Source organism: Sphingobacterium sp. UBA1897, from assembly GCF_002337775.1.
In the GTDB taxonomy this organism is placed as follows: Bacteria; Bacteroidota; Bacteroidia; order Sphingobacteriales; family Sphingobacteriaceae; genus Sphingobacterium; species Sphingobacterium siyangense.
Window position 1 is genome coordinate 69547 of the sequence record NZ_DDGR01000025.1, and the last position, 57671, is coordinate 127217.

The window sequence follows — 57671 nt, forward strand, 5'->3', positions numbered from 1 at the left end:
AACAGCTGCTCGTGTTGCCCTTCAAAGGGGATCAGAAGTCTTCATCGGAAGTGTCTGTTCGCTTTCGTATTAATGCCGGTAAAGCTGAACAGGTAGATCTAACGCATTACAAGGTAAAAGTGAATGCCGTGGTGACCTATCAAAATGGCGAGAAGAAAGCCTTTAGTACAACACTGCCTATGATGGGGGTGTATACGATCAGTCCTTCGGCGAGCTACAACGAATTTAAAAGTTAATTTTACGTGTTTTTATTCCATATTACATACCTATTTAACCCGAAGGGACCCTGCTTGCCGGGGTTTCTTCATTTTTGGTCATGTTCCACGTGGAGTTTATGCGGTTATTGTTAAGTTATCAAGTAGTTAATACTAATTTAATTTGGAGCGATAAATCGAAATGAGTACTTTTGTTACTCAACTTAAATGCTATTCCAATGTTGGATACCTTAATTACATCCAAGACACGTTTAAAGTTATTAATCAAATTTTTTGTTTCGGCAGGCAACCGTGGTTACCTACGGGGTTTGGCGGACGAATTCAAAGAATCGACCAATTCAATTCGCAAGGAATTGAATCAACTGACCGAAGCCGGCTATTTGATCCGGGAGGATAAGGAGCATAAGGTTTATTACCGGGCCAACAGCAAACACTCACTTTTTTTTCCCCTTCAAGGATTGATTCATAATTTTCTGGGCATCGATTCATTTGTGGATAAAGTATTGGAGCGAGCTGGTGATGTTGATGAAGTTGCCCTTTTGGGCGATTATGCGCAGGGTATTGACTCAGGCCACATTGAGGTGATGGTAAAAGGAAATGGTTTAAATTTCGAGTATTTAAACCAATCCGCTATAAAAGCTGGCACAATACTTGGTAAGAAGGTCTCCGTATATACAGAAGTTGTTGAAAATGTCCAAGGAATGATTATTCTTTACAAAAAAATGGACACTCTGCCTCAAAATGAAGAAAAATATAATAAGAAATAATAAAAAAACTAACTGGAATTGAATAAAATGAAAGAAATTAAAAAAATAACCTGTATTGGTGCAGGTTATGTAGGTGGTCCTACCATGTCGGTCATTGCACAGAAAAATCCAAATGTTACTGTTACTGTAGTTGATTTAAATCAGGCACGGATTGATGCTTGGAACGATACTGATTTAGAAAAGCTACCAGTTTACGAGCCAGGTCTTGATGCAGTGGTAGCGGATGCGCGTGGTCGTAACCTATTCTTTTCTACTGATGTAGAGAAAGCAATCGATGAGGCCGATATGATTTTTATTTCAGTCAATACACCTACGAAAACGTATGGTAAAGGTAAGGGACAGGCCGCTGATTTAAAGTATATTGAACTTTGTGCGCGTCAGATTGCTTCTGTAGCCAAATCAGATAAGATTGTTGTTGAAAAGTCGACATTGCCGGTGCGTACCGCTGCGGCATTGAAAAGTATTTTGGACAATACCGGTAACGGAGTTAATTTTCATATCTTATCTAACCCAGAGTTTTTGGCCGAAGGTACTGCGGTGTCTGATTTGCACAATCCAGATCGTGTGTTGATCGGTGGAGAAGATGCAGAAGCAATAGAGGCTTTGGTCAAAGTCTATGAAGCTTGGGTACCTCGCGAACGTATTTTGACAACCAATTTATGGTCTTCGGAACTAGCAAAATTAGTTGCCAATGCGTTCTTAGCGCAACGTGTTTCTTCTATCAATGCCATTTCAGAACTGTGTGAGGTAACTGGGGCTAATGTGGATGAAGTATCCCGTGCTATTGGCCATGATAGCCGTATTGGACCTAAATTTTTAAAAGCTTCCGTTGGTTTTGGTGGTTCTTGTTTCCAAAAAGATATTTTGAACTTGGTATATATTGCACGCTCTTACAATCTTACTGCTGTAGCAGATTACTGGGAGCAGGTGATTATTTTAAATGATCATCAGAAAGCGCGTTTTGCCCAGAATATTATCCAAACCATGTATAATACGGTAAATGGTAAAAAGATAGCATTTCTAGGTTGGGCTTTTAAGAAAGATACAAATGATACCCGTGAATCTGCTGCGATTTATGTAGCCGATCATCTTTTGGAAGAAGAGGCACATGTAGTGGTTTATGATCCCAAAGTGCCTGCAGAACAAATTTACAAAGATTTGGATTATTTAGGTACACGTTCAGCAGAAGAAAACCGACGCTTAGTAACGGTTGTTAATGATCCTTATGAAGCGTTACAGGGAGCTCATGCTGTTGCGGTATTGACCGAATGGGATGAATTTAAAAATTACGAATGGGCTAAGATCAAAGAAGAAATGAAAAAGCCAGCCTTTATTTTTGATGGACGCAAAATATTGGATCGTGCACAGTTAAATGAGCTAGGATTTGATTACTATGCTATTGGTGAATAATCAACGAAAAGGATAATTAACGTCATAAATCATGCACAAAGAAGGACATTCATCGTTCCCAGAAACTAAGATTGCTTGTATTCGTTATGTATATAGCCCTATCGGTTATGTCCTATTGCTGCACATATAGACCATCATTAGTAAAAACACGTCATGAACTATAAGAAAATATTGGTAACCGGAGCTGCGGGCTTTATCGGTTTTCATCTATGTAAACTCTTAACGGAGCAGGGAAACACTGTCGTAGGTTTGGATAACATCAACGATTATTATGATGTGAATTTAAAGTATGCGCGTCTCCATGAATTGGGGATAGATCGTTCTGAAGCTGAACAGTTTAATCATAAAGTGACTTCAAGTATTTATAGTAAACTGACATTTCTGCGGATGAATTTAGAGGACAGAGAGCAATTACCAGCACTTTTTCAAGAAGAATCTTTTGATTCTGTTGTCAATTTGGCTGCACAAGCAGGCGTCCGCTATAGTTTAGAAAATCCAATGGCTTACGTCGATAGCAATATTGTTGGCTTTGTTAATATTCTAGAATGTTGCCGTCATCACAAGATTGGACATTTAGTTTATGCTTCAAGTTCATCTGTTTATGGCGAAAATGGTAAAGTACCTTTTTCGGAGGAAGACCGTGTTGATTATCCAGTAAGTCTATATGCTGCCACAAAAAAAGCCAACGAGTTAATGGCACACACCTATAGCCATCTCTATCAAATCCCAACATCAGGACTTCGTTTTTTTACAGTATATGGACCATGGGGTAGACCAGATATGGCACCTATATTATTTGCTTCAGCCATTACTGAAAATCGACCAATCAAAGTGTTTAATAACGGTCAAATGAGCCGTGATTTTACTTATATTGATGACATTGTACAAGGAATTATTATTACCCTAAATAATCCCCCAACTGTGGATCAAGAACAAGCATATTATCAAGTTTTCAATATCGGAAATGGCTCGCCAGTATCTTTAATGGAATTTATAGAAACGTTGGAGATTAATTTAGGTAAAGTTGCAGATAAAAATATGCTACCAATGCAGCCCGGTGATGTGTCAAGAACTTGGGCTGACACTGAACGCTTGAATGCACTAGGATATCACAGTACTACACCGATGAAATCCGGAGTAGCTGAATTTGTAAAATGGTATAACAATTACGTGAAATAGATATATGTTCAAAACGATCTTAATTACTGGGGGGGCTGGATTTATTGGTTCTCATGTTGTGAGAGAATTTGTTAATAAATATTCAGATTTTCAAATTATTAATCTTGATGCATTGACTTATGCTGGTAATTTGGAAAATCTGAAAGATATTGAAAGTAAATCTAACTATACTTTCGTTAAAGCTGATATTACAAATGCAGTTGAAATGATAAAGATTTTTGAACAATATCAGCCTGATGGCGTTATTCATTTAGCTGCGGAGTCACATGTTGACAGGTCTATTACAGATCCCACTGCTTTTGTAATGACCAATGTTATTGGAACGGTAAATTTATTAAATGCTGCCCGTCATATTTGGAAAGAAAATTTTGAAGGAAAGCGTTTTCATCATGTATCTACTGACGAAGTTTATGGTACATTAGGTGAATCAGGACTATTTACAGAATCCACTTCGTACGATCCACATTCGCCATATTCTGCTTCGAAGGCTTCATCAGATCATTTTGTCCGTGCTTATCACGATACCTATGGATTGCCTGTAGTTTTGACCAATTGTTCTAATAATTATGGACCAAACCACTTTCCTGAAAAATTAATTCCACTTTGCATTCATAATATTTTAAATCATAAGCCGCTTCCGATTTATGGAGACGGTAAGTACACACGTGACTGGTTATTTGTTATTGATCATGCGAAAGCAATAGATCTTGTCTTTCATAACGGAAGGAACGGTGATTCTTATAATGTTGGCGGATTTAATGAGTGGCAAAATATTGATTTGGTAAAAGAGCTTTGTAAACAAATGGATCAAAAATTAGGCCATGAGCAAGGTACTTCTGAAAAATTGATTACCTATGTTAAAGATCGCCCTGGTCACGATCTACGCTATGCTATTGATGCAACCAAAATAAACCAAGAGTTGGGATATAGGCCATCTGTGACATTTGAAGAAGGGTTGTCTTTAACGATTGATTGGTTTTTAAATAACCAGTCTTGGTTGGAGAATGTTACTTCCGGAGATTACCAGAATTATTATAATAAACAATATAGTAAATAGTACAGCATGAAAGCTACAGAAACAAAGTTAAAAGGCTGTTTTATTTTAGAGCCTACGAAATACGGTGATAGTAGAGGGTATTTTTTTGAAAGCTTTAACGAAAGAACGTTTAATTCGCTTACAGGTGCTGAAACGCATTTTGTGCAGGACAATCAATCTTTTTCCACTAAAGGAGTATTGCGCGGTTTACATGCACAGGCTGGTGAACATGCACAGGCTAAATTAGTTCGCGTGCTCGAGGGCGAGGTATTGGATGTTGCTGTAGATGTGAGAGCTGGCTCACCAACTTTTGGCGAGCACATTAGTGTAGTTTTATCAAAAGAAAACAATTTGCAGCTTTTTGTCCCTAGAGGTTTCCTGCATGGTTTCGTAGTATTGAGCGAAACAGCTACTTTCTTCTATAAGTGTGACAATTTTTACAATAAGGAGTCTGAATGTGGCATCCATCCACTTGACCAAGATCTTGCTGTTGATTGGCAGCTTCCTGTAGCGGAATTGTTGCTTTCAGATAAAGATAGGGAGGCATTAAGTTTTAAAGAAGTTTTTATAGCAAAAGGCTAAAAAAGATGAAGATACTAGTTACAGGAGCCTACGGGCAATTGGGGTCAGAAATCAAAGACCTTAGTGTACAATATCCTGATGACGCATTTGCTTTCGTTGATCGGGAAGAAATGCCATTGGATGATCTGGAGAAAGTCTTGGAAGTTTTAGAAACTATAAATCCAGATCTTATTGTGAGTGGTGGGGCATATACGGCTGTTGACAAAGCGGAGTCTGAAGCTGAATTGGTTGATATTATAAACCATCAAGCTGTTGCGAGAATGGCTAGGTGGGCAAAGCAGCATAATAAAAAATTGATTCATATTTCTACAGACTATGTATTTCACGGAAACAGTAGTGCACCTTTAAAAGAGGACGAACCTACTGATCCGATTAATGTCTACGGATTGAGTAAACAAAGAGGCGAAGAAGCTATTATTGATTCAGAAGCTGATGCGATTATTATTCGCACGGCTTGGGTCTATTCAAGCTACGGCGCAAACTTTGTTAAAACCATGATTCGTTTGATGACTGAGCGTGACGAAATTTCCGTTATTGCAGATCAAATAGGGTCACCTACATACGCTAGGGATTTAGCACGGGCGATCATGGTAATAGCTCATAGTGACAAATGGGCGAAAGGTATTTTTCACTTTTCAAATGAAGGCGAAATATCCTGGTTTGACTTTGCTGTTGCGATCCGTGAGATTAAGCACTTAGATTGTAAAATTCATCCAATTGCGACCGAACAGTATCCAACACCGGCCAAACGGCCAAAATATTCCCTGTTGGATAAAGCGAAAATCAAGAATATATTTGATGTGAATATCCCCGCATGGAAATCTAGCTTAGTGGAGATGTTGGAAAAACTTGAAGATAAATAATAGCAGACAAATCAAGAACGAAAGAACATGAAAGGAATAATTCTAGCCGGTGGGTCCGGAACACGTCTGCATCCACTGACTTTAGCTGTTTCAAAGCAATTGATGCCAGTGTATGATAAACCGATGATATATTACCCATTATCAACTTTGATGCTTGCTGGTATAAACGAAATATTGATTATTTCAACACCTCAAGATCTTCCCAATTTTCAAAAGCTTTTGGGAGATGGCTCTCATATTGGATGCAAATTTTCTTATAAGGAGCAACCTTCGCCAGATGGACTTGCGCAAGCTTTCATTTTGGGGGAAGAATTTATTGGTGATGACAAAGTAGCGTTGATCTTAGGCGATAATATCTTTTATGGATCAGGTATGTCGCAGCTTTTGCAATCATGTGCTAACCCAGAAGGCGGTGTTGTTTTCGCATATCAAGTCCATGATCCAGAACGTTACGGTGTGGTAGAGTTTGATAAAGATAACAAGGTTGTATCAATTGAAGAAAAACCCAAGGAGCCAAAGTCAAATTATGCTGTCCCCGGACTTTATTTTTATGATAATGATGTGGTCAGAATAGCAAAAAGTATTAAACCTTCCGACCGTGGGGAATTGGAGATTACAGACGTTAATAGGGTATATTTGCAACAAAGTAAGTTAAAAGTTGGGGTGTTTGATCGCGGTACAGCATGGTTAGATACAGGTACAATTCAATCGTTGATGCAAGCTGGTCAGTTTGTACAGGTTATTGAGGAGCGGCAAGGAACTAAAATTGGCGCAATTGAAGAGGTTGCTTATAGAATGGGGTATATTGACAAACAACAGCTGATTAAAATTGCAGAGCCTTTAAGAAAAAGTGGATATGGTGATTATTTATTAAAAGTCGTTTTGAATGGATAAGCAGTCTTCCATTTTAAAAAACTCAATATTTCTATTTATCAGAATGATAGTTACTCTAGTGGTTTCTTTGTATACCGTCAGAGTATTATTGGAAGTTTTAGGTATAGTAGATTACGGTATATATAATCTAGTTTACGGAGTTATTACAGGAATTAGTTTCGTGAGTATATCTTTAGCTACAGCGGCGCAAAGATTCATGTCACACGATTTGGGTTTAAAGAAATTTAGAAAACTTAGTTATACTTTTTCCACAATTTTTAATCTTTTTTTTATTTTTGGTTTAATTGTTGGGCTTGTTATGTTTGCATTTGGTTCCCAAATTGTGAAAGAAATAAACATTCCAATAAATAGAATAGATGCGGCGTTGCGACTGTTGCAGATAACCTGTATAACGTTCTTTTTCACTCTTATCATCATTCCACTAAATGCTTTAATAATATCATATGAAAAAATGAAATTTTTTTCATATTTAACAATATTTGACGTAACCGCTAAATTGCTTGTTATTTACTTGTTGCAAATTATATCTTACGATCCATTAATACTATATGGGTTATTCTTACTTTTAATATCGGTACTCAATTTCTTAATTTATGCTTTATTTGTTCGACATTCATTAAAAGATGTCAAATATTATAGAACCATTGTTAGGTCTAGATTCGCAGAAATATTTAATTTTTTTAAATGGAGCTTATTTGGCTCTTTAACTACAGTAGCCAATGATCAAGGTGTAAATATCGTATTGAACTTATTCTTTGGCCCAGCTATAACTGGTAGTAGAGCGATAGCAAACAGAGTTGTGAATGTCTTAAGTCAACTGAGTAATACAGTTTTTATAGCGGTATCTCCGCAAATTGTTAAATCTTTTGCAGCGAAAGATTTTGACTACACACGTAAGTTAATATTAGGAAGTTCTAAACTTACATTATACCTTATTCTCTTAGTGGTAATTCCTCTTTACATTAATATGGAGTTTATTCTGAATTTGTGGCTCAAAACAATATCATCAGATATTATCATATTTACTCAGGCATCGATGTTTTTTGTGCTTCTATCTTGTTTAGAAAACCCCCTTACCCAGCTAGTGAGAGCATATGGAGAAATAAAAAAATATCAAATAACAGTCGGAGGGGTCACCTTATTGATTGTTCCCATTGGTTGTTTATTTTTTTATTATGGTGCTAAACCAATTGCGATAATTTGGATTATGAATATAATTTATTTTATTGCACTGTTCATTCGTATTTATATAGTTAACTTATATTTGAAGATAAATGTACGTTCTTATATTTGGGAAATAATAATCAAAACCATTATTATCTCTTCCATTCCAGTAATTATTCATCATTTAATATTAAATCAATTGGATTCAATTGTATCTTGGAAATTTCGTTTATTCGAAGTGGGAGCTTTCTATATTTTATATATTATTTTGATCTTTTTAGTTGGATTGAGTTCTTTTGAAAAGGGAAATATAGTACGATTTTTTAGAAACAAACTAAGATGAAGAAAAGTAAACTAACTTCAATTTATTTCTTTTTGTTACTAGTAGCAGCATTAGGATCTATGTATTTTAGATATTTTTGGGATGTAAGACCATATCTAAGTATTTTAGCGGCGCTAATGTCTGTTACATATTGCAATATTCTTCCAAATAGTTTTAATAGAATAAACAATAAAAATGCTTTTCCAATACTGCTATTTTTTGTGCTACGATGTTATCTTTCCATTGATGAAAATATCAATGGGATAATATTTTGCTTTTCCGAGATTATTATAGTTACATTCTTTATTTTATTAAGAGATGATATAAAATCACAGTTTTTAGATTACTTCACGAAGAAATTTGCCATTATACTTGGTTTATCTCTTTTTGGATGGCTTTTGTTTCTATTGCGTGTAAGTATTCCTCATGATATTCTTATTTATGGTGATAAGGGGGCTTATCAATATGAGAACTATTATATCTTCTTGAAAATATTCAATCAATATTCGTTGGAAGTTTTCCCTCGCTTTCAAGGGCTTTTTTTAGAGCCTGGACATTTAGGGTTATGTTTACCTTTCTTCCTCTATATATATAAGTTTGACTTCAAAAACCACAAATTTTTATATGTTTTCCTTATTGCTACTATATTATCCTTTTCTCTTGCAGCTTATGTTTTGGTTTTTTTAGCTTTCTTTTTTATCAAAATATCAAACGTTAAAAGTTTTGTTAATTTGTTATTATTAGGTTCTTTGGGACTAATATTTATTTTATCGATTTCTTCAGGGGATGATAATGTCTTTAATAGATTAATCTTATCTAGATTAGAGGTTCAAGACGGTACTGTTGCTGGAGATAATAGAACAAATCAAATATTTGATCGAAATTTTGATGAATTTTCAAAATCATCAAAATTGTTTGCAGGTGTAGGAAGTGTTGAATATACTTCATATGAGTGGAAAAAGGGAGCTGCTGGATACAAAGTTTTTATATTTAAATATGGATTGATTGGTCTAGTATTACTAGCAGGTTTTTATGTTTCTGTTTGGCGGAAAAGTCGTGTTAATTACTACTCTTCAATTCTATTTGTATTATTTGTATTAAATTTTTATCAACGTGAGTATGCATATTGGTTAGTTTCTATTTTGATTTTTGTATCCGCTATTTCTAATTTTAAAAATTATGTCGAACAAAATAAAAATAAATAATATTTTATTTATTTTGAACTCTTCCTCAAAGCATGCAGGGTCAAATAAATCATTTTTAAATATTATTTTAAATTTAGATAAATCTAAATTCAGACCTATTGTATTAATTCCTAATAGAGGGGAAATATGTATGATATTTGATGAATATAGTATAGATTACTTTGTAGTGTCGTATTTTCAAGATATTTATCCTTATCGTAAAGGTATAATTCGGAATTTATTATTTCCATTGAACATTATTAGATATAGATATACTAACTATATTGCACAGAAGAGAATAGAACTTATATCTAATAAGTTTAATATTGATATCATCCATACAAATGTGGGAACTATTCATTTTGGCTACTACGTAAGTTTAAAATGTGGTATTCCCCATATATGGCATCTTAGAGAGTATCAAGATTTAGATTTTAATTTTTCCCCTTTTCCATCTAAATCATCTTTTAAAAATCTTCTTAAGCGAAATACCTTTAACATAACAATTTCTAAAGATATTTTTAATCATTTTTCATTAAGTAAATCAAATAGTGTCTTGATTTATAACGGTATTAAAAGTCTTGAAGATAAGGTGTTTAATCGTTGTAAAGACAATTATTTTCTTTACGCAGGAAGATTAGAAATAAATAAGGGAATTTTTGATCTATTGAAAGTGTATAGAGAGTTTAAAAAAGATAATGAAAGTAAAATCCGGTTATTAATAGCAGGCGATACAAAAAATATAGCTTTTAAAGAAAAGTTAGAAAATTTTGTTGTCGAAAACCATTTGGATGATAGTGTAGATTTTTTAGGTATGAGGGATGATATTGATCTTCTTATGCAGAATGCTAAAGCACTGATTGTTCCTTCACTGAGTGAAGGTTTTGGAAGAATTACTGTTGAAGCACTGTTTAACGGATGTTTAGTAATTGGATATGATAATGCTGGAACATCTGAAATTTTGGGAGGTAAGAATTATGGTTTTCTATATAAAACTCCTAGAGAATTGATTCAATATTTAAAAATGTTTGATAATGACGAAATCGATTATCAAACACTTATTTACGAAGCTCATAAAGATATAGTTCAATATTCAAATGAACAATATATAGAAAAGATACAAAATACTTATATTAATATTTTGAAGCTAAAATCTTGATAGAATGAATAAAAAGAAAGCTAGAATTATCGCCTTATATCTACCACAGTTTCATCCAATAGAAGAAAATAATAGATGGTGGGGTAAAGGGTTTACAGAATGGACGAATGTTGGAAAGGCAAGGCCATTATTTAAAGGCCACTATCAGCCGAAAGTTCCTGCGGATTTAGGGTATTATGATCTTAGATATCCAGAAATAAGACAACAGCAAGTTGATTTAGCAAAAGATGCGGGAATAGAAGGATTTTGTTATTGGCAATATTACTTTGGTGGCGGTAAGATGCTTTTGGAGAAACCTTTTGAAGATGTATTAAATTTGGGGAAACCTGATTTTCCATTTTGCTTAGCTTGGGCGAACCATTCTTGGTCAAATAAAACTTGGCAAAAAAGTCAATCCTTGCTTCAATCGGATGGTTTACTGATGGAGCAACTATATGCTGGTAAAAAGCAGTATGAAGAACATTTTTATTATAATTTAAAAGCGTTTAAAGACAAAAGGTATATTAAAGTTGATGGAAAGCCAGTGTTTCTCGTTTTCGATCCACATGCAATTCCTGATCCTAAAGTATTTATTACTACCTGGAATGAGCTTGCCTTGGAGAATGGCTTACCAGGTATACACTTTGTAGGTATACAAAGTAGTCTATCTGGCTTCTATTATGATAGTCAGCATAAAAGAGTAAACTACATTCCGAAGAAGAATGAACCTGCAGCATCTCGCTACAAAAGCGTCTTAGAACTCGGTTTTGATGCTGTTAATTCTAGGGGACTGTTCAGAGCCGAATTGAACGTTAAAGGTATAAAAGCAAAGATTTTAAAATATTGTTCTAGAAAATTGAATCTCAATTACATTGATGTTTACAAATACAAGGATATTATAAAACATTTATATGTTGAAGAGGATAAGTGGAACAATGTCTATCCGACTTTATTGCCAAATTGGGATAGAACTCCCCGGAGTGGAAAAGCAGCTATTATTTATCATGATAGCACTCCCGATTTATTCGAGCAACATTTAAAAAAAGCATTAGAGTTGGTGGAAAATAAAGAAGAAGATAGAAAGTTGTTGTTTCTCATGTCCTGGAATGAATGGGCTGAAGGAAATTACGTAGAACCAGATTTGAGATATGGTACAGGATATCTCGATGTTATAAAAAGAAATATATTTTAAGTGATGAAAATAAAAATTGCTTTCTTGTCTTCTTATTTACCCAAAAAGGGCCCAGTTAAGGTATTGCTAGAGAAGATCAAACACATAGATTATAGTAAGTTCGAGGTTTATATTTATACTTTTAAGAATGAGGTTGATCACTCATATTTAGGAGAATTTGTAAAATATCCAGTCCACATAACGCAAATCAAGCAAGGAGGAAAATTTAATATCTTAAAAAAAGCTAAGGTGCTTCAAAAGGAATTAGACGAAAAAGGGATTGAAATAGTTCATTCACATTGTTTGCCAACGCTTTTTATTAGTGTTTTATTAAGAGGAAAAATTAGGTTTAACACAATTCACATTTATCCCGGAATTCAACTCAAAAAGAAAAAAGGGGGGGTTATTGGTAGTGTTGTTAATACGCTAAATAAAATGGCATTGCGTAAAATTGAATATCCAATTTGTTGTTCGCGAAGTATAAGTGAAGAGTTTAAAGAGAATGATAATCTAGATTTCCCTTATATCCAAAACGGTGTTAGTAGGATTAATTATCCACATACAGATAGAAATGTTATTTGCAAACAGCTCGGATTAGATCCTTCTTACAGGTACTTTATCTCCTTTGGAAGGTTTTCGAAGGAAAAGAATTTCCAATTTTTGATTGAGGCATTTAATAATATTTCTGATAAAAATCTCAGATTGATAATACTTGGAGAGGGACCATTATATCCTACGTTAAAATTACAGGAAACAGATTCTATAATAATTCCTGGATTTAAGGAAAATATTTATGATTATTTGTTTATTTCAGACTATTATACTTCCTCGTCAATAACCGAGGGACTTCCCATGTCTGTTTTAGAAGCAATGTCAATGAAAAAGCCAGTACTGCTATCCGATATTGCTCCTCATAAAGAGATTTTAATAGAAGATGGTGCAGGTTTATTGTATTCATTAAATGATTCTGACGATTTTAAAAGGAAAATAGAAGCGTTTAGAGATCTTAGCTATAACGATATGTCGGATGCGTCTTATAGTTTATTCAAATCAAAGTTTTCTTCTCAAATTATGTCTAACAGGTATCAGGCACTATATTTAGCTGAGTATACTAATAAATTCTAATATATGAGTAATTATAGTTTAAAAGAGCGCCTAATAGCGAAGTCGCTATCCAAATTACCCGGAATTAAAGCCGTGTTAAAAGATATTTATGTTAGATTTAATGCTATAACACATAAGGCACCATATAAGTCGTGGATTAATCTTGAACTTGTGAGTGAGCTTTCTCCCGTAGTTGATCCTAAGGACGGTCAAGAATCATTTTTTGGATACTACGATAAATATCCGATGAATAATTCAGGCTGGGTATTAAGTCATCTAAGTAAGGGAGACACAAAGAGTGATACCGTAAGTGGTGAGCGATTGGAAATTATATTGGTTAATATATTTAGTAAAGAAGTGATTAATATTGGCAGCTCTTTAGCTTACACTTGGCAACAAGGGACGAGGGCTCAATGGATAGATGACGATTGGGTAATATATAATGACTATCATGTTGAAAGTGATCGCTTTATAGCAAATATATATTCCTTGTCCAAAAGAAGTATCGTAAAGACTATTTTCTGTCCTGTTCAGGATTCTTCGAGCAAAGGTTTTTATCTTTCTCTTAATTATAAAAGATTGATGGCCACTACAAAAGATTATGGCTATAAGGTGGGGAAAGATCTTGATAAAGAAGAACTATTGAATATTGAAAATGACGGTATCATTTTAATCAATTATAATAATGAAGAACAAAAGATCTTACATTCTTTAAAAGATATAGCAGATTTGCAAAATCTTAAGTATTCTGATTCAACTGTACATACAGTAAATCACATTATGCTTAATGATTCTGGAAGTAGTTTTATTTTTATTCACCGTTATTATGATAAAGGTATTAGATATGATAGGTTGATTTATTCTGATTTTGATAAACTAAGCGTTTTAGTTGATGAGAATATGGTTAGCCATTGTGCATGGTTAGACGATAGCAATATTGTTGGATATTTAAGATACAATAATATTGATGCTTATTATCAAATCAATACTAGTACCTTTGAAATTAAAGCTATTGACGGTATGAACGATAACAAAGTTGGCGATGGGCATCCTTCAGCGAATAAAAATTTTATAGTCTTTGATTCCTATCCTGATAAGTCTCGACTTCAATCGATTTTCTTGTTTAATAAATCAAAAAATACATGCGATAAATTGGCCAGTTTTTATCAGAGTATAGAATTTAAAGGCCCATCACGGTGTGATTTACATCCCAGATTCAGTTCAAAAGACAAAATCATTTTTTTTGATTCTGTTTTTAATGGAGCGCGTAATCAATATTATATTAAAATTAAATAATATGAGTTTTTCCGTCCTAATTTCCTGTTTTGTTAAGGATAATCCTAATCAATTAGATAAATGTTTGAAGAGTATTTCTGAACAAAGTCTAAGAGCTGATGAAATCGTTTTTGTAAAAGATGGTCCACTAACTGATTCGTTAGAAAGTGTTTTGAATTCTTACAAAGATAGTTTGCCTTTTAAATTTATCTCTTTTGATGTAAATCATGGCTTGGGCTATTCATTAAATAAAGGTTTACTAGAATGTTCATTTGATATTGTTATTAGAATGGACACTGATGATATTTGCCTTGTCGATAGGTTTAAGCGACAATTCGAATACATGAGTCATAATCCACATGTCGATATTTTAGGAGGCTGGGCTTATGACATTGATCAAAATGACAATATTATAGCTGAACGAAAATATCCATCCTGTTGCGATGATATCTACAAATTAATGTGGACTAATCCACTTATTCACCCAACTATTTGTTTTAGAAGATCAAGAATAATAGAGATAGGATCATACAATCCTAAAATTATACGTAGACAGGATTATGATTTATGGATTCGCGCGGCTTATGCTGGTTTTAAAATAGAAAATATGCCAGAATTTTTGATAAAATATAGATTTACAGATAATTATTATAGTAAAAATGGATGGAAAGTAACACTTAATCAGGCGATGATGGGGTATAGGGGAGCAAAATTATTGGGGCTTCCTTTTTACACAAGAATTGCTGTATTTGCGCCTGTTATTCGCACGTTATTACCCAAGAAATTTGTAGGAAAGGTTCATAAATTAATGGGCAGGTATGATCCACGGAAGAATATAAGGTTAACTAAATAGAGATATGAAAAAACTAACAATAACTTTGGCACTGATAGTTCTTTGTTTAAGTGTAAGATCTCAGCATTTATTCATGCGACAAGATTTAAGCAATCAAGCTATTGAATCTTTGATCAAAGATAATCGTATTTCGGAATTTCGAATATTTACCGAATCTAAATTTCTTACTAATGATAACCTTGATTTGACGAAGTTAGAAAAAACTATCCTACAGGATATTCCCAATCCTAATGATAGTGGTTTTCTAGTTTTAAACTGGGAGGGAGAAGGTTTAAAAGAATTATTCGCTCAAAAAAATAATGTGAGGTTTTCTAATTATATTCAACAATACGTAGATGCACTGAGGTTTGTTAAAAAACTTCGACCTCAGATTAAATGTGCTTATTATAATATACCATTTCCAAGGTATGAATCCACAGATAGGACTCATCTCCAAAGAATTGATAAGTTAAATAAAATTATTAGAGAACAGGACTTTCTTGCTCCATCTATGTATATTAGATATCCGAATTCTAATACTAAAAATAGAGATTATATAGAGGCCAATATAGGATTTGCATTGAGAACGGCCAAAAAATATAATAAACCTATATATCCGTTTGTGTGGCATAGAGTAAATCCAATCGATAAGAGAAATGCTTGGCAACTTGTCTCTCTAAATATATTTAGAGAGACAATAAAAGAAATTTTGAATGCAAATTACGATAATAAAAAAGTAGACGGTATTTTTTGGTGGCATTCAGAAAATAATATTTATTCAAAAAGAGCTACGACCGGCGAATTCGAAACAGTTATTAACCGCGATCAATATTTAAAGCGCCTTTTTATGGGTTATTACCAAGTTATTAAATCTTATACGAAGTAATAGATATGAAAATAGATGTTAAAGTCTTAGGGGGAACTGGGATGATAGGCCGAAACCTACTCGACTCGCTAAAATCTGAACCCAATTTAAATCTAAGCACACTTTCATTGAGAGATGAAAAATGGAAATCAGATTTTGACAAAAATAATGATGTGATAATTAATTTAATAGGTAAAGCGCACGATCATAATGGATTATCTAATCAGAGTGATTATTATCAAATTAATGTAGATCTTATAAAAGAAATATTCACCACTTTTTTAGCTTCTGATAGTTCTCTTATGATTCATATCAGTTCAATCGCCGCTGTAGAAGAATTTGAATCCTATATTCCGCTAACGGAAACAGACAAATGTAATCCGGTATCTTGGTATGGAAAATCTAAACTTGATGCGGAAAATTGGCTCTTAGAACAAACGATGCCAGCTAATAAGAAGTTAATAATTCTTCGCCCTCCGATGGTTCATGGTCCAGGAGATAAAGGGAATTTGGGCTTACTTTATAAAATTATCTCTAAAGGAGTACCTTATCCATTATCTTGTTTTGAAAATAGGAGGTCACTTATATCATCTATAAATTTTGCTTTCTTTATAAAGAAAATAATAGAGAATGTTGATAAATTGAGTACTGGAATTTATCATATCGCTGACGACGAATCTATTTCTACATCTGAAATTGTAAAGATCATGAAAGAGGTAACAGGTAAAAGTGTATTAAACTTGTATATACCAAAATTTATAATTAAAAGCATTGCAAAAATTGGAGATGTGATTCCAATGCCTTTAAACAGTACAAGATTAAAGAAAATGACTAGCAGTTTACTTATATCTAATACTAAAATAAAAAAAATTTTGGATATTGATACATTACCTTTATCAGCGAAGGAGGGACTCTTACTAACAATAAAGTCTTTTGCAACAGAATAAGTTAATATTGAATTTATTTCATCTTATTTGAATATCTAATGTTAGAAATTTATGGAACGATCTGAAAAAAAAGCTTTTTTTAGATTTTTAAGAAAAGATGGTCCTCGTTGGCTAGTGCTATTCATCGATTTATTTTCGGTTTGGATATCATTCATTCTTAGCTATATCTCGGTGCTAAAACACCGTGGAGCAATTTCAACTTCGCTGATGTTATTTGAATCGCTTGGGGTTACCTGTATATATTTAATCGTATTTTTATGGTTTAAACCGTATCAAAGTATTGTTAGGCGTACAGGTTTACGTGATTTAAAATTGATTGGAAATTGTGTTGCGGTAGCTTTTACGTTAACTATAATTTTATCTTATATATGGGAATTTATTGCTGCGTATGATTTAGAGCAAAGATACTATTTTTCGCAATCGCAATTGCTGTTTCATGGGCTAATGACTGGAATGGCGATGGCATCTACCCGTCTTTTTTATAAAACAGCGTACCATTCGTTTTATTGGAACAATCGTCAAAATGCCATTCCCGTTATTCTATTTGGCGCAGGAAATATGGGCCATAATACCTATAATCTTTTACAGCTGGGCACCCGTAATCGATACAGAGTGGTTGCTATTTTAGATGATAACCCAACCCGTATTGGTCGATATATACAAGGAGTGCGTATTCGCTCGCTAGAAGAATTAAATATGAATTTGTTAGAAAGGGTTGGTGGTGCACAAGAGCTCGTGATTGCCATCGACAACTCTTCACCAGAACGATTAAAGAATATTACTGCGAAAGCGGAATTATTGCCCATTAAAATTAAGATTATTCCTAACTCCGCGGCGCTATTGGAAGGACGTGTAGCCGCGCAGCAGATTCGTACCTTAAAGGTTTCTGATTTATTGGGGCGCAAAGCGATTGAATTGAATAACCCTAGTATTAACGCAGCATTGAGAGATAAAGTGGTGCTCGTAACAGGTGGTGCAGGTTCTATTGGTTCTGAGCTAGTTCGACAAATAGGTTTGGTTGCATGTAAGTTAGTTGTGCTTGATCAGGCGGAGTCGGCATTATATGATATTCAGCAGGAACTGCAGGATTCTCCCTTTTTTCAAGACTTTACTTTCATTGTAGGAGACGTTCGGGATAAAGATTTTATGGAGGTAGTCTTTGAGCAATATCGTCCCCAGCTTATTTTTCATGCCGCTGCATACAAACATGTTCCCCTGATGGAAGCAAATCCCTATGAAGCCGTATGGACCAATGTATTTGGTTCGTATAATCTGGCTTTACTAGCTGATAAATATCAGGTAGAAAAGTTTGTGATGGTGTCCACCGATAAAGCAGTCAATCCAACAAATGTAATGGGTGCTACCAAGCGTGTGGCTGAGATTGCGGTAAGTGCTATTAATCAAATTTCCAACACTGCTTTTATTGTGACGCGGTTTGGCAATGTGTTGGGGTCAAATGGCTCAGTGATCCCTTTGTTCGAAAAGCAGATTGATAAAGGTGGGCCAATTACAATTACTCATCCAGATATCACTCGCTTTTTTATGACCATTCCCGAGGCCTGCCAATTAGTACAAGAAGCTGGAATCATGGGAAATGGAGGGGAGATCTATGTATTCGACATGGGGGAGTCTGTAAAGATTATGGATTTAGCGAAGCAGATGATTCGTCTCAAAGGCCTCCGTTATCCGGATGATATTAATATAAAAATTGTAGGTCTGCGGCCTGGTGAAAAAATCTTTGAAGAACTTTTGGCAAATGATGAAAATACAGAGAAGACACATCATGAAAAAATTATGATTGCAAAAGTAAATACTATTGATTTAGAAAGCAAACGTAAAAGGATTAATGATCTTTGTCAGCTAGTACAGCAGGCAAATCCGGAAAGGGACAAAATGCAAATTGTTAGCATTATTAAGTCTATAGTTCCGGAATTTAGATCACAGAATTCTATTTTTGAATCGCTTGATATATCGAAAGAACCATTAAATTAGCTATAAATAGATACTATACTTTACTTTACCTAGAAATGATTTACCTACTTGTTCTGATTGCTTTATTTATTTTAGAATTGCTATACTTTAAAGTTGCTGATCGATTTAACATCATCGATAAGCCTAATGAACGCTCTTCGCATTCATCAATCACCCTGCGTGGTGGCGGAGTTGTTTTTTACTTTGGAGCTATTATATATTTTATCTATTCAGATTTCGAATATACTTGGTTTTTCTTAGGATTGTCCTTAATGACATTAGTGTCCTTTTTGGATGATATATATACACTGTCCAACAAGTTAAGACTATTGATACATTTCTTTTCCGTGTTGTTGATGACTTATCAGCTTGATTTGTTTGATATGCCGTGGTATTATTTGTTGATTGGATTTATTGTCGTAGTCGGTGTAATTAATGCCTATAACTTTATGGATGGCATCAATGGGATCACTGCGTGTTATAGCCTTGCCGTTGGAGGGCTATTGATTATTGTAAATCAGCAAGTGAATTTTGTCGCACAAGATCTTTTAATTTTTTCGCTTGAAGGAGTCTTGGTATTTACATTTTTTAATTTTAGGGCAAGAGCCAAGTGTTTTGCTGGGGATGTGGGGTCTGTAGCAATTGCTTATATTTTACTTTTTGCATTAGGCCTATTGATTTTAACAACAGGTAATCTGATTTATATCTTATTTTTGATTGTGTATGGTGTAGATGCTGTTTGGACAATCTTTAGACGTTTATTGCGTAGAGAGAATATTTTTGAAGCTCATCGATCTCATTTATATCAATTTTTGGGAAATGAGGCCGGTATAAACAAATTGCTGATTTCTTTTCTATATGGAGCTATTCAGTTTGTCATAGGTTATTTTGTTATCCAATTTTCAGGAAAGGCTTTGCAGATTCAGCTTATATTTTCAGCGACATTGATAATTGTGTTGAGTATCATTTATTTGCTATTAAAGAGTTATATAATTAATAGATTCGTTAAAGTATGATTAATATGGAAGAATTAAAATTTATTCAAGGTGGAATTGCTGAAGATGAGCGTGGACAAATTCGTTTTGTCAATGAATTTGATATGAGCTTGGTTAAGAGATTCTATATCATAAAAAACGCTGATACTGAGCTAATTAGAGGCTGGCGGGCACATCGTATTGAACAACGCTGGTTTTATGTGCTCTCAGGCAGCTTCAACGTCGATTTAGTAAAGATTGATAATTGGGATAAACCGGATGAAAACTTGAGTATAAAAAATATTGTACTTCATGCGATGGATATGAAGGTATTGCATGTACCTGCTGGCTACGGAACATCTTTTCGTGCATTAACAGTTGATAGTCAACTACTGGTTTACGCAGACTATCTCGTGGACCATGCGCCGTTGGATAATTATACTTGGAAATCTGATTATTTTAATAACGTTTAATGAAAAATATAATATTAGTCTTAACATCAACTTCGGCACAAAAGTTGCTAATGAGGGGCGATATTCGTTACATTACTAGTATCTTGTCAAATTAATGATTTTGTGAATAAAAAAGTATATTTTTGTCATCGAAGTAAAAGAAATCAATTTTATAATTTAAATAAAACATGCAATTAATTTCAAAACATTGTGTATCATTGGGGCTATTTTATACCATGGCGCTATTATTATTATGTTCTTGTGGCTCACGTAAAAATATGGTATACCTACAGAATGATTCTACACAAATTAATACTATATACGAACAATATATACCTAAAATACAAACGAATGATATATTGACAGTTGTTGTGACGGCTGCAGACCCTAAAGTTACTGCACCTTTTAATCCGCTTAGTACGATGATGGCTACAACAATGTCTCAGCAGGTGGATTTAGCTTTAAGACCAACTTATACAGTTGATAATGATGGTAAAATTACGTTACCTATGCTTGGTAAGATAAAAATAGCCGGTTTAACACGTTTAGAGGCTATTGAGAAAATTCGTGGCGAACTCGCTAATTATATAAAAGATCCTGGTGTCAACATTAATTTTAATAACTTTAGAGTTTCTGTTTTGGGGGAGGTTGCTAGACCCGGATCTTTCATTGTACCTTCAGAGCGAGTAACAGTATTAGAAGCATTAAGTATGGCAGGAGATTTGACAATTAGGGGTATTAGAGAAAATGTACTGATTATTCGTGAAGAAGGAGGGCAAAAAAGTATCCATAGACTGGATTTAACAAAACAAAGTACTTTAAATTCGCCCTATTATTATTTAGCTCAAAATGATGTAATTTACGTAGAGCCAAATAAATCTCAAATTAACAATTCTAAATTGGGAGCTAATACTAATGTAATTATCTCTGTTGCTAGTTTATTAATTACTGTTATTTCAGTATTAACTCGTTAATATAATCCATGGAAGCAAAACCTATAAATAATAAAGAAGATCAAGAGGAAATAAATTTGAGACAACTATTCGAGCAATATGCTTACTATTGGAAATGGTTTGTCTTAACATCATTTTTCGCATTGGCTATAGCGCTGTTTTATCTGCGTTACGCACAAAGATCTTATAATACCACCGCTAAAATTTTATTAAAAGATGAGAAGAGTGCATCTGCGGGTGAGCTAGCAGGTATAGCAGAGCTGTCGAGTTCATTAGGTTTTGGAGGAACCCGAGCTGCATTTGTTACAGATCAAATCGAGGTTTTAGCATCAAGAAGATTGATGCGTAAAGTTGTAGATAAGCATCATTTAAATATTAAATATGCTTCAAAAGGTAAAATTAGATCAAATGAAATATTGGAAAGGGATATGCCTTTCTATTTGCAAATTAATGGTGATCAAGATACTACAAATTTTAAATTGCTTGTCAAATTAACTGGTAAGAATCAACTTCGGGTTACCGATTTATTATCCGGAGAGAAGAAAGTTTTTGAATACGGTAAAGTATCACAAATAGGTCAATATTCAATAGGATTTCATGAAAATAAAATAAAGGATAAGGATTTTGATGATTCATATGAAATCAGCGTTATTCCCAAAAACTGGGCTGTAGACGATTGTATTGCTTCGATTAATATTACTCCGAGTAAAGAAATGCAATCTTATATTGTTAATTTTTCGATGATATCTAGTTTAGGTAGAAAGGCTGAATTAATTCTCAATTCATTAATTGATGTGTATAATGAGGATTTAACTTACGATAAGTTGAGAATGACGAGGGCTACTTCTGATTTTATTAACAAACGATTGATCTTGATATCTAAAGATTTATCAGGGTCGGATGAGAAAGTCGCTGAATTCAAGTCTTCCAACTCTATGGTAGATATGGCTACTGAGGCTAATGTTTTTTTGAATACTGCATCCGATAACGATAAAAAAGTTCTTGAATATAAAACGCAATTGAAATTGGTGGATCATATGAATGATTACCTTAGAAATCAAGAAGAAGGGAAACTGTTGCCATCGAATATTGGTTTACAAGATGCTTCTATTGTGGCTTCTATTACGTCTTATAATCAACTGGTATTAGAGCGAGATGACTTATTAAAGTCTGCATCCGACAAAAACCCGGCAGTTATTTCCTTGAATGAAAACATATCAGAAAGCGTTAAAAATATTCAACAATCTTTAAGAAATTATCAACGTGTCACCCAATTGGCATTGAGTAGTATTCAAGGAAAGTCGAACGAGATAAGAAATAGAATTAGTTCTATTCCTAATCAAGAACAAGGTTTTAAAAAGATCTCACGTCAACAACAGATAGTGGAGTCGCTTTATCTTCTATTATTACAGAAAAGAGAAGAGAGCGAAGTGAAAGCTGCGGCCACTCCAGATAATCTCAAAATTATTGATGCGGCCTATGGTGACGGTAAGCCGGTTGCACCTAGAAAAGTTATTATTCTTCTGGGCGCATTAATAATGGGATTTGTTATTCCATTTGTTATTCTTTATGCCAAATTTTTATTAGACAATAAGATACACTCCCGTAAGGATATCGAAGATCTTGTGAAAATCCCCGTTTTAGGCGAAATACCGACTGCCGAAGACACTATCGTACATTTGAATGATCGCTCTTCTTTGGCTGAAGCCTTCCGGATCTTGCGAACCAATATGAACTTTATGTTTGGTGCTGATCAAAAGGATAGCTCAAAAGTTGTGTTTGTTACTTCCACAATTTCGGGTGAGGGAAAATCCTTTGTAACGACGAACCTTGCTCAAATCTTATCCATGTCTGGTAAAAAAGTATTATTGATGGGTGCGGATATACGTAGTCCTAAAGTATTAGACTATTTGGGGTTATCACATTTACAACACACAAATGTTGGTATTACACAATTTCTGATCAATCCGGATATGGATGTCGATAATATTATTATTAAAAAACCAGGTAATTATGATTTTGATGTGGTATATTCAGGCTATATTGCGCCTAATCCTGCCGAGTTATTGATGAATGGCCACTTTGATGATGTGATTAAATATGCGCGTAATCATTATGACTATATTTTGGTCGATACAGCGCCAGTGAGTTTAGTTACGGATACTTTATTAATTGCACATAATGCGGATTTGACTTTATATGTATCTCGTGTCAATTACCTAGATAAGCGCTTGTTGCAAGTGCCGCGTGAACTTTATGTTGACGGTAAATTGAAAAATCTCGCTGCTGTAGTCAACGATGTCGATTTCGCGCGTGGCTATGGTTATGGCTATGGCTACGGCTACGGATATGGCGACAAAGGGAAAAAGAAAACAGGCCTTGCAAAGGTCTGGCAAGACCTAAAAGATCGTTTAAATATAAAATAGATCTATAATCTTATAGATTTTGGCCTTATTGTTGTTTAACCCCAAGTCGATAACCCGACTTGGGGTTTTCTTTTGACAATATTATTTACAGCAATCCGTTATGATTGTAATATTTTTAATACTAATCAACTTACAATGACAAAAAAACTATTCTTTACGTTATTCGGAGTAATCTTTCTCATGATAGGAAAACTATCGGCACAGTTCTCTCGCCCCATCAGTGTCGGAGCAGGGGCTGGAGCAACGATCAGTCTTACAGATTTGGCGAATGTGGAATCCAAATTTGCTTTTTATGGTGAAGCGGATTACTTGATCACTCCTTTTATCTCTGTGGGATTGCACGGTGAAAAAGGAATTTTGGCCGGAAATGGTTATAACAGCAATTTCGAAAATCGGTATTTTGCGGGTAATGTGAACGGTAAAGTGCGTGTTGGGCAATTTCTGGCTCAAAATGATAATTATAGCTATTACACTTTACAAGCAAGTACCTTGTCAAAAATAATAGCTAATATCTACGTGGGAGCCGGCGCAGGATTGGTCAAAAATAGAATCAAAAACCAATTGGATCCTAGTTATGTCGATGCGATCGTAAATCAAGGGGCAGAGTTGTTAAACGATAAAAAAGGGGAAATCCATTTCGTTGTTCCCTTAAATGTCGGTGTGGATATTCCTTTTGGTCGTACTTTGTATGGTCCCCAATGGGCTATCAATGTTAACTACCAGCATTCGCTGACTTTTAACGATAACCTCGATGGAATTAAAAATAAAAGCAATGACCAATATGGTTTTGTTTCTCTGGGTGTAAAATATGGTCTATTTAATCGTAAATAATCTAATCGAAAAACATAACGCATGAAAAATATATTTAAAGCAAAGCTGGATAGCAGGCTCTTGGGGCTGTTTGCTTTCGCTACTTTGATCGGCTTCTCGGCCTGTAATTCAAATTCTGCTATGTATAAGGCACCAAAGGTAAATGCATTTAAAGGTGGCAAATTACCTCCGCCTCCCGGTATGGTCTATATTCCATCAGGCACGATCCTTTTTAAGGGTTCTTTAGATAGTGGGAATGTCGGTAAAAATGTTAGTGTAAGTGCCTTCTTTATTGATGAAGCTGAAGTGACAAATAAGCAATATCGCGAATTTGTAAATTGGGTGGCTGATTCTGTAGCGGTAACGGATTACCTTCAAGATGAGAGCTATTTTCTGGATATTGCTGGAGAAGAGGTCGGTCAAAAACGTATCAATTGGGCAAAAGTCAAAAAGGTTTCACCACTTTGGAAAAGTAATGATCCGAGTATTCAAGAACGGATCGCTCCTATGCTCGAAATGCATGGCAATAGACGTGCACTTAATCCAGAAGTGATCAGATATCGTTTTTCTTATTTGCAATCGAAAGGAAATATGAAAAAGAAGTACGTAACCGATACGGTTGCGGTGATGCCTGTGGAAGATATTTGGACTAAAGATTTTCCAAATGCACAGTTAGCTTCGCTGGATGCGAATTATTTTACGCATCCTTCTTTTGATTATTATCCTGTTGTTGGTGTTACATGGAGACAGGCTCGTGCTTTTACGGATTGGCGCGCAAATGAAATGGCCGCAACGGTGCTAAAGAATTCGTACCTGAACGGCTACCAATTGAGTCTGAGTCTACCAACCGAAGCACAATGGCAGTATGCGGCTTCTGGTAAATTGGATCCGCAGGATACCATTGCTGGTTCTCGTATGACAATTGATGGGACAGAAGGTAAAAAGAAGTTGGCTGTCAATTTTAAACAGGGAGAAGGAACTTATTCACGAGATGGTGCAACCTTTACTTTACCAGTCAAGTCGTATATGCCGAATGCCTTTGGTGTATATAATATGGCCGGTAATGTGGCTGAGTGGACATTGGATGCTTATAGCCCATCTGCTGTCGTATTTGTGAATGACTTGAATCCTGCTTTGCTTTACGATGCGGATAACAAGGACGGTGATGCATTGAAGCGTAAGGTTGTGCGTGGAGGGTCTTGGAAAGACAATGGTGAGCAGCTGAATAGCGAAACAAGAAATTATTCAGTTGACTATGAACCGCATTCCTATATTGGTTTTCGTTGTGTTATGTCAGCATTTGAAATGCCTACTGTACAAAGTAAAACACGTAAATACTAATTCTTTGATCACCATAAATTGAAAGTGATGAACATAAAAATATTAACCACAGTTTTGTTGGGCTTATGCATTGGAACTGTGACAGCTCAGGAGAACACAATTCCTGATACAGTAAATGCAGCTGTTTCTCAGGATATTATTCAAGACACTATTCCTACTTCGGATGGATTTTATCAGGCTAATAATATGGAAGATGCTGTTCCATTCGCCTTTCCTGAGGTAAATAAAAAGAATATCCGTTTTTATAAGCGCGTATGGCGCGATATTGATCTAAAGGATGAAAAGAATGCGATTCTGGCTGTTCCAGGTAATTCTTTGATTGAGGTCGTCATGAAGGCGATCGAAAAAGGAAAACTATCGCTGTATAGTCCAGATGACGATTCTTTTAAAGGAAGATTAAGTGCTCAGGAAGGAATGGCACGATTTGCGGATAGTGTCCTCGTCCCAATTTTTGACGGCGAAGGAAATCAAATTGATTCCAAAATGGCACTGAATGAATTTGATCCTGCTCGCGTTACCAAATTCCGGGTAAAAGAGGATATCTTTTTTGATAAACAGCGCAGTCGCTTGGAGACGCGCATTATTGGCGTGGCACCCTTGATGAATATAACAACTTCGGCTGAACTGGCAGAGTCGGTAGGTGCTACACCAGCTTTTTGGCTTTACTTTCCACAGTTACGTTATGCCTTGGTTCAGGTCGATATCTCCGATCCGGACAAAGGGCTGTATGAAATGAGCATGGATGACTTTTTTGTACAGAACAAGTTTGCAAGTACAATTGTTCGCGAATCCTCTCCAGGGATGTTACAGAATCTAAAAGATACCGAAAATGGTGGGCAGCAGCTTGATGGAAAGAAAGTCGAGGAGAAGCTGGATGCTTATAAGAAAAAATTATGGAGCAATCCAAAAGGGGTTAAGGCCGAAGAGCTTGAAGGGAGTCAATCTCAGCTCCAAAAGAATGAAAACAGTACTCCTGCTGAAAAGAAATTATAACTTTATTATAAAAAGGCTTCCCTATTTGGGAAGTCTTTTATATAGTTAATCACTGTCTGAGGATATGGCATTGATGATCTTTCCATCTTCGAACCGCTCATCATGAAAGCCAAAATTGCCCGAATACCAAATTTCAGGAGCAAATAGAAGTATCTTCGATCTTTAATTGTTATACTAATCTAATATATGTACTATCTAAGCTGTATTAATTTTCTAAATACAATGGGCGAAGCGGCTACGGAGAGATTAGGTTTTAATTGCTCGATCCAAAAGAAATATATAAATAAAGGTTGGAAACGAAGTTCCCAACCCTTTGCATGTTCAAAATATACCTAAATTTTTTCAAAGGTACATTTAAAAATTAAATTAAAGACCACTCCTTTAAATAAACGGTCGTTTTCAATTTTAATATCCCGGATTCTGTGCTAGGCTGCTATTACCGGCAATAGCCTGGTTGGGTACCGGAAAACGATTCAGATACGTGGAAGTACTTGGATTATGATCCCACCACTTTTCTGTCGTGAAAGCCTTCCAACGGATCAGATCGGTACGTCGTCGACCTTCCCCTAAAAACTCAATACTCCATTCATCCAAAATACGGTACTTGTCCATATTGGCGCTAGTCACGGGATTAGGATCGGCAGCATTGGTAAAGTTCCGTTTCCGGACGGTATTGAACAGTTCCGCAGCTTTTTCCTTATTTCCTAATCTATAATCACATTCGGCAAGCATATAGTAAACCTCTGCCAATCGGATAATCGGCATATCAGCTCCCCAGCGTAAGGTATTATTGGCGAGATTCGGGATCGGTACCTTCACCAGGCGTACCCCTGTGTTTTCCTCTCCTTCAGACATTTTAGAAGGTAGCTGGTCGATGGAACTGTATTTTTTCCCTGGCCCAACTTCTGAAAAGCGGCCGACCTGGTCGACAAAGTTCAAGGGCTTGTCCTTATATTCTTCACCGCCAAGAATAGCCTCGCCGCTCGGTGTTTTATGGGGACCAACGATAAACATGCCTTCATATTGGTCCGAGCCGTGATAAAGGTAAGACGCTTTGCGTAGATCGCCTTGGTCGAAGGTTTCAAAAGGTGAACCTAGCTTAAAGTCTGCGGTATAAAGTGAGCCATTGGGTTTCTTCGACGGCGTCAGGTGGGCTCCATTGTTGCCGCCCATGTCCTGTGCAAAGAACTGTTTCGTGTTGTAATGATAGAAGTCGGCATAAAACCAATTGTACTCTAGCATCTTGAATTCGGATGGCATAGACCAAATAATCTCGGGCGATTCATTGTTTTTAAACCCATGTACGCCGTTCCATTTGGTATCTAGGGCATAATCGCCATAAACCTTATTGACAATATCCTGTGCCAATTTTTGGCTTTCAGCATACATCGCTTTACCGATATAGGCCTCTGCATTGAAGTAGAGCTGTGCCAGCATGGCTGCAGCGGCACCTTTTCGGATCGCGCCTTCTTCCTTGTCCCCGGCCTTCTTTGCCGGAAGATTTTCAATAGCAGCTTTAAGTAGCTTTTCGATATGGGCAAAAAGTTCCTGATCGCTATTGCGCGGTAGGGACTCTTGGTCTAGGGATTCGAAAATAGGCATACCCCCAAAATAATCTAATCCACGTAGATAAAAGTAGGCGATCAAGGCATCTAATTGTGCAAGATCTGCTGCTTTCCGCTCGTCGCTCAGGGCAAATTTGCCGTAGTCCAATTTGCTGAGGTCACTTTTTGTATCCAGTGCGAGGGCAACCCCCATCAGCGTTCCGCGCCAGCTTCCCCAAATCCAATTGTCATCCGCCGTCCAACGGTGGTAATGATAGCGCTCATTCTCGCCACCATTATACCAGTGGCGTCCCTTGGTGGTAATGGCAAAATTGTCTGCCGTATATTCCTGAAGGCGCCAACGGTCTTCGCCCATATACCATTTGGCATGGGTAAATGGTCTAAACAAGGCCGCCTTGATGTCTTTCTCGCTTTTGAAAAAGGTGTCCGGCGTGACCGAACTATAAAATTCCTGATCCAATTTGGTGCATCCTGATAGCAATAATGCTACGGATAATGTTGCTATGGAAATGTATTTTTTCATGTTTGCTCGCTTTAAAAGTTTACTTGTAATCCCATCATAAAGGTCCTTGTCTTTGGATAGACATTGCGCTCTTCAAATCCCGGTTCGAGGCCATTGATATTGACTTCGGGATCCAGGCCACTGTAGTTTGTAAATACAAAAAGGTCGCGTGCAGTGGCATAGACACGCAGTGATTTCAGTGGTTTGATCCAATTTTGGCTAAAACGATAACCGATATTCAGCGCGTCAACCTTCAGAAAAGTGCCTTTTTCCAGCCAGTAATCGCTCAACTCTTTTTCACCCTTGATATTTTTATGTTTGTCGTAGGCCTCTTCCAATACATTCTGTCCTTTTACATTGGGCAGGCTATAGTACATATTGATCATATTAAACACATCGTGGCCGATCCAGCTACGCATATAGATACTTGCATCCCAGTTTTTATAGGTAAATTGGTTGTTCCAGGAGAGTTGTAAGGTCGGGATCGCATTGCCGACAAAAGACTTGTCGCCCACGGTCTTGTTGCGGTCGCGCACATCAAAGGCATTTCCATCCTTGTCATAAAGCTTCCAATAGCCGTCATCTGTAAAGCCGGCAAATTTCCAGAGGAAAAACTGGCCAATATCCTGCCCTGGGTACAACCTAACCGCCGAGCCTGGCGAACCAGGTGCCGGGAAGTCTTTCCGGTCGGTAAAGGTCTGACTGCCCCATAAGGTATTGAGCCTGCTTTTGTTATGCGAGGCGACAATGCTGGTGGTATAACTGAAATGATCATTGTCCACGGCTTTAAAGTTCAGTTCAAATTCATATCCGGTATTTTGCATGCTACCCACATTCATAGTGGTTTTATCGTGGATCGCCGGTGGTTGTGAGACGCTGATGTCATAAATCAGATCGTCGATCTTGCGTTTGTAGATATCAAAACGACCGCTTAAACGGTTGTTCAGTACGGTGAAATCTAAACCGAGGTTGTATTCCTTTTTGACCTCCCATTTGATATTTGGATTTTGGTTGTGCATCACGCCGTAGGTTCTGAACCATTTGCCATCCTGCAAAAACCAGGTGTCGGCACTATACATCCGCGTGGCAACTTTTGCATCAAAGCCTTCATTGCCCGTTTCTCCGTAGCCCGCACGTAATTTAAGGTCATTGATAAATTTGACATCTCGTAAGAAGGATTCCTGGGAAACACGCCAGCCTGCGGAAAGTCCCGGAAAGAATCCCCATCTGTTTTTAGGCGCAAATTTGCTGGAACCTTCGTAACGTGCCGTTGCGGTCAGGATATAGCGGTCCATATACGAGTAGTTTACACGTCCGAAAAAAGCGGCAAGCTTCACCCAGGGGTTTTTCCAGGAGCCAATGCCTGCACGTCCGTCAGGTAAATAAGTTCCTGTACCCATATCGTTTTCGCCAATACCATCAACGGGGAAATTGGAGTTTTCGGCCGAAAATCCTTGCCCATTAAAATCCTGGTAACTATAACCTGCCACAGCATTCAGGGAATGAGAGGCCCAGCGGTTTGTATAGTTGGCGGTCCATTCGAAGACGCGGTCATTGAATCGGCTATAATATTGTTTGGCGAATCCGTCCACATTATTCTCCCGCGAAATGCGATGTTGTGCCGATCGGTAATAGTTACCATGTTCGCTGTTGTTCTTTATCCCGATGGTTGCGCTTGTGGTCAGATGTTCCGTGAGGTTTAACTTTAAGGTCGCATTGGCCAAAAGGTATTTGAATTGCTTTTCATCGCTGCGCAGGCGGGCTTCAGCCACAGGATTCCAGGTATCATAACCACCTTCCAGTACATTATATCCACTGACATCATTGGCATCATAAGGTGTTTCCGTAGGATTCATCACCAGGGCCATGTTAAAAATGTCATTGTTGTTGAAGATGTCGCCATTGGAGCCATACGCTTTCACTTGGTTGTAGCTTACATTGGTATTCAACTCCGCAAAACCATCGAAAAATTTGAAGGCACTATTGATCCGTCCGCCGATTTCATCCCGCTTGGAGGTGATCGCCATTCCTTTGGCGTCGCGTTTGGTAAAGGTGGTATAGACATTGGCATTTTCTGAACCGCCGCTGATGTTTGCGACCTGTCGATGGCTAAATGGATTATTGTTGGTAACCTCATCATACCAGTCGGTGCGATGTCCCAGATCTTCACCGAGGCCATATTCGACAAATTTCTCTGCCGATAAGACCTTTGGCCGTTTTCGGATGGATTCGACAAAGTATTCGGAGGTAAAATTTACCTGTGCCTTTCCAACCTGTGGTCGTTTTGTGGTGATCAGGATAACACCGCCAGAGGCACGCGTTCCATAGATCGCGGCAGCGGAGGCGTCCCGTAGTACGTTAATGGATTCGATATCTTCTTTCGCTACGGAATTGATATCGCCACCGGGAACGCCGTCAATAACTACGAGGGGTCCCTGTGAGGCGTTTACTGAATTGACACCGCGCAATTGCAAGGAGATACCCGCATTAGGATCGGTTCCATTGGTGGAGATGACACTGAGTCCCGGAACTTTTCCTTGGATCGCCAAAAGTGGAGAGACGGCACCCGCGACCATGTCTTTCTGTTTGATGCTCGAAACGGCACTGGTCAATTCTTTCTTGTCAAGGGAGCCATAACCGACGACGACAGCCTCATCGAGCTGCTGCGTGTCAGATACCAGTTGCACATTCAAATTGGAGCCATCCGTATACGTGATTTCCCTAGGGCTAAAGCCGATCATTCGAACGACGAGGACAGCATTTCGCTCCACGTTGGTCAGTGTGAATGTACCATTGGCGTCGGTGGAGGTGCTGAGGTTGCTTCCCTTTACAGACACCGTTGCTCCGGCTAGGGGATTGCCCTGTTGGTCCTTAACACTGCCCTTTACTGTTGTTTGGACCTCCTGCACATAAGGTGCATGGGGTAGGGCATAAGCGGCTCCAGCAAAAAAACTGCTGCTGAATAGCAATAATTTAGTAGCCACTTTAAAACTGTTGATTTTAAAATTCATGTGCTAATGTTTATTAAAGGATATTGGTTGTTTACGATGGAAAGGCTTGACAGGCTTTTTTGGGTGTATTCAAGGCCAGCTGTCGGCTCCAGAAAAAATGGATATATTCAAATTCAAGATACTGCATATAATTGGTGTGATATGAACACTAAATTTACAGCATTAGCAGTATAGGTACTGCTGCTTGAGACAATATGAGGATATTTTGAGACGATTTGTGGAGGTGGTCAGATTGTACGATGTCCTTTTTCTTGTTTTGTTTGCTAATAATTTTAGTTTTATTTATATTTGTGCTAATAACCAGTAACTTAATAATTATGGCAAAGTTTAAATATATCGGGAAATATGTTGATCCCAATACCGACTTTGGTTGGAAGCTTTATTTTGGGCGGGAAGAAAATAAAATTCTCTTGATTGAATTCCTCAATAGCTTATTTGAAGGAGAGAAAGTAATTGCCGATTTATTCTACAAATCCGTAGAATATGATGGTGATCAGGAAGATATGCGTCGGGTGGTCTTCGATTTACATTGTATCGGAAGTGATGGCGAGCTATTTGTTATTGAAATGCAGCAATTATTTCAAGAATTTTTTAAAGATCGAGCTGTTTATTATACTTCACGATTGATTAATAAACAATTGTCAAGGGGAAAGAAAGGAAATGATTACTGTCTACCAGAGGTTTACTTTATTGGTGTTTTAGAATTTAAGCTCCATGGAGACGATAAGGTCCTTCCAATGCGTAATACCGAACGCCCCTATTTCTATGATGTTGCATTGTGTGATAAGGATACGCATGAAATTTTTTATGATAAGTTAGGGTACAAATTGGTTTCATTACCGCTCTTCAATAAGACGCCGACAGAATTGCGTACTGTAATGGATCAGTGGCTATATGTGCTTAAACACTTGAGTACCATGGATAAGTTGCCATCTTTTTTGGATAAAAGGATATTTGGTCTTATCTTTGAAGTAGGAGAAATAGGTAAATTAACGGAGGAAGATCGCATGTCATATGAATCAAGTCTAAAACATAAACGAGATGCTGAAAGCGTTTTTAATTCGGCTGTGAGGTCCGGAGAAGCTAAAGGTCTCGCTAAAGGTCTCGCTAAAGGTCTTGCTGAAGGTGAACGTAAAAAAGCTATTGAATCTGCTCGGAAGATGTTGAGGAAAGGTTTTAAAATAGAGGATATCCGTGATATTACTGGACTTTCTATTGAAGAAATTGAAAAACTGTAATCACGGAATTTTTAAGCTTAAAATATTTATTAAAGCCATTTCCAAAAGGGGATGGCTTTCTTTCTAAAGAAACACTCTTTAAATCAATTATCTATTTGCACCTTATTCGGCTCAGTATTTCGGTTAAATTTTAAAAGTTTTAATCTTTGTGCAACAGTTCATAAAGATCGATAATTTTTTTCTGAAGTTGGATTATTTCCTCTTCCCGTTCTTTCAGCTTTTGCTGAATTAAAGTTATTCCGTCAACATAATCATTTACGTGATCTGTTTCAGAAAAAGATAAAAGCTGCACCGCTGTAAAATTAAATAACTTGGCGATCTGGATTAATCTCGAGAGATTTAGATCAGTAATGCCTGTTTCCATTTTTGAAAATGCGGGAACTGATATCCAATTTCTTTGCCACATCCTGTTGGCTCCAGCCTTTTTGGTACCTAAGTAACCTGATTTTTTTCCCTAGTTTATTCATTTTAAACTTTTTTAAAGTTAAGATACGAAAAAAGGATATAAAGAATGGCATCATTTCTGTTGCAATTTCTTAAGAGTTTTCCTATATTTTTAGATTGACGATTACTAAATTTCTTTCTGTATGCCTTTTGATGAGCACTTTTTGTTGTCAGTTCTAAAACGGTCACCTTTAGCCACGGCTATTTATGATAGTCCAGATCTCAATATTGCCTTTGCCAACCAGGCAATGCTGGATACTTGGTGTGCAAGCAGCTCAATTTTAGGACATACTTTTTGTGCCTGTTTTCCCAGTTTTGAAAAGGAGGGGTTTTCATCTATTTTGAAAAATGTCTGGAAGACAGGGATTACCTATCGTGCCAAGGATACTCCAGCAGATATCGTGTCAGGGAGAAATATTATGAAACGGTACTTTGATTTCGAATACCAAGCATTATTGGACGAAGAGGGAAATACCTATGTCATTTTACATACCTCATGGGATGTGACGGAACGAAAACTTGCCTATGATAAAACTGAAAGCCAAAAAGAGCAAATATCTTTCAATAGAAAGCTTGATCTATTGTCCAATACACTTTCCCATGATTTAAAAAATCCGTTATCTATCCTGAGGATGGGAAATGAAATGCTACGTAAAAATATAAGTATGCCTGAAGGTGTTCAGCAAAACTGGTTTGATCATATGCAAGCTGCCATAGAGAATATTCAGTCTATTATTAACCAAACCCTGCAGCTAAATAAAATAAGGGCTGCCAATCCGGTAATGGAATGCTTAGAAATGGATAAAAAGATCGCTGAATGGATCGCTGAAATAAAACTTATTTATCCAGCATCACAGTTGGAGTTTAGATTGGGAAATCTTTACAAGCTGTATACAGACTGTGGTGTCGCTTATCAGATTTTTTTTAATCTGATCTCCAATGCGATGAAATATGCTAAAAATACCCAGCAGGATTATCTTGCGATCTATAGTGAAAAGACAAGCAAAGGCATTGTTTACTATTTGGAAGATAATGGGATCGGCATTCCAGATGAAGACCTGGATGTCATTTTTAAAGCCCATGAGCGCGGAACCAATGCGCTTGAAGCAAAGGGATCGGGCATAGGGCTTTCCTTAGTTAAAGAGTTGATGGAACGTCTGGACGGTAACGTTAATCTCTCTAGTAAGCTGGGTAAGGGGACGATTATTCGCTTGTTCTTTCCAAATAATTAGGTGCTGTTTCGTTATTGTCCGTTAATAGGCAGTTTGCTGATGTAAATGATCGCTGTATCTGTGGAAGTCGGATAAGTTCGCTCATTGCCTTTAACAGACCACTCAAAACGAGTTCCTTCAGCGCCAATATAAAGTCGGTTTTTCTTATCGTGGTAAATATAGTTCAGTTGTCGGCGGAAAGGAAAATCAAGCAGCTGTTCACCTTTATCAGTAACCCTTACTAATTTGTCGGGCTGCATTAACGGGCGTCCATATTCTTTGTCGATGATTTCTTTCGGCTGCGGGACGATTTTGTAAGATTCCTTTTCACTGATCTTTGTTTCTTTTCGATTGACCCGTACTTTATCATAGACTTCATAGCCGTATTTGCCCTTTCTGCTCCAATTTTTACCCTGGTCCAACGAGAATAAAGTCGGACTTGTCGAATGGTCTTGGAAATTACTTAAAGCCATCAGTTCTCCCTGATACATACTGAAGCTAGGTATGGCAAGTCCTTCATCGCGGACCATCTGCCATGAAGCCCCTTTATCCGTAGTCATATAAATCTTGTACATTGTCGCCACAACCAAGGTATCGTCGATATTGCCGTAAATAGCCGATGTCCCTCTGAGCTGTCCCGGGATACTCAATTTCGTCCAGGTAGCATCTTTCGTTTCAATATCGATACGACCCTTCGGCTCATGATGGTCGTCCTTTTGACAAGAGCTGAACAACAGGCTTAGTGCGCAGACAAAAAGTAGTGGTCGTAAAGTCATTTTAAATTGCATGTTTTTTGCGATTTGAGTAAACAAGCTGTGTGATTATTAAGCTTTATATAATTTTAAAGATAGTTATAATAACTGAAAGTTATTATATGCATGGGTATTTATTTTAGTCGCATGATACTCATTTTTGATATAACCATTCTTTAGAGAAAACAACTGGGTATTTTTAATCTTACGCTTAAACTAGATAGTGAGGCGATTCCTATTCTTCATACATGGTTAGAATATTCTTAGCAGTTGATTTTAATTCATCAATTAAACTATTGGGCGCAATGACTCTCATGTCATTCCCAAAAGATAACAATTCCATAAAGAAATCGTGGGTGAGGAATAGTTTCAGCCTCACACGCACTTCTTCATCACTATCAATAAGCAGTACTTGCGATTCGTGTAGAGGTAATGATTTAATATATTTCCCTTGAAAAGGATTGAACGATAAGATAACATCCTCCGGCTTGTCACTATTTTGGCTGATGATACCGAAGCAGTGTCTATAATGCTCATTTACATCAAAATTTTTCGGAGATTCAAATCTCTTTTTCAATATCTCCAATTCCTTCAGCCGGTCCAGTGCAAAACTTTTGATCTGTTCGTTTTTGAGGTCTTTTGCCAACAAGTACCATCTGTTTTTAAATTCCTTCAAAGCAAAGGGCTCAACATGACGGTCAGTTAATCCGTCTTCCCAATATTTTTGATAGACAAACTTGATCTGCAACTGGTTTTTAATGGCATGCAACAAGCCATAAAGATGCTCCGTACCCTGTGGTTTTCGCTTTTCAAAGTGGATATAATTCGATAATCTGTCCGTGAGGTTCAAGGCATTGAACGTGTCGAAAGCTTCCAATATCCGTTCGTTCAACTCCGGTTGTTCTTCTTGGTCAATGTAATAGACCTTTCGTATAAAATCGTATTGGATATCGATATTATAAATGGAGAATATATCTTTTCTATCCCGCTGAAATGTACGCATAGATATATTAAAATCATATTCCTGTAACTCCGACTCTAAAGCCAAATAGTCCGCTATCTCGGTAAAATTAGCCGGACGCTTTCGTAGTTTCTTGATGATAAGGTTGTATCTTGCTATAGCTTCTCTTTTTGACATGTTGCACTGTTTTATTTCTGAAAGATATTTTAGCAAGTTAAGAATAGACTGTGACATTATGTGTCGTTCTCTTACTCTTTATTCCGATTTTCTGGATAAAGCATCGCATAAACTATGACTGACCCAACGGCTCAATTTTAGAATGACCTTTAAGCTCAATATGACGAATACTGAAAGAATCACCCATGTATACCATTGTAAGTTAGTGCCAGGCTGCATAGTCGGTTCTATCTCCACGATCAGCTGGACACCAATTATTAATAAAAATGAGCTCGCTCCGCTTAAAATTAGCAGGAAGATAACGGCTGTAACAACTCCTCTCATGATAATGTTTATTTAATGATGAAGTAAATAATCTTGTGTAAAACCGAACAGGTAAGCCACAGGACAATTAAGCCTGCTATACCAAGTAGAGGCAATGCCACAAAGAAAGAAATATTCATAGCGTTCGCTATACCCATCATGACAGTTAGAATGATGGGTGATGGAAGAAGGCAGATAATGACAGCAATCCATTGCGCTATATTTTTTCGTTTATCCATTGTTGTCCTCCTTTTCTTTTTGGCTGGAATTATTGTCCTTTAGGGCAGCTTCATTCTCAAGCCTCTGTGTTTCTTCTTTTATACCCGCCCAAAAACCTTTGGACAAGAGGAGCCAGCCAAGGATATAGCCTACGATACCCAGTACCCATTTATTCCACGAAAATGCGGTGGCAAATGCCAAGCCAATAGCGAGTCCTATAGTGCCATTGGTTAAGGCTTTGACTAAGATTACAATTGATTTCATAAATATTATTTTTAAAGCTTATTTTATTATGAAAGCAAAAATGCACAGGGATTAGGACAGGAGGTGTCGTGGTGATTGGTTCCCTAATATTTTTGAAAATTATTTGGTGTAAAAAAATTAAGTTATGCCATTTATTGAATTTTTTAATGTGAAAAAATGTGGTTTTATTTATATTTGATGAGTTAAATAAAGTATACGATAAGTTATAACCTGAATTTTATGGAAGGCACTCTTCAAGATTTTATAGCGCTAAATAAAGATTATCCGAATGTGGACCAAATACGCCATGTTGAATTATGTTATGTGAGTGATCAGGATATTCCGTCAGGAAATAGAGGGATAAATCGTGAAGGATATACATATGGAAAATTGCGAAGGGAACCTATTATAAACGAATTGCTGAAGAGGATAGATAATGTGCGTTTAGCTGGTCTAGCTAAAGCTTGTAATGATCGAAATTTAAAGCTGGGTTTTCAAATGTTCAAGGTAAACGGAGCATATTGCTTTTGGTCACTTCGAGTAGGCCCAGTTGTAGAAATTCCCAATTTTGAACAAATGCAAAGAATTTTGGCAAATCAGGCTCTTGCGGCTCCCGCTGTAGCTAATAAGTGTGTGACTGCTGATATGGTACGTAAAGTAACTTATAATTTACTTCATCAAGAGGTCGCAGAAGAGTGTAATATATCTATAAAGGAGGCTGCATACGCAATAGGAAATCAGTTAGATTGTGCGCCGCATGAAGATCCTTCAGGCTATATTTTTATGGTTCCAAATTGGGCCCATAATTGGTTCAGACACAAGGGTTATGTGTCGCAAATGGTTAAAGATTTGAATAAATAAAAGGATAAAAAATCAAATAGATATGGAACAAATTTTTAATACGGAAGAGATTAAGGCTCAAGTTGACATGGAATATCGAAAGTTTGTAAATAGTATAAAGAATACAAATATTCTTATATTAGGTCAAACAGGTGTGGGAAAAAGTTCATTATTGAATCAAATCTTTGGTGAAAAACTAGCTAAAGTATCAAATGTTAAACCAGAGACTAGAGGTTTTCACACTTTTTCGTCAGATAAATTTCCTATAAATATTATCGATAGTGAGGGGTATGAATTGGAAAATTCCGCCGAATTCAAAACCAATTTAAAAGAATACGTTGATGATAAATTCATAAAAGTATCTGAACAAGTGCATTTAGCATGGTACTGTATCAATGTTTCATCATCTAGAGTATTGCCATTTGACATCGAAAATATTAAATTTTTAGTAGATGTATTAAAAATTCCTACCGCGGTCGTGTTTACACAATGTGATTTAGATGATGAGAACGGTAGTACCGCGTCATCCTTAAATGATGTAATAAGATCTCAATGTAAAAATAGAATTAATACATTTCAAGTTAGTAATTTACCGAATCTTAAATTAGATATTGAAAAATTAATTGAATGGTCATCAAATAATATATCGGATGAGAATGTAAAGGCAGCATTCATTCTTTCTCAGAAAGTTGATTTAAAAGTGAAATTTAAACAAGCTGAAAAATACATAATCGGGGCAGCTGCCACTGCTGCTGGAATAGGTGCTACTCCTATTCCTGTTGCTGATTCAGCAGCATTATTGGCCTTACAAACAGTTCTTGCACTAAAAATTTTTAGTATATATGGTATACGAGAAGAAGTTGGAGGTATTGCACTTAATATATTAAAAGCTAGAATTATTTCCATTGTTGGTAAGACATTGGCGGGTAGTTTATATAAATTAATCCCAGGTGCAGGTACTATTGTTGGAGGTCTGATTAATGCAACAGTAGCTTCAAGTTTAACGTATTCACTTGGGTATGCTTTATCCAAGTTAGCTGAAAAGCTTTTCATGCAAATTATTGAAGGTTCATTTGATATGGAGATAATAAAGAATATAATAACCGAGGATAATTTGGATATATTTATGGAACAATTTAGGAGTAAAAAGGATAATGCATAAGTTAAATATTGTAGTCGCCGGTAAATCGGGCGTTGGGAAAAGCTCATTATTAAATTATATCATTGGCAATAATACATTATTCGAGACAGGAGACGGGGCTCCTGTAACGCAGCATTATTTCAATAAGGAAATTTTTAAATCTAATAATATCGAATATCATTTGTTCGATACCAAAGGAGTTGAGCCAGATACAGTCAATGAATTTTATGCAGAACTGACTGATCAAATCGACAGATTTAGTGAAAATAGTGATGTATTTGAACGTATGCATACGTTATATTATTGTTTCGGTGCTAATAATAAGAGGATTGAGCCATTTGAAATATCATTTATAAAAGATATGATGGATCACCTTGATGTTGTTATTGTTTTTACTAAATCCGATTTGATTAGTGAAGAGGTAAAAGTTGAGCTCAAGAGAGAAATTTCAAAAACTATAGGAGGTGACATAAAAATCTTAAACATCTGTAGTATTTCTAAAAAACTAAGAATTGGGGAAGTAAAACCATTCGGTAAGGAAGAGGTTTTAAGACATGCATTCATGGGGTTGTGGAACACTTTTTCGAAACACGTACCTCGTTTATATGAATCTCTATTTTTTGATAAGCAAGTGGCATTGGATTTCAATGATAAAGCTATTAGAAGAGGTTGGTATAAATATTTTGGTTCGAACCTCTCAGGGAAAAATAAAAGACATTTGATATATTTGGATCAGTACATGTTTTATCGTTATGGAGACTTTATTGCCTTCTATTTCGGAGACTCTTTTACAAGCGACTTTATTAAACTTACGTATGATTTTCTAAGGAAAAGTAATGAACTATTGTACAACGAAGTAGAGGCCACGTATGTTTTTAACAATATTATAGATAATTGCAATTTAACTTATAGGAAGATTCATGATTTTTATTCGACTCTAACAAATGTAGTAATTCCATATCAACCTTTATTAATAACTGAAAAGAAGCTGAAAAAGTTATGTAAAATATTATCACTTGATGTTTCAGGTAAAATTAAAGAATTAAATAAGGAGTATTTAAGAAAATTTTGGAAATTGAAAAGAGAACCTACTTGGTTTGGCGGCGATGAGAGACAATTGGGACAAGATTTTATTAAAAACTATATTTCTGAAATCGTAAACATCCATAATGATGTTTTGTTATACCACATCGATGATATTGAATCAACATATGAAACTGAACTATCTCAGTTTGGAGATATTTTAATAAAGAATTCATTTAATGAGCAAAATCAGGAGCCATTATTTTATATCGATCATGTTAAACAACTAACAGCAAATCAAAAGATCTATTACAAAAAGCTTAAGGAAATTTATGAAGAAAAAATTTTTATAGATCAAACGCTGCGAAATAAATTAGATTTTCTACGAGAAGCTTTAGAGATAATTCCTCAAGATGCTGGGCTAATTGAGGACTTTATTAATAGATCCTAGAAACAGATGTGATTTTGTAAAATTTGGTGTTATCTCTGAAGTTTTGGAAATCAGTAAATTAAGGGAAGAGTGTAATCTTATGCTCACCCATTCGATTTTTCGTTAGTGTTTGTTTTTAAAGGAACTCAAGAGGGCTTCGCCGTTTTGAACGCTTCAAGGCAGAAGCTATGCAAGATCTTTACGAAAGTTGAAGGTTGTTTCTAACGATGGCGTTCTAGCGCCATTAATGAAGCATCTGTTTGATGCGCTTCATTGCATTTTGTGTATTTCGGCCAGCTAAAATGATATAGGAACAGCTTGTTGAAATTGAAAATTAAAAATAGCTGTCTTAACTTAATCCATTCCTACACGTTCGCCTTTGCAGTAAAAGCATTGGAAGATTTGGCTCAGCTTTGGTTTTATGATGTGAAATACTAAATTACTGCCATTAACTCTTCGAGACATTTTTCCGTCAAAGCTTGCTTGTCAACTTTATCAGGGTATTGTACAAAATAGACTTGAACGTTATTCGAAAAAATTTTCACTGATATAGAAAACTGTATCTATAAAATAGAGAATTCCATCCTTTGTCAATACATTATCGTCATGAAGATCTTCAAAAATCAAACCTAGGTTATCGCTTATGTAGTCGTTGTTACTTGTATTGCGAAAAGAGTTATATTCGAGGAAAGAGCGCACCGAGTGAAGATCAGTTGTTTCGTTCGCTATGATAAATTGTTGTTTTACTATGGCATATAGTTGTTCATCGATAATTTTGAACCCTAAAAAATCGTAATGAGTAGAACTAAAGAAAAAATTATGGATAAGTAAATTATTGAAGTTTTAACCAATAAGCATAAAATATCGATGAATTGAGCTTTAGGAAGTTAAGGTCATCAAATTTGTAGACATGCTTTCAGCGCCCTCACTAATAAACATCCGCTCATCTATCGCGTCTAAATCGCTTCTTTCGTTGTTAAGAGATCGTATGGGATCCATAAATAGTTATTTGTATATTGTTCAGATGCATCTATCAGTTTCTTATTTTGAGATCTCGCAATTGAAAAAACTTCATGAACATAAAAATCATCTGCAGTCTGATTTATCACTTTTATTGTACAAAACGCTAATTAAATTAGTATTTTGTATTGCTATTTCTTATTTTTGTGCTGTTAACCAGTTGATAAATAATTATGAGTCCAAGATCAAGGCGTACAGATGATCCCTTGTGGAAATCTATTTTGGAGCAAACATTTTCGCATTTTCTACGATTTATTTTTCCGGATGCAAATGCTGTTTTTGATTTGAGCAGACCCTTTGATTATCTTGACCAAGAGTTTGAGCAATTATTCCCTCCGGAAAGCAATGGCAAGGGAGCCCGTTATGTGGACAAGCTTGTAAAGGTTTTCTTAAAGGATGGCAGCGAACAGTTTGTACTCTGCCATGTAGAGATCCAGAGCAATAAAGGCGGGGGAGATTTGGCCGAGCGTATGTTTCGCTATTTTTATAGAATATGGGATCGTTACAAAGTTCCAATTACTGCTATTGCAATTTTGGCAGATGAAGACAGAGGTTATCGCCCTGTGGTATATAGCCAGGAGTTTATGGGAACTTCATTGCGGTACGATTTTAACAGTTACAAGATCCTAAATCAGGAAGAATCGGAATTACGATCAAATAGAAACCCATTTTCTGTGATTGTCCTTACGGCACTTTTGGCTATAGTAAACAAGAAAGTGAACGATGAAGGACTGAAGGAAATAAAACATGATCTTTATGATGAGATGATGAAAAGAGAAATGGATAAGGATACGCGACAAGGGTTATATGATTATCATTGGTTGAATTTTTTTTAATAGGAAATGATGCTGTAATGGCATAGCTCCTTACGGTTCCTAACTTACTACGTAAGTTTTGATAATGAGGAAGTTTTAGGTATATTTCCTCAATAGATTAGTTCTCGATGGTAGAGGAGAGATCGATAAATTGCTTTTTGTAGGCAATTTATCTTAGTTTGAAAAAGAAATAGAAACAAAAATAGGAAGGAGCGATACTATGGGCACTCAAGAATATTTATTAGATAAAGCTGAAAAAAAAGGAATTCAGAAAGGCATTGAAAAAGGTAAGCGCGAGGAAGCTATTGCCATTGCACTAGAGTTTAAGAAAATGGGTTTACCTATTGCTGATATTGCTAAAGAAACCGGTCTTTAGGTTACTATATATAAACGGCATTTCTTTAATTGGATAGTGAAATTTTTTAGTTGTTTTTAATATTCTTTTTAATAATATTATTACATTTGGTGTGAATTCACTATTTTATGAAACAACGAGTTTATACCTTAGACTATCTAAGGGGGGGGGCAGCATTGCTTATTCTAATTTATCATTATCTTATTTTTGAAGGTGTCGAGTTTGATGGCGAATCTTTCATTAGGAGGATGGGCTACTATGGAGTGACCATCTTTTATATATTAAGTGGATTAACATTATTCTATGTATATAATGAAAGCTTCACATTTAAAAAAAATACTATAAAAGCATTTTTTATTAAGCGAATTGCTAGGATATTACCTTTACTTTGGTTGGTTTCTCTGAAATCAGTTATATTCAGCGATAACCCTCCAAATTATTTAGATGTCTTTTTGAATTTGTCAGGTTTGTTTGGCTTTTTTAAATGGGATACCTATTTTGCTACTGGTGCATGGTCAATAGGAAATGAGTTAGTTTTTTATGCTTTTTTCCCTTTTCTGTTAGTTGCGGCTAGAAAAAGGAATATGTTATTTTGGTGTATCGGAGCCTTTATCTTACTCATAAGCATCTACTTTTCTTTTTATGTTTTGCCGGATTCGATGAACCAAGATACAATATTTTGGAGAAATTATGTGAATCCACTGAATCAATTGATTTACTTTTATTCTGGTATCGCAATAGGTAGGTTATTTTCAATAAATAAAAGTATTTCTAAAACCGGTCTGTGGACCGTATTAATTATCTCATTGATCGTTTTTGTTTGTTATCCTACTGGGAGAAATGATGTTCTCCTAGTGATAAAAGGAAATAGGTATGTATTTTTTGTAGTTTGTTGGCTTATTGTAGCCAGTCTATATCTGTTGAAAGCGAATACAAATGTATTTATCCATAAACCGCTCCTTTTTTTAGGTGAGATAAGTTATGGAATATATTTATTTCATCCCATTGTATATTCGCTTTTTAAGAAATTATTAAATATCTTTCATATTTCACTACCTATGTATTCTTTCATATTACTTGCGGCTATATTATCTATTGTCATTAGCTATTTGAGTTATCGGTTTTTTGAAACAAAATGCGTTAAAATAGCAAATAGATATTTAATAAGTTGTTCGAATAAAATTTAATCTGATTATCCGTTTAAGCTCCAGTAATATTAGCAATTACCAGTCTATCAAATAGTTTCTCGCCAAAGTGCCTCCTGTCAAGCTTGTAAATGAATTCGTTGAGATACAATTGCAGGTATTTTCGTTTGATTTTGTGATAGTTCCCCAATAGTGTCCTTTTTGCATTGCTTATTGCAATATGAACCCATTTGAGTGTTTCCTTTGTAATTTTGGCATCTGACTTTTCAGTTACGTGCAATTCTACCAGGTCCGATATATCCACATAGGAGGTGCTCTTATCCGTCAATACGATGCTATCATCACAAATACATTCCTTGACCAGCTCATTTACTCCTTCGCTTTGGTGGCTCTAGAGCACCTTGGCCTTGAAATAACGAACATGACGGTCCTGTTTTCCTGTTTCAGTAACCTCCAATACTGTACTCTCGGCCATAACCGCCACTTTTTGTTTCCCCTTGGCCCCTCGACCACGGGTACCTTTACCTCGCTCTATTTCCTTGCTACTGACAGAGAAATAGCCCTCATCAAGTTCAACCATATCCTGTAGCATATAGTCGCTTCCTTATCTAGAAGATGCTTAAAATGTAAACGACAATCTTCCTCTGTGCCAAAATGTGCTGTAAAACTGAATATATTCATTCTATGATTTCTTAACCCCTCTAATTTACTAAAAATATTAGGCTTCTTTACGGAGAATCAGGAAATTTAATTATTTCCACGAGTCAGAGTGGAATTGCAACTTAAAAGTGGAGACTTTTTATGCTGCTAATTTCTGTTTTGATCGGTAGAACATTTCTATTTCATTTGGCGTTCTATATCCAATTGAAGAATGTATGCTTTTGGCGTGGTAAAATCCTTCAATGTACCTGAAGACCTCTAGCTTTGCAAGCTCCCTATTAGGAAATTTATGATGGTATATGCATTCTGTTTTCAGTGTTTTGAAAAAGCTTTCAGCTACAGCGTTATCCCAGCAGTTACCTTTACGTCTCATGCTCTGTTTTATACCGTTTTTATTTAGCATAAGCTTAAACTCATCACATGCATATTGAATCCCCATGTCGGAATGAAATATCAGTCCCGGTTTTATCCCTCTGTTTTTTATAGCCATTGCCAGTGCCTTAACAGTGGTATTACCCGCAGTCATGTCATTATCTGATGCACTGATAATTAATCCTCTTTTCTTTAATTGCTTATCTGTTCATCAATAGTAAAGGCTTGTTTATCGTACATAAAGGAATAATGATTGGTTATTAAAGCAAAAGACACGCCCTGGGACGCTGTTCTGATGGGTAGCGTGGCGTGTACTGTCGATACAAACATAAGTACTTAAATTTATAAAGGCAAATTTATTTGCCGTTTGTGGGAGCTTCATTAGCTTAACCCAATTATTGGACGCTAGGCATCGCCTTAAAAGCAGTCTAAAAGTTTGTTTAGGTGAGCCCAGTGCATTATTTAATTCAACAGTTTGATATGTAATGCTACAGGATTAATTAAAATTATTCTTATTATTTTTTTAAATATATTCTTTTGTTCGTATATTTGTTTCGTTACACCCTCGCACGCCTCTGTATCAAGCGCATCTTGCGAGGTTTTTTTTTGCCTAATTTTATGAAATACACCAAGAAAGCTTGTTCCATCGACGAGCATTTAGAGATATTAATTGATCGTGGATTAACTATTGATGATACTGATAGAGCAAAGAGGTATTTGGGAAGCGTTAGTTATTACAGATTAAGTGGCTATATGTTCCATCTTCAAGATAAAGGAAATGCATCGAAATTTTACGAAGGAACTACATTTAGTGATGTTATAAACTTATATACCTTCGACAAAAAGCTTCGGTGTGTATTCTTAGAATATTTGGAACGAATAGAAGTGTGTTTGAGGACGCGTATACTTAATGCATACTCTGAACCCAAAGGTTTTTATTGGTCCGTAGATCCGCTGAATTTTCTTGATAAAAGAGATTTGAGGGATAATGAAAATGAGGTTTTAAACTATCATACCTATGTTTTGAATTCAGTAATTATAGATTTTGAGAAGCCCAAAGAACAGTTTTTGAAAGCTTTTAAGTTCAAATATACAGATGAAACTTACCCTCCCGAAAATATGTATTTTGAAACATTGTCATTTGGTAAGTTAATTAAATTATATACCTGTCTAAAGAATGATAATACGAAAAATTCGATAGCTACAGCATTTAAACTACCCTCCGGGAAAACCCTTGTTAATTGGCTCCTTTTTCTAAATGATGTGCGTAATGTTTGTGCTCATCATTCGAGATTGTGGAATAGAAAATTTACTGCAAACAAATTGATTTTTCCATCACGTAAAGACCATAAGATAGAAGGAGCTATTCCTGAAGCTTCCAATAGTAATATTTATGGCGCCATAATCGCTATAAATCACCTGTTGCTGACTTTTAACACCAATAACTCTTTTATTGATAAGTTTGAAACCCTTATTGAATTACATTCGATCAATGTAAGAAACCTAGGGTTTCCCCAGAATTGGAAACGTGAGGCTCCATGGAGGATAAAAAATAAATCCTCCTGATTGAGTCAGGAGGATTGGCTAAATGCTAGATACTTTTAACCGGAAAATCCAATATAAGAATAATTTTTTGGAATCAAAAAAAAAATAAAAATAACCTTTCGCTGTTTGTTTTTCCTTTTTTTGTGAAGAGCCCTCTTAGTATAATCCAATTATTGGACGCTCTCCCTCCCCGTAAAAGTAATAGAAAAGTTGACTAGGTTTACATGCTAAAGGTTTAGAAAGGCCATATATTTCATCTGCATATAGCTCATTAAGTTCTCCTGAGAAAAGTCTATTAAATCTCTTCGCAATAATTTTATAGCTCGCTTAGACCTAAATGATCCGGCTATTTTGGTACATGATGAGTTTTCTGCATTAAATGGTGCAGCTGATACAGCAGGAATAACAAAAACTACATAACAATTATTAGCCGTGTTAAAAAATAGAGATTTAAGGTATGAAGCGCTTCAACTATCAAACCGCGTAAAGAAGTCCAGAAACGGCTATTTGCTACCTCATACTGATGCTGCAACTATTTTTAAGAGCATGACAGATAAATACCGTGGTAAAGTCGTTGTTGTGGATTTTTGGGCGCAGTGGTGCGGTCCCTGCCGCTCCGGTATTGAATCATCGCAAGGGAAACGCTTAAAACTGAAAGATAATCCGAATTTGGCGTTTGTTTTTTAACAGATATTGAGGGGACTCCAGATATGGAGTTTTATAAAGATTATACCGTTAAAAATAGCATGTTTGAATCCTATCGGGTTTCTGCCGATGAATATAGGGCGTTACGCGAATTATTTAAATTTAATGGAATTCCGAGGTATGTATTGATGGATCCTGATGGTAAAATTAGAAATGATAATTTTCAAATGCATAACCTGACTACTGAACTTCCAAAAAATTACCCACAGCTGTTAAATAATTATGAGTCCAAGAAGAAGGCGTATAGATGATCCCTTGTGGAAATCTATTTTGGAGCAAACATTTTCGCATTTTCTACGATTTATTTTTCCGGATGCAGATGCTGTTTTTGATTTGAATAGACCCTTTGATTATCTTGACAAAGAGTTTGAGCAATTATTCCCTCCGGAAAGTAACGGTAAGGGAATTCGTTATGTCGATAAGCTCGTCAAAGTCTAATTAAATGATGGGAGCGAACAATTTGTGCTCTGCCATGTAGAGATCCAGAGCAATAAAGGCAGGGGCGATTTGGCCGAGCGCATGTTTCGCTATTTTTATAGAATATGGGATCGTTACAAAGTTCCAATTACGGCTATTGCAAGTTTGGCTGATGAAAGCAAAGGTTATCGACCAGTGGTATATAGCCAGGAGTTTATGGGAACTTCATTGCGCTACGATTTTAACAGTTACAAGATACTCGATCAGGAAGAATCGGAATTACGATCAAATAGAAACCCATTTTCTGTGATTGTCCTTACCGCACTTTTGGCTATAGTAAACAAGAAAGTGAACGATGAGGTGTGCACACTTGAGGTCCAATTTTCAGTGTCATATCTTCATTTTTAAGGCTGGCGACGAAAATTACCTTAGCAAAGTTACTTAAGCTTTCATTGGTTCGTTAATTTCTCCATACTCGCCCTTGACTAAGCCTAAACGTTCAATACCAAGTGATGTGTTTCTATTTTTTATCAGATAGTGCCTCTATCAAATGGGCACTCAAGAATAATTATTAGATAAAGCTGAAAAAAAAGCAATTCAGAAAGGCATTGAAAAAGGTAGGCTTGAAGAAGCTCTTGCCATTGCACTAGAGTTTAAGAAAATGGGGCTACCTATTGTAGATATTGCTAAAGGCACTGGGCTTTCTATCGGAGAAATCGAAAAACTGTAATCAAATACTTTTAAAGTTTATAGATATTTATTGTGAGCTATTTCCGGAAGGGAGTGGCTTTTTTATATAAACATTAAATCGAAATGAGGCTATTTGAGCTGGATGTTGATATATTTCAATAAATCTTGTGGTGGAGATTTAAACGTTATTGTGCTTGTACAATTGATCATATAGCTGGATAAGCTTTTTCTGAAGCTGAATAATTTCGCCATCACGGCAGAGTATCTTTTCCGAAATTACTTTTAACTCATCAGCATGCTCTTTAATTTCTTCTGTTTCAGAATAAGATAATAGCTGTACGGGAGTCAAATTAAATACCTTTGCGATTTGGTTTAATCGAGAGATATTTAGATCTGTAACACCGGTTTCAATTTTAGAAAGTGCAGGAATTGATATTTCTAATCGCTTTGCAACATCACCTTGGTGCCAGCCTTTTTGATGTCTCAGTAATCTAATTGCTTTTCCTAGTTTGTCCATTGAAAAATTAATTTAATGTTAATATACAAAAAAATATCCCTGACTCTCCCTCGTTACCAAAATTCTTTAGGCGTTGTATCAAGTGATTAGAGATGAGTGCCTTTTATAAACTAAATATATGACGAAAAAAATCTGTTTTGATATAAATGAAGTTGGTCTTATAGCTTTTTGTAAAAGAACCCTAATAAATTAAAGCGCTTCTTTAGATGTTGGTTTATTTCAACTGGTTTAGGATATTGTAGCAATAACTTTCTGAAATTGAAAAATTAAAAATATCTTTTTGCAGTTTGTTTCCCCCGTTTTGGGTTATCCTAGGTTAATCCAATTATTGGCCCCTCGCGTTCGCCATAGAAGGAGTTGACGTGTTGGCAGTATTAATCGTGTCGCTTCTTTCGTTTAGAGTTAGTATAGGATTCGTAAATAGTTATTTGTATAATTGTTCAAATGCATCTATCAGTTTCATATTTTGAGATTTTGCAATCGAAAAAACTTCATGAGCATAAAAATCATCTGCAGTTTGATTTAGTACTTTCGTGAATCTTGTATTTTCAATGCCTGCTTTTTCTGAGACCTCTGCTTGTGACGATACAAATTGAGTAATAAATTTTTGGTAGGTATTCAACGTCTTATCGTTTTTTACTTTGCCTTTTTGTTTTGCAAGATATTTTCTATGGGCTGTGCTGGCGATTTCGGATAATGCATTTTCACAGTCTTTGTCAAAGTCGTTCGATAGTAGTTTTACAGCATTATAAAAATTTCGACCTTTTACTACTGATAAATCACTATTTACTTGAAAAGACTCTAAAGGTTTTTTCTCCGATAAAATCGCTTCAAACTCTTTATTTAAAGTTTTCAAAAACTTTTCAAACTTCATTTTATATTTCTGTTAGTTAATTTCTTAGGTTTATATCGCAATTTTTTTTGCGATTATATTTTGTATTGTTATATTTGTATTATAATCAGTTCGCTGATTTAGTCTCGGGCACGAAACGGCAAATTTCAAAAGACGTGAGACGTAGGGTTTGCGACCCCCAATGCTTTTTGTATCTTTACAACAAGGAGGGGCAAGCTCCCCTATTGGAAACTGCGTCTGGGTTCTTTGCCGTACCTGTGCTCAGTGGAAGATAGTGGGGCTTGCCTCTTTTATATTTATAAATGTTTGCGTCTTACTTCCCCTTGAGACTCTTGTTGATAACCCAATTAGTAAATTATGAGACAAAAAGTGTCATTAACCACAACAGAACGACGGCAGATCAAGGATCAGCTTCGTCGGCTTGCAGTATCACTGCTCATCAAGAACAAATACTGCCCACCAGAATAGCTTCTTAAGAGCTAAAATTAACAATGGCCGATAGCCCTTTGGGCTTCGAACATAGAAAAGCCGTAAAGGCCTATTTATCGCATACCAATTGTTGATTTTACCGGCCTGTTTTTTTAGATCCACGCTCTAAAATTGAACAGCCCTCATCTCTTTTATCTTCGCACTTTAAAAGTAAGGGTTTACGATTTCAAAAGCAAAGATTTTAGAAAATAATATTATAGAATTTCTATAAAAAAGGTCGGTTTTTAATAAGAAAGCTTGATCCTAAGGATTCTTAAAAGTTTGGTTTTTTATGACCTTATAAATAAGATCGGGGTCTAGATCACATAAATCTACGATCTTAAAGATAGGGGCAAAAGTAAATTTTTGAGGGTTGCCTAGTTTATCAAGGTAGGAATTATATTGAAGGCCTAAAGCCTTAGCCATCTTCGTAGGCCCTTGTTTTTCTAATAACTTCATGGATTTGATGTTGCCCGATTCAAACAAGGATTTTATCGCAAAAAAATCAGGATCAGTGCTGTTGGATTTAGTTAAAGCATTCATTTTGTTTAATTAAGAACGATAACAAAGAAAAGCGATGAAGTAAGGAGCTGAGTATATATTAACCTTTAATACTTTCTTTTTTAAGCTTATCTATATAATTGTTAGAAAGTGTTTTTAAGTGCTTGTGAGACTCTGACTGGATTACATTAAAAATATAAGTAGGGTCAATATCGATTATGAATGACAAGAGCAGAATATGTTCAGTTGAAAATTTCCAGGGTTGATGAACTTTTATTAGAAAGGAATTATAGTTCATTCGTAAAAGACTCGCAATTTTAGTGGGGCTATAATCTAATAGAGATGACATATTTTTAATTGTGCCGTCTGTAAAGAGAGATTTTAACGCCACAAAGGCCCCATCTAGTTTGATATCTGTTTCAAATTTAGTTTTCCACGTCGCCATAACTTTAATTGTTTATAGCAATGTGCAATCAAAATCTTTAAAAGGCCTATTATAAATATTATTTGTAATCATAAAAGAACAAATTGTATTCTTTTATTTTTTATTTGTATTCTTTTATTTATATTTGATTAATATTTTAAGATGGATTGTATTTAAATCCAATGGTATTTGATATAAGAGTCTTGCGGCTACATTTTCTCAGGCCGTGACGCAAGGCAGTAGATTGAATACCCATGTCTATTCTTATGACCGCTTTTGTTATATTTGCTGAATAAGATAGATGTGGGGCTACTGTTAGTCTGTGTTACGTAAGGCCTGAGAACTGAGAAGTAGCCACAGCATGTAGCCCCCATTTATTTTAATGGATGGCCAAAGCAAGACTCACAATTATAAATGTGAGTATGAACCAGAAAAAACAGACAACAAAAAATCTTATTACCGCTCCCGAGTAGCTCGGACAGCTTGGTCAATAGAATTGACCCTTCACTGCTATGGATTGCATCACGCCAATATATAACCTTTGTGATTAACCATTCAAATGCGATCTAGCTCCTCAATTAAATTATTGTTTACCTGACCTAAGCAAGTTTAGGCATTCCAAAAAAAGCTGATTTCGGTCGGATAGGGAGAGCTATGCGCTATGGTCACAGCTAAAAACTAAACACATGAAAGCCATTTATGAAGATCTCCTGCATCTTGACAGTCCATTCTATGAGATCCATGAAGACAGTTACGATCCATTGAAATGTATCGAAAACTTTTGGAATAATTATCCGCTATCCACAATACGCGAGTACCTCTACGCATTAGACCTCAAATGCAAAACCCTCGGCGCAGCTACTGAAAGCAAATTAGAGGCTGTACAGCAAACGCTGTTTTTGGCCGATATCCTGCGTGCTCTGATGGCGTATTTCCTGACGCATAGCCGTCATTTAGATACAACCCAATTAAAACTGTCAACTCTGGAAGCCAATATGAAGGAACTCCAGCTGACCCAAAAAATCAACGATTTTTTTCAATCCATTAACCAATCAAAACCTTAAGATGATGAAATCAATACTATACAATTTATACAAGGCTTTTAAGAGCAAACGAGCACGAGCAATGCTGCTGTGTTTGGTTTCTATGTTTAGTTTATCTGCCCAAACGCCCCGCAAGGACAGCGGGGCCAATGGGCTTCCTGCAGTTGCACCAATCAATGTAGGCGATCGGGTTCCCGAAGATTTTTACACCCGACAGTATAAAGTTTACACGAATGGTAAGGCTACCACTACAGATCTAAAACATCTGAAAGGTAAGTTGGTCATCTTGGACTTCTGGGCCTCATGGTGCGGAATGTGTCTAACCCAGATGCCAAAAGGAGAGAAGCTGAGCCAACAGTATGCAGATACGCTAGCTATAGTCCTTGTCAATACCAGACATCGCCGGGATGATCTCCAAAAAATTAAAAAGACCTACATCGAAACCTTATCTCGGATAGGAGGGAGCGCGCTACCTACTGTTTATGATGATGAATACTTGATACGCTTGTTCCCTCATGCTTCAATTCCGAGATATGTATGGATCTCCCCACGCGGTACCGTGCTAGCAATTACAGGTCATACATTCGTAAATAAAGAACAGATTGATAATGTAATTGACTTGTTGAGGGGGCAAGGTAATTATGAATAAGTGGTTAATTTACATGCTCTTCATTACATTATGCTTCATGCAAATGGAATTAAAAGCGCAGCACAACTATACTGGAACAGTAGTAGATGAGTCTACCAAGCCAATTGCTGGCGCGAGCATTACGCTGTTAAAAACGAAAACGCAAACCAGGACAGATCGCGAAGGAAAGTTTCAAGTATCGGCGACTGATCTTAGTGAACGGTTATCTGTCAGCTACATGGGGTATGAAACGCGTGTACTGGCGCTCGCTGAATCCAAAAATAAGAACTTTTGGATCGTTCTCACCAAGAAAACGAATCAGCTTGAGGAGGTGATGGTCGAAACAGGTTACCAGCGCATTCCCAAAGACCGTGCTACAGGGGCTTTTGCATTGGTAGATGATAAGATCATAACGCAGAGACTGTCATCGGGCAATATTCTTGACCGCCTGGAGGGGAATTTTTCCGCCCTGCAGATGGATCGGCGTAAGGGTACAAATCAGATCAATATCCGTGGTATAAATACTCTTTCGGATGCTTTGATGGGGCCACTTATTATTGTCAATGACCTGCCTTTTGAAGGGGATATCAATGCCATCAATCCGAATGATGTGGAGACCGTTACGCTGCTGAAGGATGCTGCAGCGACATCGGTCTGGGGGGCACGGGCCGGAAATGGTGTTATCGTGATCAAACTAAAAAATCGCAATAAACAGGAGGGAACAGCGGTGGACTTTTCGTCTAATCTGACCATTACCGCAAAACCTGACCTGATGTATTTACCTAAAATGTCTTCGGCAGAGTTTATCGAAGTGGAAAAAATGCTGTTTGACAAAGGGTTTTACAATACGATATTGAATGGAACAAATTCCAATAGGGGTATCGTCTCTCCGCTTGTTGATGGACTGTATGATCTTTCCAAAGGACTGGTTACGCAGGAGGAAATGAATGCACGTATCGAAAAATATAAAACATTGGATTACCGCAATGACCTGCTCCGCTACGTCTATCGCAATGGTACCCTAAGCCAAAATAATATCGCCTTGTCAGGCCGTGGTGAGCAGAGTGGTTACCGGGTAGGGATCGGCTACGATAGAAATATGCTCAGCAAAAGGGAGAGCAGCAATCAACGGCTGGTGATCAATGGAAGTTATCAGCTGAATTTCTGGAAACACTTTAGGCTGGAGAGCAATCTGCTTTATTCCAATATGAAGAATAGCTATAATCCGGACCTCATTGATTATCCGATAGGTGTCGGCGGGGGCAGGACAAATCTGTATCCTTATGCGCAATTGATGGGTGATGCCGGCAATCCGATGGTAATTCCATCACAGTATAATTTTAGATATATGGAATCAGTTGCTGATCGCAATGAGGGGTTGCTCGACTGGTTTTACCGGCCTTTGAATGAATTTGGTGTTTCCAAAGCTGATAACAATACCAATTATTGGAATGCAGGGCTTAAACTATCGGTCAAGCTGTGGAATAGTTTGGAGATTACTGGTCAGTATGGTTTTGAAGGGCAATTGGGGGCGAACCGGACCCTACGCGGACAGGAGTCTTTCTTTACGCGTGATTTGATCAATCGCTTTACACAGGTCGGTAATGGGGCGGTAAAACGGATTGTACCGCTGGGAGGGATACTGACCAATGGGAACAATGATTTCACCAGCCATAAAGGAAGAGTACAGCTCAATTTTGCACACAGATGGAGTGATCTACACGAACTGAATTTCTTTGCTGGATCAGAAGTATCCACTCGGACAGAGGAGAGTGATCTTTTTACAACTTACGGATTTGATGAGAAATTGTATATCAGCCAATTGGTCAATCCTGTAGATGCCTATCCAATTTATGATGGCCTTAGTGGCTTGAGCCGAATTCCTTATACAAATGGTTTTGATAAACTGACTCGGCGCTATGTTTCGTTATTTGGAAATGCTTCGTATACTTACAAGGGGCGGTATATCTTTTCAGTTAGTGGGCGTAGGGATGCATCTAATCTATTTGGAGTAAATGCCAACAATAGATGGAATCCACTGTGGTCGACCGGTCTGGCTTGGAGAGTTTCGGACGAAGCTTTTTTTCCAAAGAATAGTGTTATCAATAGCCTAAAACTACGGTCCACCTTGGGGCATAGCGGAAATTCGGGAGGCATGACTACAAGTCTACCCATCTTGACATATATGGCAGGTCTGAATACTGATGTAAGTACTTTTCCTCGTGCAAAAGTATCCATACTACCTAATCCATCGCTTCGCTGGGAGGATGTACGGATGATCAATGTCGCCTTGGATGCGGCACTTTTTAATAATAGAATTTCATTATCGGCAGATGCTTATTTCAAAAAATCTACCGATCTCTTTGCTTCTGATCCTATAGATCCAACCTACGGTTTTACAACGGTAAGGCGAAATGTTGCCGTTGCATCGGGAAAAGGAATCGATATCGAACTGGATGCAAAGTTGCTGGATGGCAGCTTCAAATGGAAAGCGAAAGTACTTTTTACGATCAATAAGGATAAGGTGGATAAATATTACGGCGGAACATGGCGCGCATTGACATTTACTTCTTCTGCTGGAAGAAATCTATCGCCCGTAGAAGATAAAGCACTTTATCCTGTATTTTCTTATCGCTTTGTGAGGCTCGATCCTATGAGTGGTGACCCCCAAGGATATTTAAAAGGAGAAGTGTCCAAAGATTATACCAAAATGTTGGCAGATTCCATGCAACATTTGGTCTACCATGGAACAGGTATACCACCATATTATGGATCATTAAATCAGACCTTCAGCTGGAAATCCTGGATGCTGACTGTGAATATTGCCTATAAGTTTGGCCATTTTTTTCAGAAGGAAACCATACGTTATCAGGATTTATTTAATAGTTGGCGTACACATGGTGATTACTCACAACGTTGGCAGAATCCTGGAGATGAATTGTGGACATCGGTACCTTCCATGACTTATCCGGCAAATTCCAACCGAGATAATTTCTATGCCTACTCTGAAGCAAACATTGGAAGAGGTGACCTAATACGTTTACAGGATATACGACTACAATATCAGTGGAAATTAGCAAAGAATTATCCTATACAGTGTTATGCTTCGGTAAATAATGTGGCTTTGCTATGGAAAGCCAACAAATGGGGGATAGACCCCGACTATAATAATATGCCTCCGGCTCGAAATTACACTGCCGGGGTATCAGTGCATTTTTAAATAACGATGGATATGAAATATATTATTTATACAATGATGATTTTGCTTCTGAGTGTTTTCTCCCAATCTTGTGATAAATTTTTGGATGAAAAGCCTCAGTTGTCTGCAGCTACCCCAGATAAGGAAGAGGACTTAAGGGCGCTGTTAGATTTTGAATCCCAGATTAATCTTTATTATCCTGGCTTGATCGAATTAGGGACGGATGATTATTATTTGGCTGATGTCGACTATGGAAAAATGCTAGCAAGCTATCAGGAAGCTTATACTTGGGATAAGGAAATGCTCTCTATGGATGTCGATTATTGGAGATTATGTTACAACACCATCATGATTGCTAATATTGTATTGGAGGGAGTAGAAAGATTGCAGCCAATCAAAAATATGGATATCCGAGGTGAAGCGATGTTTGTTCGCGGACTGGCACATTTTTATGTAGCTCAGTTATACAGTCCTCTATTTGATAAGGATACAGATAGTCCCTATGGGGTACCAATCAGGTTGACTTCTGATTTTAATGTTCCTGTTACACGTGCTACGGTACATGACACCTACAAACAGATTATTGATGATATCAAGAGGGCAATCCCATATTTGAGGGATCAGGCTTCTGAAATCAATAGGCCGAGCAAACGTGCCGCTTATGCAGCCCTAGCCCGCATCTATCTTAGTATGTCGGATTATGTAAAGGCTCGATATTATGCAAATGAAAGTCTGAAACTAAATGCTGATTTAATGGATTTTAATGCAATCGATCCGACACCTGCTTTTCCGATTAACCCGAAGAATGTGGAGATGATCTATTATGGCTCAACAATATCGGCGAGTAGTGTGTTACATAATAGCACGGCACGGATACCGAAGTCTATCTATAATTCATTTGCAGATAATGATCTTCGTAAATCGGTTTTTTTTAAAACTGTCAACGCAACAGAATATGCATTTAAAGGTTACTATTCGGGAAGGTCAGCTTCCTACTTTGCCGGATTTGCAAATGACGAACTTTACTTGATCCGGTCGGAATGCAATGCCCGGCTGGGGACTACAAAAGAGGCGTTGGATGATATGAATAAGCTTTTGGAAAATAGAGTCCGTAAGGGGACTTTTGAAAAGTTGGTGGTTTCAGATACGAAGGATCTTTTAAATCTGATATTGAACGAACGGCGTAAGGAAATGTTATTTCGTGGTGTAAGGTGGTCTGATCTGAAGCGATTGAATGTAGATCCTGATTATGCGATTGATCTCTATCGTGAAATAAATGTCAACGGAAAAATAAAAAGGTACGAGCTGCCTGCGAATGATTCCCGTTATCTATATCCCATTCCAGCCGAAGTGATTATGCAAAGTGATATTCCACAAAACCCACGG

General features: G+C 36.5%; 52 protein-coding genes and 3 pseudogenes (2 of these 55 only partly in view). 42 read left to right on the forward strand and 13 right to left on the reverse strand.

What is annotated here, in order from left to right; genetic code table 11:
• The 25 genes from B4N43_RS16155 to gldN all read left to right on the forward strand — a co-directional run.
• On the forward strand, nucleotides 1-236 hold the 3' portion of the coding sequence (locus B4N43_RS16155) for a hypothetical protein (protein ID WP_286735591.1). Its footprint begins 256 nt before the window's first position; 236 of the gene's 492 nt are visible here — the last part of the coding sequence; its start codon lies off the left edge, out of view; it ends in the stop codon at nucleotides 234-236.
• Nucleotides 237-433: 197 nt separating this feature from the next.
• Nucleotides 434-982: an ArsR family transcriptional regulator gene (locus tag B4N43_RS16160; RefSeq protein WP_286735592.1), complete on the forward strand. Its 549-nt coding sequence runs from the start codon at nucleotides 434-436 to the stop codon at nucleotides 980-982.
• Nucleotides 983-1009: 27 nt separating this feature from the next.
• Entirely contained in the window at nucleotides 1010-2392 is a 1383-nt protein-coding gene (locus B4N43_RS16165) for a nucleotide sugar dehydrogenase (RefSeq protein WP_286735593.1), read from the forward strand.
• Between the two features lie 153 nt (nucleotides 2393-2545).
• Entirely contained in the window at nucleotides 2546-3571 is a 1026-nt protein-coding gene (locus B4N43_RS16170) for an NAD-dependent epimerase (protein WP_286735594.1), read from the forward strand.
• Nucleotides 3572-3575: 4 nt separating this feature from the next.
• On the forward strand, nucleotides 3576-4628 hold the full coding sequence (gene rfbB, locus B4N43_RS16175; protein ID WP_286735595.1) for a dTDP-glucose 4,6-dehydratase: 1053 nt from the start codon (nucleotides 3576-3578) through the stop codon (nucleotides 4626-4628).
• A gap of 6 nt (nucleotides 4629-4634) precedes the next feature.
• Nucleotides 4635-5189, forward strand: a complete 555-nt coding sequence (rfbC, locus tag B4N43_RS16180; RefSeq protein WP_286735596.1) for a dTDP-4-dehydrorhamnose 3,5-epimerase — start codon at nucleotides 4635-4637, stop codon at nucleotides 5187-5189.
• A gap of 5 nt (nucleotides 5190-5194) precedes the next feature.
• Nucleotides 5195-6052, forward strand: a complete 858-nt coding sequence (rfbD, locus tag B4N43_RS16185; RefSeq protein WP_286735597.1) for a dTDP-4-dehydrorhamnose reductase — start codon at nucleotides 5195-5197, stop codon at nucleotides 6050-6052.
• Between the two features lie 27 nt (nucleotides 6053-6079).
• Nucleotides 6080-6946 carry a glucose-1-phosphate thymidylyltransferase RfbA gene (gene rfbA, locus B4N43_RS16190; RefSeq protein WP_286735598.1) on the forward strand — a complete coding sequence of 289 codons (867 nt, stop codon included), beginning with the start codon at nucleotides 6080-6082 and terminating at the stop codon, nucleotides 6944-6946.
• Nucleotides 6939-8453 carry a lipopolysaccharide biosynthesis protein gene (locus B4N43_RS16195; RefSeq protein WP_286735599.1) on the forward strand — a complete coding sequence of 505 codons (1515 nt, stop codon included), beginning with the start codon at nucleotides 6939-6941 and terminating at the stop codon, nucleotides 8451-8453. Before rfbA ends, B4N43_RS16195 begins: the two co-directional genes overlap by 8 nt.
• Nucleotides 8450-9637, forward strand: a complete 1188-nt coding sequence (locus tag B4N43_RS16200) for a hypothetical protein (RefSeq protein WP_286735600.1) — start codon at nucleotides 8450-8452, stop codon at nucleotides 9635-9637. The genes B4N43_RS16195 and B4N43_RS16200 overlap by 4 nt, the downstream gene beginning before the upstream one ends.
• Nucleotides 9612-10775, forward strand: coding sequence for a glycosyltransferase (locus B4N43_RS16205; RefSeq protein WP_286735601.1), 1164 nt, complete (start codon nucleotides 9612-9614; stop codon nucleotides 10773-10775). Before B4N43_RS16200 ends, B4N43_RS16205 begins: the two co-directional genes overlap by 26 nt.
• 4 nt (nucleotides 10776-10779) lie before the next feature.
• Complete coding sequence (locus tag B4N43_RS16210; protein WP_286735602.1) at nucleotides 10780-11946, forward strand: glycoside hydrolase family 99-like domain-containing protein; 1167 nt, start codon at nucleotides 10780-10782, stop codon at nucleotides 11944-11946.
• Nucleotides 11947-11949: 3 nt separating this feature from the next.
• Entirely contained in the window at nucleotides 11950-13050 is a 1101-nt protein-coding gene (locus B4N43_RS16215) for a glycosyltransferase (RefSeq protein WP_286735603.1), read from the forward strand.
• A 3-nt stretch (nucleotides 13051-13053) separates the two neighbouring features.
• Nucleotides 13054-14325 carry a hypothetical protein gene (locus B4N43_RS16220; protein ID WP_286735604.1) on the forward strand — a complete coding sequence of 424 codons (1272 nt, stop codon included), beginning with the start codon at nucleotides 13054-13056 and terminating at the stop codon, nucleotides 14323-14325.
• Nucleotide 14326: 1 nt separating this feature from the next.
• Nucleotides 14327-15157 carry a glycosyltransferase gene (locus B4N43_RS16225; RefSeq protein WP_286735605.1) on the forward strand — a complete coding sequence of 277 codons (831 nt, stop codon included), beginning with the start codon at nucleotides 14327-14329 and terminating at the stop codon, nucleotides 15155-15157.
• Nucleotides 15158-15161: 4 nt separating this feature from the next.
• Nucleotides 15162-16022: a hypothetical protein gene (locus B4N43_RS16230; protein WP_286735606.1), complete on the forward strand. Its 861-nt coding sequence runs from the start codon at nucleotides 15162-15164 to the stop codon at nucleotides 16020-16022.
• A gap of 5 nt (nucleotides 16023-16027) precedes the next feature.
• On the forward strand, nucleotides 16028-16948 hold the full coding sequence (locus B4N43_RS16235) for an NAD-dependent epimerase/dehydratase family protein (protein ID WP_286735607.1): 921 nt from the start codon (nucleotides 16028-16030) through the stop codon (nucleotides 16946-16948).
• Between the two features lie 51 nt (nucleotides 16949-16999).
• Entirely contained in the window at nucleotides 17000-18940 is a 1941-nt protein-coding gene (locus B4N43_RS16240) for a polysaccharide biosynthesis protein (protein ID WP_286735608.1), read from the forward strand.
• 35 nt (nucleotides 18941-18975) lie between these two features.
• Entirely contained in the window at nucleotides 18976-19935 is a 960-nt protein-coding gene (locus B4N43_RS16245) for an MraY family glycosyltransferase (protein WP_286735609.1), read from the forward strand.
• Nucleotides 19936-19940: 5 nt separating this feature from the next.
• Complete coding sequence (locus B4N43_RS16250) at nucleotides 19941-20366, forward strand: WxcM-like domain-containing protein (protein ID WP_286735610.1); 426 nt, start codon at nucleotides 19941-19943, stop codon at nucleotides 20364-20366.
• Nucleotides 20367-20533: 167 nt separating this feature from the next.
• The gene (locus tag B4N43_RS16255) at nucleotides 20534-21319 is read left to right on the forward strand and encodes a polysaccharide biosynthesis/export family protein (RefSeq protein ID WP_286735611.1); all 786 of its coding nucleotides are present in this window, start codon (nucleotides 20534-20536) and stop codon (nucleotides 21317-21319) included.
• A gap of 8 nt (nucleotides 21320-21327) precedes the next feature.
• The gene (locus B4N43_RS16260) at nucleotides 21328-23724 is read left to right on the forward strand and encodes a GumC family protein (protein WP_286735612.1); all 2397 of its coding nucleotides are present in this window, start codon (nucleotides 21328-21330) and stop codon (nucleotides 23722-23724) included.
• A 135-nt stretch (nucleotides 23725-23859) separates the two neighbouring features.
• On the forward strand, nucleotides 23860-24555 hold the full coding sequence (locus B4N43_RS16265; RefSeq protein WP_286735613.1) for an outer membrane beta-barrel protein: 696 nt from the start codon (nucleotides 23860-23862) through the stop codon (nucleotides 24553-24555).
• A 21-nt stretch (nucleotides 24556-24576) separates the two neighbouring features.
• The gene (locus tag B4N43_RS16270; RefSeq protein WP_286735614.1) at nucleotides 24577-25875 is read left to right on the forward strand and encodes an SUMF1/EgtB/PvdO family nonheme iron enzyme; all 1299 of its coding nucleotides are present in this window, start codon (nucleotides 24577-24579) and stop codon (nucleotides 25873-25875) included.
• Between the two features lie 27 nt (nucleotides 25876-25902).
• A complete protein-coding gene (gene gldN / locus B4N43_RS16275; RefSeq protein ID WP_286735615.1) occupies nucleotides 25903-26868 on the forward strand; it encodes a gliding motility protein GldN in 966 nt (321 codons plus the stop codon).
• A 405-nt stretch (nucleotides 26869-27273) separates the two neighbouring features.
• Here gldN and B4N43_RS16280 read toward each other — a convergent pair whose 3' ends face one another.
• Together B4N43_RS16280 and B4N43_RS16285 are read right to left on the reverse strand one after the other, a co-directional pair.
• A complete protein-coding gene (locus B4N43_RS16280) occupies nucleotides 27274-28956 on the reverse strand; it encodes a RagB/SusD family nutrient uptake outer membrane protein (protein ID WP_286735616.1) in 1683 nt (560 codons plus the stop codon).
• Nucleotides 28957-28967: 11 nt separating this feature from the next.
• Complete coding sequence (locus tag B4N43_RS16285; RefSeq protein WP_286735617.1) at nucleotides 28968-31946, reverse strand: SusC/RagA family TonB-linked outer membrane protein; 2979 nt, start codon at nucleotides 31944-31946, stop codon at nucleotides 28968-28970.
• A 317-nt stretch (nucleotides 31947-32263) separates the two neighbouring features.
• Here B4N43_RS16285 and B4N43_RS16290 point away from each other — a divergent pair, with 317 nt between their 5' ends.
• The gene (locus tag B4N43_RS16290; RefSeq protein WP_286735618.1) at nucleotides 32264-33184 is read left to right on the forward strand and encodes an Rpn family recombination-promoting nuclease/putative transposase; all 921 of its coding nucleotides are present in this window, start codon (nucleotides 32264-32266) and stop codon (nucleotides 33182-33184) included.
• A 139-nt stretch (nucleotides 33185-33323) separates the two neighbouring features.
• Here the strand turns inward: B4N43_RS16290 and B4N43_RS16295 are convergent.
• A pseudogene (locus tag B4N43_RS16295) lies at nucleotides 33324-33651 on the reverse strand (helix-turn-helix domain-containing protein).
• Nucleotides 33652-33771: 120 nt separating this feature from the next.
• Here B4N43_RS16295 and B4N43_RS16300 point away from each other — a divergent pair.
• Entirely contained in the window at nucleotides 33772-34860 is a 1089-nt protein-coding gene (locus tag B4N43_RS16300) for a PAS domain-containing sensor histidine kinase (protein WP_286735619.1), read from the forward strand.
• 11 nt (nucleotides 34861-34871) lie between these two features.
• On the opposite strand, the gene B4N43_RS16305 is transcribed toward B4N43_RS16300, so the two are convergent.
• The 3 genes from B4N43_RS16305 to B4N43_RS16315 form a co-directional block, all read right to left on the reverse strand.
• Entirely contained in the window at nucleotides 34872-35615 is a 744-nt protein-coding gene (locus B4N43_RS16305; protein WP_286735620.1) for a hypothetical protein, read from the reverse strand.
• A gap of 211 nt (nucleotides 35616-35826) precedes the next feature.
• A complete protein-coding gene (locus B4N43_RS16310; protein ID WP_286735621.1) occupies nucleotides 35827-36729 on the reverse strand; it encodes a helix-turn-helix transcriptional regulator in 903 nt (300 codons plus the stop codon).
• 534 nt (nucleotides 36730-37263) lie between these two features.
• Entirely contained in the window at nucleotides 37264-37515 is a 252-nt protein-coding gene (locus tag B4N43_RS16315; RefSeq protein WP_286735622.1) for a hypothetical protein, read from the reverse strand.
• Nucleotides 37516-37734: 219 nt separating this feature from the next.
• On the opposite strand from B4N43_RS16315, the gene B4N43_RS16320 reads away from it, so the two are divergent.
• The 3 genes from B4N43_RS16320 to B4N43_RS16330 are packed head-to-tail and all read left to right on the forward strand — an operon-like array spanning nucleotide 37735 to nucleotide 40949.
• Nucleotides 37735-38355 carry a hypothetical protein gene (locus tag B4N43_RS16320; protein WP_286735623.1) on the forward strand — a complete coding sequence of 207 codons (621 nt, stop codon included), beginning with the start codon at nucleotides 37735-37737 and terminating at the stop codon, nucleotides 38353-38355.
• Nucleotides 38356-38377: 22 nt separating this feature from the next.
• On the forward strand, nucleotides 38378-39496 hold the full coding sequence (locus B4N43_RS16325) for a GTPase (RefSeq protein WP_286735624.1): 1119 nt from the start codon (nucleotides 38378-38380) through the stop codon (nucleotides 39494-39496).
• The gene (locus B4N43_RS16330; protein ID WP_286735625.1) at nucleotides 39489-40949 is read left to right on the forward strand and encodes a GTPase domain-containing protein; all 1461 of its coding nucleotides are present in this window, start codon (nucleotides 39489-39491) and stop codon (nucleotides 40947-40949) included. Before B4N43_RS16325 ends, B4N43_RS16330 begins: the two co-directional genes overlap by 8 nt.
• A 504-nt stretch (nucleotides 40950-41453) precedes the next feature.
• Here B4N43_RS16330 and B4N43_RS25530 read toward each other — a convergent pair.
• Nucleotides 41454-41756 (reverse strand): annotated as a pseudogene (locus B4N43_RS25530) (hypothetical protein); the annotation flags it as partial.
• A gap of 365 nt (nucleotides 41757-42121) precedes the next feature.
• Between B4N43_RS25530 and B4N43_RS16335 the strand changes: the two are divergent.
• From B4N43_RS16335 to B4N43_RS16345, 3 genes are all read left to right on the forward strand, one after another.
• On the forward strand, nucleotides 42122-42784 hold the full coding sequence (locus tag B4N43_RS16335; protein ID WP_286735626.1) for a hypothetical protein: 663 nt from the start codon (nucleotides 42122-42124) through the stop codon (nucleotides 42782-42784).
• A gap of 199 nt (nucleotides 42785-42983) precedes the next feature.
• Nucleotides 42984-43139: a hypothetical protein gene (locus B4N43_RS16340; RefSeq protein ID WP_286735627.1), complete on the forward strand. Its 156-nt coding sequence runs from the start codon at nucleotides 42984-42986 to the stop codon at nucleotides 43137-43139.
• 107 nt (nucleotides 43140-43246) lie between these two features.
• A complete protein-coding gene (locus B4N43_RS16345; protein WP_286735628.1) occupies nucleotides 43247-44305 on the forward strand; it encodes an acyltransferase family protein in 1059 nt (352 codons plus the stop codon).
• 13 nt (nucleotides 44306-44318) lie between these two features.
• Here B4N43_RS16345 and B4N43_RS16350 read toward each other — a convergent pair.
• A pseudogene (locus B4N43_RS16350) lies at nucleotides 44319-44858 on the reverse strand (IS1595 family transposase); the annotation flags it as partial.
• A gap of 204 nt (nucleotides 44859-45062) precedes the next feature.
• Nucleotides 45063-45449, reverse strand: coding sequence for an integrase core domain-containing protein (locus B4N43_RS16355; protein WP_286735629.1), 387 nt, complete (start codon nucleotides 45447-45449; stop codon nucleotides 45063-45065).
• Between the two features lie 464 nt (nucleotides 45450-45913).
• Here B4N43_RS16355 and B4N43_RS16360 point away from each other — a divergent pair, with 464 nt between their 5' ends.
• The 5 genes from B4N43_RS16360 to B4N43_RS16380 all read left to right on the forward strand — a co-directional run bounded on the left by B4N43_RS16360 (nucleotide 45914) and on the right by B4N43_RS16380 (nucleotide 48370).
• Nucleotides 45914-46861 (forward strand): Abi family protein, encoded by a 948-nt coding sequence (locus tag B4N43_RS16360; RefSeq protein ID WP_286735630.1) that lies wholly within the window; start codon nucleotides 45914-45916, stop codon nucleotides 46859-46861.
• Nucleotides 46862-47272: 411 nt separating this feature from the next.
• On the forward strand, nucleotides 47273-47527 hold the full coding sequence (locus tag B4N43_RS16365) for a thioredoxin domain-containing protein (RefSeq protein WP_286735631.1): 255 nt from the start codon (nucleotides 47273-47275) through the stop codon (nucleotides 47525-47527).
• A 23-nt stretch (nucleotides 47528-47550) separates the two neighbouring features.
• Nucleotides 47551-47796 carry a hypothetical protein gene (locus B4N43_RS16370; protein ID WP_286735632.1) on the forward strand — a complete coding sequence of 82 codons (246 nt, stop codon included), beginning with the start codon at nucleotides 47551-47553 and terminating at the stop codon, nucleotides 47794-47796.
• Complete coding sequence (locus B4N43_RS16375; RefSeq protein WP_286735633.1) at nucleotides 47768-47983, forward strand: hypothetical protein; 216 nt, start codon at nucleotides 47768-47770, stop codon at nucleotides 47981-47983. Before B4N43_RS16370 ends, B4N43_RS16375 begins: the two co-directional genes overlap by 29 nt.
• 24 nt (nucleotides 47984-48007) lie before the next feature.
• Nucleotides 48008-48370: a hypothetical protein gene (locus B4N43_RS16380; protein WP_286735634.1), complete on the forward strand. Its 363-nt coding sequence runs from the start codon at nucleotides 48008-48010 to the stop codon at nucleotides 48368-48370.
• A gap of 460 nt (nucleotides 48371-48830) precedes the next feature.
• Here B4N43_RS16380 and B4N43_RS16385 read toward each other — a convergent pair whose 3' ends face one another.
• From B4N43_RS16385 to B4N43_RS16400, 4 genes are all read right to left on the reverse strand, one after another.
• Nucleotides 48831-49169 (reverse strand): helix-turn-helix domain-containing protein, encoded by a 339-nt coding sequence (locus B4N43_RS16385; protein WP_286735635.1) that lies wholly within the window; start codon nucleotides 49167-49169, stop codon nucleotides 48831-48833.
• A 424-nt stretch (nucleotides 49170-49593) separates the two neighbouring features.
• On the reverse strand, nucleotides 49594-50043 hold the full coding sequence (locus tag B4N43_RS16390; protein WP_286727767.1) for a hypothetical protein: 450 nt from the start codon (nucleotides 50041-50043) through the stop codon (nucleotides 49594-49596).
• A gap of 711 nt (nucleotides 50044-50754) precedes the next feature.
• Nucleotides 50755-51033, reverse strand: coding sequence for a hypothetical protein (locus B4N43_RS16395; protein ID WP_286735636.1), 279 nt, complete (start codon nucleotides 51031-51033; stop codon nucleotides 50755-50757).
• Between the two features lie 58 nt (nucleotides 51034-51091).
• Complete coding sequence (locus tag B4N43_RS16400) at nucleotides 51092-51436, reverse strand: hypothetical protein (RefSeq protein ID WP_286735637.1); 345 nt, start codon at nucleotides 51434-51436, stop codon at nucleotides 51092-51094.
• A gap of 665 nt (nucleotides 51437-52101) precedes the next feature.
• Between B4N43_RS16400 and B4N43_RS16405 the strand changes: the two genes are divergently transcribed.
• The 4 genes in view from B4N43_RS16405 to B4N43_RS16420 are tightly spaced (at most 37 nt apart) and all read left to right on the forward strand, a layout consistent with a single transcriptional unit that may run on beyond the window.
• Nucleotides 52102-52479, forward strand: coding sequence for a hypothetical protein (locus tag B4N43_RS16405; RefSeq protein ID WP_286735638.1), 378 nt, complete (start codon nucleotides 52102-52104; stop codon nucleotides 52477-52479).
• A 1-nt stretch (nucleotide 52480) separates the two neighbouring features.
• Nucleotides 52481-53107: a TlpA family protein disulfide reductase gene (locus tag B4N43_RS16410; RefSeq protein WP_286735639.1), complete on the forward strand. Its 627-nt coding sequence runs from the start codon at nucleotides 52481-52483 to the stop codon at nucleotides 53105-53107.
• A gap of 37 nt (nucleotides 53108-53144) precedes the next feature.
• Entirely contained in the window at nucleotides 53145-56306 is a 3162-nt protein-coding gene (locus tag B4N43_RS16415; RefSeq protein WP_286735640.1) for a SusC/RagA family TonB-linked outer membrane protein, read from the forward strand.
• 12 nt (nucleotides 56307-56318) lie between these two features.
• Nucleotides 56319-57671, forward strand: the 5' portion of a protein-coding gene (locus tag B4N43_RS16420; protein WP_286735641.1) for a RagB/SusD family nutrient uptake outer membrane protein. 3 nt of this gene lie beyond the right edge of the window; 1353 of the gene's 1356 nt are visible here — the first part of the coding sequence; the start codon lies at nucleotides 56319-56321; the stop codon falls past the right edge of the window.

Excerpts from the sequence above, each read along its gene's own strand:
- B4N43_RS16160 (WP_286735592.1), top strand. The coding sequence starts at position 434 with ATGTTGGATACCTTAATTACATCCAAGACACGTTTAAAGTTATTAATC.
- B4N43_RS16165 (WP_286735593.1), top strand. The coding sequence starts at position 1,010 with ATGAAAGAAATTAAAAAAATAACCTGTATTGGTGCAGGTTATGTAGGT.
- B4N43_RS16170 (WP_286735594.1), top strand. The coding sequence starts at position 2,546 with ATGAACTATAAGAAAATATTGGTAACCGGAGCTGCGGGCTTTATCGGT.
- rfbB (WP_286735595.1), top strand. The coding sequence starts at position 3,576 with ATGTTCAAAACGATCTTAATTACTGGGGGGGCTGGATTTATTGGTTCT.
- rfbC (WP_286735596.1), top strand. The coding sequence starts at position 4,635 with ATGAAAGCTACAGAAACAAAGTTAAAAGGCTGTTTTATTTTAGAGCCT.
- rfbD (WP_286735597.1), top strand. The coding sequence starts at position 5,195 with ATGAAGATACTAGTTACAGGAGCCTACGGGCAATTGGGGTCAGAAATC.
- rfbA (WP_286735598.1), top strand. The coding sequence starts at position 6,080 with ATGAAAGGAATAATTCTAGCCGGTGGGTCCGGAACACGTCTGCATCCA.
- B4N43_RS16195 (WP_286735599.1), top strand. The coding sequence starts at position 6,939 with ATGGATAAGCAGTCTTCCATTTTAAAAAACTCAATATTTCTATTTATC.
- B4N43_RS16200 (WP_286735600.1), top strand. The coding sequence starts at position 8,450 with ATGAAGAAAAGTAAACTAACTTCAATTTATTTCTTTTTGTTACTAGTA.
- B4N43_RS16205 (WP_286735601.1), top strand. The coding sequence starts at position 9,612 with ATGTCGAACAAAATAAAAATAAATAATATTTTATTTATTTTGAACTCT.
- B4N43_RS16210 (WP_286735602.1), top strand. The coding sequence starts at position 10,780 with ATGAATAAAAAGAAAGCTAGAATTATCGCCTTATATCTACCACAGTTT.
- B4N43_RS16215 (WP_286735603.1), top strand. The coding sequence starts at position 11,950 with ATGAAAATAAAAATTGCTTTCTTGTCTTCTTATTTACCCAAAAAGGGC.
- B4N43_RS16220 (WP_286735604.1), top strand. The coding sequence starts at position 13,054 with ATGAGTAATTATAGTTTAAAAGAGCGCCTAATAGCGAAGTCGCTATCC.
- B4N43_RS16225 (WP_286735605.1), top strand. The coding sequence starts at position 14,327 with ATGAGTTTTTCCGTCCTAATTTCCTGTTTTGTTAAGGATAATCCTAAT.
- B4N43_RS16230 (WP_286735606.1), top strand. The coding sequence starts at position 15,162 with ATGAAAAAACTAACAATAACTTTGGCACTGATAGTTCTTTGTTTAAGT.
- B4N43_RS16235 (WP_286735607.1), top strand. The coding sequence starts at position 16,028 with ATGAAAATAGATGTTAAAGTCTTAGGGGGAACTGGGATGATAGGCCGA.
- B4N43_RS16240 (WP_286735608.1), top strand. The coding sequence starts at position 17,000 with ATGGAACGATCTGAAAAAAAAGCTTTTTTTAGATTTTTAAGAAAAGAT.
- B4N43_RS16245 (WP_286735609.1), top strand. The coding sequence starts at position 18,976 with ATGATTTACCTACTTGTTCTGATTGCTTTATTTATTTTAGAATTGCTA.
- B4N43_RS16250 (WP_286735610.1), top strand. The coding sequence starts at position 19,941 with ATGGAAGAATTAAAATTTATTCAAGGTGGAATTGCTGAAGATGAGCGT.
- B4N43_RS16255 (WP_286735611.1), top strand. The coding sequence starts at position 20,534 with ATGCAATTAATTTCAAAACATTGTGTATCATTGGGGCTATTTTATACC.
- B4N43_RS16260 (WP_286735612.1), top strand. The coding sequence starts at position 21,328 with ATGGAAGCAAAACCTATAAATAATAAAGAAGATCAAGAGGAAATAAAT.
- B4N43_RS16265 (WP_286735613.1), top strand. The coding sequence starts at position 23,860 with ATGACAAAAAAACTATTCTTTACGTTATTCGGAGTAATCTTTCTCATG.
- B4N43_RS16270 (WP_286735614.1), top strand. The coding sequence starts at position 24,577 with ATGAAAAATATATTTAAAGCAAAGCTGGATAGCAGGCTCTTGGGGCTG.
- gldN (WP_286735615.1), top strand. The coding sequence starts at position 25,903 with ATGAACATAAAAATATTAACCACAGTTTTGTTGGGCTTATGCATTGGA.
- B4N43_RS16280 (WP_286735616.1), bottom strand. The coding sequence starts at position 28,956 with ATGAAAAAATACATTTCCATAGCAACATTATCCGTAGCATTATTGCTA.
- B4N43_RS16285 (WP_286735617.1), bottom strand. The coding sequence starts at position 31,946 with ATGAATTTTAAAATCAACAGTTTTAAAGTGGCTACTAAATTATTGCTA.
- B4N43_RS16290 (WP_286735618.1), top strand. The coding sequence starts at position 32,264 with ATGGCAAAGTTTAAATATATCGGGAAATATGTTGATCCCAATACCGAC.
- B4N43_RS16300 (WP_286735619.1), top strand. The coding sequence starts at position 33,772 with ATGCCTTTTGATGAGCACTTTTTGTTGTCAGTTCTAAAACGGTCACCT.
- B4N43_RS16305 (WP_286735620.1), bottom strand. The coding sequence starts at position 35,615 with ATGACTTTACGACCACTACTTTTTGTCTGCGCACTAAGCCTGTTGTTC.
- B4N43_RS16310 (WP_286735621.1), bottom strand. The coding sequence starts at position 36,729 with ATGTCAAAAAGAGAAGCTATAGCAAGATACAACCTTATCATCAAGAAA.
- B4N43_RS16315 (WP_286735622.1), bottom strand. The coding sequence starts at position 37,515 with ATGAAATCAATTGTAATCTTAGTCAAAGCCTTAACCAATGGCACTATA.
- B4N43_RS16320 (WP_286735623.1), top strand. The coding sequence starts at position 37,735 with ATGGAAGGCACTCTTCAAGATTTTATAGCGCTAAATAAAGATTATCCG.
- B4N43_RS16325 (WP_286735624.1), top strand. The coding sequence starts at position 38,378 with ATGGAACAAATTTTTAATACGGAAGAGATTAAGGCTCAAGTTGACATG.
- B4N43_RS16330 (WP_286735625.1), top strand. The coding sequence starts at position 39,489 with ATGCATAAGTTAAATATTGTAGTCGCCGGTAAATCGGGCGTTGGGAAA.
- B4N43_RS16335 (WP_286735626.1), top strand. The coding sequence starts at position 42,122 with ATGAGTCCAAGATCAAGGCGTACAGATGATCCCTTGTGGAAATCTATT.
- B4N43_RS16340 (WP_286735627.1), top strand. The coding sequence starts at position 42,984 with ATGGGCACTCAAGAATATTTATTAGATAAAGCTGAAAAAAAAGGAATT.
- B4N43_RS16345 (WP_286735628.1), top strand. The coding sequence starts at position 43,247 with ATGAAACAACGAGTTTATACCTTAGACTATCTAAGGGGGGGGGCAGCA.
- B4N43_RS16355 (WP_286735629.1), bottom strand. The coding sequence starts at position 45,449 with ATGACTGCGGGTAATACCACTGTTAAGGCACTGGCAATGGCTATAAAA.
- B4N43_RS16360 (WP_286735630.1), top strand. The coding sequence starts at position 45,914 with ATGAAATACACCAAGAAAGCTTGTTCCATCGACGAGCATTTAGAGATA.
- B4N43_RS16370 (WP_286735632.1), top strand. The coding sequence starts at position 47,551 with ATGGAGTTTTATAAAGATTATACCGTTAAAAATAGCATGTTTGAATCC.
- B4N43_RS16375 (WP_286735633.1), top strand. The coding sequence starts at position 47,768 with ATGAGTCCAAGAAGAAGGCGTATAGATGATCCCTTGTGGAAATCTATT.
- B4N43_RS16385 (WP_286735635.1), bottom strand. The coding sequence starts at position 49,169 with ATGGACAAACTAGGAAAAGCAATTAGATTACTGAGACATCAAAAAGGC.
- B4N43_RS16390 (WP_286727767.1), bottom strand. The coding sequence starts at position 50,043 with ATGAAGTTTGAAAAGTTTTTGAAAACTTTAAATAAAGAGTTTGAAGCG.
- B4N43_RS16395 (WP_286735636.1), bottom strand. The coding sequence starts at position 51,033 with ATGAATGCTTTAACTAAATCCAACAGCACTGATCCTGATTTTTTTGCG.
- B4N43_RS16400 (WP_286735637.1), bottom strand. The coding sequence starts at position 51,436 with ATGGCGACGTGGAAAACTAAATTTGAAACAGATATCAAACTAGATGGG.
- B4N43_RS16405 (WP_286735638.1), top strand. The coding sequence starts at position 52,102 with ATGAAAGCCATTTATGAAGATCTCCTGCATCTTGACAGTCCATTCTAT.
- B4N43_RS16410 (WP_286735639.1), top strand. The coding sequence starts at position 52,481 with ATGATGAAATCAATACTATACAATTTATACAAGGCTTTTAAGAGCAAA.
- B4N43_RS16415 (WP_286735640.1), top strand. The coding sequence starts at position 53,145 with ATGCAAATGGAATTAAAAGCGCAGCACAACTATACTGGAACAGTAGTA.